This is a genomic window from Enhydrobacter sp. (assembly GCF_030246845.1).
GTDB lineage: Bacteria > Pseudomonadota > Alphaproteobacteria > Reyranellales > Reyranellaceae > Reyranella.
Map to the genome: position 1 here is coordinate 4,353,511 of NZ_CP126889.1, position 54,782 is coordinate 4,408,292.

General features: G+C 67.2%; 58 protein-coding genes, 1 tRNA gene and 1 other RNA gene (2 of these 60 only partly in view). 36 read left to right on the forward strand and 24 right to left on the reverse strand.

Annotated elements, in window-relative coordinates:
• Positions 1-1,256: the 5' portion of a hypothetical protein gene (locus tag OJF58_RS21680; protein WP_300779844.1), read on the reverse strand. The gene continues 106 nt to the left of window position 1, outside the view; 1,256 of the gene's 1,362 nt are visible here — the first part of the coding sequence; the start codon lies at positions 1,254-1,256; its stop codon lies off the left edge, out of view.
• Positions 1,257-1,516: 260 nt separating this feature from the next.
• On the opposite strand from OJF58_RS21680, the gene OJF58_RS21685 reads away from it, so the two are divergent.
• Positions 1,517-2,836, forward strand: coding sequence for an amidohydrolase (locus OJF58_RS21685; RefSeq protein ID WP_300779845.1), 1,320 nt, complete (start codon positions 1,517-1,519; stop codon positions 2,834-2,836).
• A gap of 33 nt (positions 2,837-2,869) precedes the next feature.
• Here OJF58_RS21685 and OJF58_RS21690 read toward each other — a convergent pair whose 3' ends face one another.
• The 3 genes from OJF58_RS21690 to OJF58_RS21700 form a co-directional block, all read right to left on the reverse strand.
• Positions 2,870-3,637, reverse strand: coding sequence for an inositol monophosphatase family protein (locus tag OJF58_RS21690; protein WP_300785352.1), 768 nt, complete (start codon positions 3,635-3,637; stop codon positions 2,870-2,872).
• Between the two features lie 146 nt (positions 3,638-3,783).
• Positions 3,784-4,353 (reverse strand): elongation factor P, encoded by a 570-nt coding sequence (gene efp, locus OJF58_RS21695; RefSeq protein ID WP_300779846.1) that lies wholly within the window; start codon positions 4,351-4,353, stop codon positions 3,784-3,786.
• 130 nt (positions 4,354-4,483) lie between these two features.
• Positions 4,484-4,834, reverse strand: coding sequence for an MmcQ/YjbR family DNA-binding protein (locus OJF58_RS21700; protein WP_300779847.1), 351 nt, complete (start codon positions 4,832-4,834; stop codon positions 4,484-4,486).
• A gap of 44 nt (positions 4,835-4,878) precedes the next feature.
• On the opposite strand from OJF58_RS21700, the gene epmA reads away from it, so the two are divergent.
• Positions 4,879-5,877, forward strand: coding sequence for an EF-P lysine aminoacylase EpmA (gene epmA, locus OJF58_RS21705; RefSeq protein WP_300779848.1), 999 nt, complete (start codon positions 4,879-4,881; stop codon positions 5,875-5,877).
• Between the two features lie 78 nt (positions 5,878-5,955).
• Here the strand turns inward: epmA and OJF58_RS21710 are convergent, their stop codons facing one another.
• Together OJF58_RS21710 and OJF58_RS21715 are read right to left on the reverse strand one after the other, a co-directional pair.
• Entirely contained in the window at positions 5,956-6,555 is a 600-nt protein-coding gene (locus tag OJF58_RS21710; protein ID WP_300779849.1) for a thiamine phosphate synthase, read from the reverse strand.
• A gap of 3 nt (positions 6,556-6,558) precedes the next feature.
• Positions 6,559-7,479, reverse strand: a complete 921-nt coding sequence (locus OJF58_RS21715) for a class I fructose-bisphosphate aldolase (protein ID WP_300779850.1) — start codon at positions 7,477-7,479, stop codon at positions 6,559-6,561.
• Between the two features lie 202 nt (positions 7,480-7,681).
• On the opposite strand from OJF58_RS21715, the gene OJF58_RS21720 reads away from it, so the two are divergent.
• Positions 7,682-9,016 (forward strand): MFS transporter, encoded by a 1,335-nt coding sequence (locus tag OJF58_RS21720; protein ID WP_300779851.1) that lies wholly within the window; start codon positions 7,682-7,684, stop codon positions 9,014-9,016.
• A gap of 11 nt (positions 9,017-9,027) precedes the next feature.
• Here the strand turns inward: OJF58_RS21720 and OJF58_RS21725 are convergent, their stop codons facing one another.
• The 7 genes from OJF58_RS21725 to tkt form a co-directional block, all read right to left on the reverse strand.
• The gene (locus OJF58_RS21725) at positions 9,028-9,873 is read right to left on the reverse strand and encodes an adenylate/guanylate cyclase domain-containing protein (protein WP_300785354.1); all 846 of its coding nucleotides are present in this window, start codon (positions 9,871-9,873) and stop codon (positions 9,028-9,030) included.
• 211 nt (positions 9,874-10,084) lie between these two features.
• Positions 10,085-11,383: an IS701 family transposase gene (locus OJF58_RS21730; RefSeq protein WP_300779852.1), complete on the reverse strand. Its 1,299-nt coding sequence runs from the start codon at positions 11,381-11,383 to the stop codon at positions 10,085-10,087.
• A 117-nt stretch (positions 11,384-11,500) separates the two neighbouring features.
• Positions 11,501-12,424 carry an allantoinase PuuE gene (locus OJF58_RS21735; protein ID WP_300779853.1) on the reverse strand — a complete coding sequence of 308 codons (924 nt, stop codon included), beginning with the start codon at positions 12,422-12,424 and terminating at the stop codon, positions 11,501-11,503.
• The gene (locus OJF58_RS21740) at positions 12,421-12,753 is read right to left on the reverse strand and encodes a hypothetical protein (protein WP_300779854.1); all 333 of its coding nucleotides are present in this window, start codon (positions 12,751-12,753) and stop codon (positions 12,421-12,423) included. The genes OJF58_RS21735 and OJF58_RS21740 overlap by 4 nt, the downstream gene beginning before the upstream one ends.
• A gap of 31 nt (positions 12,754-12,784) precedes the next feature.
• Positions 12,785-13,258, reverse strand: a complete 474-nt coding sequence (locus OJF58_RS21745) for an ureidoglycolate lyase (protein ID WP_300779855.1) — start codon at positions 13,256-13,258, stop codon at positions 12,785-12,787.
• Between the two features lie 20 nt (positions 13,259-13,278).
• A complete protein-coding gene (gene gap, locus OJF58_RS21750; RefSeq protein WP_300779856.1) occupies positions 13,279-14,286 on the reverse strand; it encodes a type I glyceraldehyde-3-phosphate dehydrogenase in 1,008 nt (335 codons plus the stop codon).
• A gap of 9 nt (positions 14,287-14,295) precedes the next feature.
• On the reverse strand, positions 14,296-16,284 hold the full coding sequence (gene tkt, locus OJF58_RS21755) for a transketolase (RefSeq protein WP_300779857.1): 1,989 nt from the start codon (positions 16,282-16,284) through the stop codon (positions 14,296-14,298).
• Between the two features lie 216 nt (positions 16,285-16,500).
• Between tkt and OJF58_RS21760 the strand changes: the two genes are divergently transcribed.
• From OJF58_RS21760 to thiD, 21 genes are all read left to right on the forward strand, one after another.
• Positions 16,501-16,734, forward strand: coding sequence for a hypothetical protein (locus OJF58_RS21760; RefSeq protein ID WP_300779858.1), 234 nt, complete (start codon positions 16,501-16,503; stop codon positions 16,732-16,734).
• 126 nt (positions 16,735-16,860) lie between these two features.
• Positions 16,861-17,193 carry a cell division protein ZapA gene (locus tag OJF58_RS21765; protein WP_300779859.1) on the forward strand — a complete coding sequence of 111 codons (333 nt, stop codon included), beginning with the start codon at positions 16,861-16,863 and terminating at the stop codon, positions 17,191-17,193.
• Positions 17,194-17,276: 83 nt separating this feature from the next.
• A non-coding RNA gene (gene ssrS, locus OJF58_RS21770) (6S RNA) lies at positions 17,277-17,435 on the forward strand.
• Complete coding sequence (locus OJF58_RS21775) at positions 17,425-18,033, forward strand: 5-formyltetrahydrofolate cyclo-ligase (RefSeq protein WP_300779860.1); 609 nt, start codon at positions 17,425-17,427, stop codon at positions 18,031-18,033. Before ssrS ends, OJF58_RS21775 begins: the two co-directional genes overlap by 11 nt.
• A 3-nt stretch (positions 18,034-18,036) precedes the next feature.
• Complete coding sequence (locus OJF58_RS21780) at positions 18,037-18,843, forward strand: TIGR00282 family metallophosphoesterase (RefSeq protein WP_300779861.1); 807 nt, start codon at positions 18,037-18,039, stop codon at positions 18,841-18,843.
• Between the two features lie 300 nt (positions 18,844-19,143).
• Positions 19,144-19,902: a YebC/PmpR family DNA-binding transcriptional regulator gene (locus OJF58_RS21785; RefSeq protein ID WP_300779862.1), complete on the forward strand. Its 759-nt coding sequence runs from the start codon at positions 19,144-19,146 to the stop codon at positions 19,900-19,902.
• A complete protein-coding gene (gene ruvC, locus OJF58_RS21790; protein ID WP_300785356.1) occupies positions 19,899-20,399 on the forward strand; it encodes a crossover junction endodeoxyribonuclease RuvC in 501 nt (166 codons plus the stop codon). Before OJF58_RS21785 ends, ruvC begins: the two co-directional genes overlap by 4 nt.
• Complete coding sequence (ruvA, locus tag OJF58_RS21795) at positions 20,396-21,010, forward strand: Holliday junction branch migration protein RuvA (protein WP_300779863.1); 615 nt, start codon at positions 20,396-20,398, stop codon at positions 21,008-21,010. Before ruvC ends, ruvA begins: the two co-directional genes overlap by 4 nt.
• Positions 21,007-22,068 (forward strand): Holliday junction branch migration DNA helicase RuvB, encoded by a 1,062-nt coding sequence (gene ruvB, locus OJF58_RS21800; protein WP_300779864.1) that lies wholly within the window; start codon positions 21,007-21,009, stop codon positions 22,066-22,068. Before ruvA ends, ruvB begins: the two co-directional genes overlap by 4 nt.
• Positions 22,065-22,544: a tol-pal system-associated acyl-CoA thioesterase gene (ybgC, locus tag OJF58_RS21805; protein ID WP_300779865.1), complete on the forward strand. Its 480-nt coding sequence runs from the start codon at positions 22,065-22,067 to the stop codon at positions 22,542-22,544. The genes ruvB and ybgC overlap by 4 nt, the downstream gene beginning before the upstream one ends.
• A gap of 26 nt (positions 22,545-22,570) precedes the next feature.
• Positions 22,571-23,305, forward strand: coding sequence for a protein TolQ (gene tolQ / locus OJF58_RS21810; RefSeq protein ID WP_300779866.1), 735 nt, complete (start codon positions 22,571-22,573; stop codon positions 23,303-23,305).
• Positions 23,305-23,784 (forward strand): protein TolR, encoded by a 480-nt coding sequence (gene tolR, locus OJF58_RS21815; protein WP_300779867.1) that lies wholly within the window; start codon positions 23,305-23,307, stop codon positions 23,782-23,784. The genes tolQ and tolR overlap by 1 nt, the downstream gene beginning before the upstream one ends.
• An 18-nt stretch (positions 23,785-23,802) precedes the next feature.
• Positions 23,803-24,744 carry a hypothetical protein gene (locus OJF58_RS21820; protein WP_300779868.1) on the forward strand — a complete coding sequence of 314 codons (942 nt, stop codon included), beginning with the start codon at positions 23,803-23,805 and terminating at the stop codon, positions 24,742-24,744.
• A gap of 50 nt (positions 24,745-24,794) precedes the next feature.
• Positions 24,795-26,114, forward strand: coding sequence for a Tol-Pal system beta propeller repeat protein TolB (gene tolB, locus OJF58_RS21825; protein WP_300779870.1), 1,320 nt, complete (start codon positions 24,795-24,797; stop codon positions 26,112-26,114).
• A gap of 121 nt (positions 26,115-26,235) precedes the next feature.
• Positions 26,236-26,697 carry a peptidoglycan-associated lipoprotein Pal gene (gene pal / locus OJF58_RS21830; RefSeq protein WP_300779871.1) on the forward strand — a complete coding sequence of 154 codons (462 nt, stop codon included), beginning with the start codon at positions 26,236-26,238 and terminating at the stop codon, positions 26,695-26,697.
• A gap of 113 nt (positions 26,698-26,810) precedes the next feature.
• Positions 26,811-27,536: a tol-pal system protein YbgF gene (gene ybgF, locus OJF58_RS21835; RefSeq protein ID WP_300779872.1), complete on the forward strand. Its 726-nt coding sequence runs from the start codon at positions 26,811-26,813 to the stop codon at positions 27,534-27,536.
• Positions 27,533-28,612, forward strand: a complete 1,080-nt coding sequence (gene tilS / locus OJF58_RS21840; RefSeq protein WP_300779873.1) for a tRNA lysidine(34) synthetase TilS — start codon at positions 27,533-27,535, stop codon at positions 28,610-28,612. The genes ybgF and tilS overlap by 4 nt, the downstream gene beginning before the upstream one ends.
• Before the next feature lie 25 nt (positions 28,613-28,637).
• A complete protein-coding gene (gene ftsH / locus OJF58_RS21845) occupies positions 28,638-30,587 on the forward strand; it encodes an ATP-dependent zinc metalloprotease FtsH (protein WP_300779875.1) in 1,950 nt (649 codons plus the stop codon).
• A 41-nt stretch (positions 30,588-30,628) separates the two neighbouring features.
• Positions 30,629-31,402, forward strand: a complete 774-nt coding sequence (folP, locus tag OJF58_RS21850) for a dihydropteroate synthase (protein ID WP_300779877.1) — start codon at positions 30,629-30,631, stop codon at positions 31,400-31,402.
• Positions 31,403-31,414: 12 nt separating this feature from the next.
• A complete protein-coding gene (gene glmM / locus OJF58_RS21855; RefSeq protein ID WP_300779878.1) occupies positions 31,415-32,764 on the forward strand; it encodes a phosphoglucosamine mutase in 1,350 nt (449 codons plus the stop codon).
• Between the two features lie 8 nt (positions 32,765-32,772).
• Positions 32,773-33,573 carry a bifunctional hydroxymethylpyrimidine kinase/phosphomethylpyrimidine kinase gene (thiD, locus tag OJF58_RS21860; RefSeq protein ID WP_300779879.1) on the forward strand — a complete coding sequence of 267 codons (801 nt, stop codon included), beginning with the start codon at positions 32,773-32,775 and terminating at the stop codon, positions 33,571-33,573.
• 230 nt (positions 33,574-33,803) lie between these two features.
• Here thiD and OJF58_RS21865 read toward each other — a convergent pair whose 3' ends face one another.
• A complete protein-coding gene (locus tag OJF58_RS21865; RefSeq protein ID WP_300779881.1) occupies positions 33,804-35,054 on the reverse strand; it encodes an aminotransferase in 1,251 nt (416 codons plus the stop codon).
• A 213-nt stretch (positions 35,055-35,267) separates the two neighbouring features.
• On the opposite strand from OJF58_RS21865, the gene OJF58_RS21870 reads away from it, so the two are divergent.
• The 7 genes from OJF58_RS21870 (at position 35,268) to OJF58_RS21900 (ending at position 42,711) form a co-directional block, all read left to right on the forward strand.
• Positions 35,268-36,608, forward strand: a complete 1,341-nt coding sequence (locus OJF58_RS21870) for an extracellular solute-binding protein (RefSeq protein WP_300779882.1) — start codon at positions 35,268-35,270, stop codon at positions 36,606-36,608.
• A gap of 83 nt (positions 36,609-36,691) precedes the next feature.
• Positions 36,692-37,618 carry a sugar ABC transporter permease gene (locus tag OJF58_RS21875; protein WP_300779884.1) on the forward strand — a complete coding sequence of 309 codons (927 nt, stop codon included), beginning with the start codon at positions 36,692-36,694 and terminating at the stop codon, positions 37,616-37,618.
• On the forward strand, positions 37,618-38,529 hold the full coding sequence (locus tag OJF58_RS21880) for a carbohydrate ABC transporter permease (protein ID WP_300779886.1): 912 nt from the start codon (positions 37,618-37,620) through the stop codon (positions 38,527-38,529). The genes OJF58_RS21875 and OJF58_RS21880 overlap by 1 nt, the downstream gene beginning before the upstream one ends.
• A gap of 9 nt (positions 38,530-38,538) precedes the next feature.
• The gene (ugpC, locus tag OJF58_RS21885) at positions 38,539-39,639 is read left to right on the forward strand and encodes a sn-glycerol-3-phosphate ABC transporter ATP-binding protein UgpC (RefSeq protein WP_300779887.1); all 1,101 of its coding nucleotides are present in this window, start codon (positions 38,539-38,541) and stop codon (positions 39,637-39,639) included.
• Between the two features lie 44 nt (positions 39,640-39,683).
• Positions 39,684-40,448, forward strand: a complete 765-nt coding sequence (locus OJF58_RS21890) for an SDR family oxidoreductase (protein WP_300779888.1) — start codon at positions 39,684-39,686, stop codon at positions 40,446-40,448.
• Positions 40,449-40,476: 28 nt separating this feature from the next.
• Positions 40,477-41,571: a malate/lactate/ureidoglycolate dehydrogenase gene (locus OJF58_RS21895; protein WP_300779890.1), complete on the forward strand. Its 1,095-nt coding sequence runs from the start codon at positions 40,477-40,479 to the stop codon at positions 41,569-41,571.
• Positions 41,572-41,880: 309 nt separating this feature from the next.
• Complete coding sequence (locus OJF58_RS21900) at positions 41,881-42,711, forward strand: DUF2971 domain-containing protein (RefSeq protein WP_300779891.1); 831 nt, start codon at positions 41,881-41,883, stop codon at positions 42,709-42,711.
• 19 nt (positions 42,712-42,730) lie between these two features.
• On the opposite strand, the gene OJF58_RS21905 is transcribed toward OJF58_RS21900, so the two are convergent.
• On the reverse strand, positions 42,731-43,051 hold the full coding sequence (locus tag OJF58_RS21905) for a hypothetical protein (protein WP_300779892.1): 321 nt from the start codon (positions 43,049-43,051) through the stop codon (positions 42,731-42,733).
• Between the two features lie 146 nt (positions 43,052-43,197).
• Between OJF58_RS21905 and OJF58_RS21910 the strand changes: the two genes are divergently transcribed.
• The gene (locus OJF58_RS21910) at positions 43,198-43,440 is read left to right on the forward strand and encodes a hypothetical protein (RefSeq protein ID WP_300779893.1); all 243 of its coding nucleotides are present in this window, start codon (positions 43,198-43,200) and stop codon (positions 43,438-43,440) included.
• A gap of 11 nt (positions 43,441-43,451) precedes the next feature.
• On the opposite strand, the gene OJF58_RS21915 is transcribed toward OJF58_RS21910, so the two are convergent.
• A complete protein-coding gene (locus OJF58_RS21915; RefSeq protein ID WP_300779894.1) occupies positions 43,452-43,664 on the reverse strand; it encodes a hypothetical protein in 213 nt (70 codons plus the stop codon).
• A 17-nt stretch (positions 43,665-43,681) separates the two neighbouring features.
• A complete protein-coding gene (locus OJF58_RS21920; protein WP_300779895.1) occupies positions 43,682-43,960 on the reverse strand; it encodes an MBL fold metallo-hydrolase in 279 nt (92 codons plus the stop codon).
• 6 nt (positions 43,961-43,966) lie between these two features.
• On the opposite strand from OJF58_RS21920, the gene OJF58_RS21925 reads away from it, so the two are divergent.
• Positions 43,967-44,290: a hypothetical protein gene (locus OJF58_RS21925; RefSeq protein ID WP_300779896.1), complete on the forward strand. Its 324-nt coding sequence runs from the start codon at positions 43,967-43,969 to the stop codon at positions 44,288-44,290.
• A gap of 57 nt (positions 44,291-44,347) precedes the next feature.
• On the opposite strand, the gene OJF58_RS21930 is transcribed toward OJF58_RS21925, so the two are convergent.
• Both OJF58_RS21930 and OJF58_RS21935 read right to left on the reverse strand, forming a co-directional pair.
• Positions 44,348-44,423: transfer RNA gene (locus OJF58_RS21930), tRNA-Glu, on the reverse strand.
• Positions 44,424-44,474: 51 nt separating this feature from the next.
• Positions 44,475-45,503 carry a methyltransferase gene (locus OJF58_RS21935; RefSeq protein ID WP_300779897.1) on the reverse strand — a complete coding sequence of 343 codons (1,029 nt, stop codon included), beginning with the start codon at positions 45,501-45,503 and terminating at the stop codon, positions 44,475-44,477.
• A 72-nt stretch (positions 45,504-45,575) separates the two neighbouring features.
• Between OJF58_RS21935 and OJF58_RS21940 the strand changes: the two genes are divergently transcribed.
• Positions 45,576-46,379: a class II aldolase/adducin family protein gene (locus tag OJF58_RS21940; protein ID WP_300779898.1), complete on the forward strand. Its 804-nt coding sequence runs from the start codon at positions 45,576-45,578 to the stop codon at positions 46,377-46,379.
• Positions 46,380-46,398: 19 nt separating this feature from the next.
• On the opposite strand, the gene guaD is transcribed toward OJF58_RS21940, so the two are convergent.
• The 4 genes from guaD to OJF58_RS21960 form a co-directional block, all read right to left on the reverse strand.
• Entirely contained in the window at positions 46,399-47,802 is a 1,404-nt protein-coding gene (gene guaD / locus OJF58_RS21945; RefSeq protein ID WP_300779899.1) for a guanine deaminase, read from the reverse strand.
• 128 nt (positions 47,803-47,930) lie between these two features.
• Positions 47,931-50,252, reverse strand: coding sequence for a molybdopterin-dependent oxidoreductase (locus tag OJF58_RS21950; protein ID WP_300779900.1), 2,322 nt, complete (start codon positions 50,250-50,252; stop codon positions 47,931-47,933).
• Positions 50,253-50,270: 18 nt separating this feature from the next.
• Complete coding sequence (locus OJF58_RS21955) at positions 50,271-51,311, reverse strand: low specificity L-threonine aldolase (protein WP_300779901.1); 1,041 nt, start codon at positions 51,309-51,311, stop codon at positions 50,271-50,273.
• Positions 51,312-51,336: 25 nt separating this feature from the next.
• On the reverse strand, positions 51,337-51,684 hold the full coding sequence (locus tag OJF58_RS21960) for a DUF6476 family protein (protein ID WP_300779902.1): 348 nt from the start codon (positions 51,682-51,684) through the stop codon (positions 51,337-51,339).
• A gap of 9 nt (positions 51,685-51,693) precedes the next feature.
• On the opposite strand from OJF58_RS21960, the gene OJF58_RS21965 reads away from it, so the two are divergent.
• Entirely contained in the window at positions 51,694-52,683 is a 990-nt protein-coding gene (locus tag OJF58_RS21965; protein ID WP_300779903.1) for an RluA family pseudouridine synthase, read from the forward strand.
• Between the two features lie 123 nt (positions 52,684-52,806).
• The gene (gene rpoH / locus OJF58_RS21970; protein ID WP_300779904.1) at positions 52,807-53,739 is read left to right on the forward strand and encodes an RNA polymerase sigma factor RpoH; all 933 of its coding nucleotides are present in this window, start codon (positions 52,807-52,809) and stop codon (positions 53,737-53,739) included.
• 21 nt (positions 53,740-53,760) lie between these two features.
• Here the strand turns inward: rpoH and OJF58_RS21975 are convergent, their stop codons facing one another.
• On the reverse strand, positions 53,761-54,782 hold the 3' portion of the coding sequence (locus OJF58_RS21975; RefSeq protein ID WP_300779906.1) for a helix-turn-helix domain-containing protein. 154 nt of this gene lie beyond the right edge of the window; the window shows 1,022 of its 1,176 coding nt (coding positions 155-1,176); its start codon lies off the right edge, out of view; its stop codon occupies positions 53,761-53,763.

Genomic DNA, 54,782 nt, shown 5'->3' on the forward strand with positions numbered 1-54,782 from the left:
TCGGCGAGCGTCGCCCGATCGCGCGCGCTTTCCTCGACCAGGCGGGCGAGGTTGGTCTCGATGTTGCGTCGATGCGCGGCGATGGCCTCGCGGTCGGCGTCGGGCACGCGCTCCGCGAGCCGCGCCAGCGCACCCCGCACCTCGTCGGCCTGGCGTTCCAGGCGTTCCTCCATGTTGCGCTGGTGCGCGGCCATGGCCTGCCGGTCGGGCTCGGGCAGGGGCCGCTGGACCAGCCGGTCGACGGCGACCTGCAGCTCCTCGATCACGCGCGGAAGCTCCTCCGACGCGGCGGCCCGGTCGGTAAGGCGCGTCACGGCGCCGCGCAGCTCGATCGCGAGCTCGGTGAAGCGGGCCAGCAGCGTCTGCTGGGTGCGCACCGTCTCGGCAAGGGCGGCCAGCCGCTCGACGAGCGTGGCGTAGCCGGCCACGGTGGCCTGCCGGCTGTCCTCGATGCGCTTCAGGGCGCGGACGAGACCGTCGACTCCCTCGGCATTGCGTTCGAGCAGGGCGCCGATATAGGCCGGCACGGTCCCCGGGCGATCGCCGGCGGCGAAGGCGGGATCGGACAGGCTGGTGGCGCGCGCCAGCCATTCCTCGAGCTCGATGTGGAAGCGGCCCTGGGCCTGGCTCGCCTGCAGCTCGAGGAAGCCCAGCACCAGCGAGCCCGAGAGGCCGAACAGCGAGGCGCCGAAGGCGGTCGACATGCCCTTCAACGGGCCTTCGATGCTTCCCTGCAGCATCGAGAACATCTTGAGCGGATCGCCGGCCGAAACGTGCAGGTTGGAGATCGCGTCGGCGACGGCGCCGATCGTCTCCAGCAGGCCCCAGAAGGTGCCGAGCAGGCCGAGGAAGATCAGCAGCCCGATCAGGTAGCGCGCGAGCTCGCGCCGCTCGTCGAGCCGGGTGGCGATGCCGTCGAGCACGGCGCGGGTCGCGGTGGGCGAGAGGCGGAAATCCTGCCGTTCGCCCAGCATGGCGGCCAGCGGTGCCAACAGGTTGATCGACTCGGTAGGCACAAGCGCGGCCTCGACATCGCGATGCTGGTAGCGGCGCATCCAGTTCACTTCGGGCCAGAGCAGGATCACCTGGCGGAAAACGAAGAAGATGCCGAGCAGCAGGACGCCCATGATCACGCCGTCGAGGATCGGCGTGTGCAGGAAGACCCGGATCAGATCCTCGTGCAGGACATAGGTGAGGCCCGCCACCGCGACGAGGAACAGCAACATGCGGATGAGGTAGGGGAGAGGGGTGCTCATGGCATCGGCTGCAGGATGGCAGGCAAGAGAGTGTCACACGCCGAATGCATCGATATCGACCGAGGCCGTGGGCACAACCGATTGCCTTTCAAGGCGTTTTTTCTCCTCCGAGCATACTCAATGCAGACTGACGCCTCAACCGGCGAGGCCGAGATATCCGCAACCTGCGAGAGGGCGATGGCGATAGTAGGGCGGACGATTCTGGCTGTCGGTCGAAGAGCTCTCTAAGCTTGCGCCCACAAGACGGAGGAGATGCCAGGATGGCGGCCAGATGGACCGGAGCTTTGGTCTTCGCGGCGCTTTTGGGGCTATCGACGGCGGCGCCGGCGGCCGACATCGCGGGCATGCGGGCGGCCATCGATCGCGAATTCGACGCCCAATATTCCCACATCGACGCGCTCTACAAGGACATCCACAGCCATCCCGAGCTCAGCTTCCGTGAGACTCGCACGGCGGCCAGGCTTGCCACCGAGATGCGAGGCCTGGGCTTCCAGGTGACCGAAGGCGTCGGCAGGACGGGCGTGGTCGCGATCTATGAGAACGGGCCCGGCCCCATGGTGATGGTGCGCACCGAACTCGATGCCCTGCCGTTGCAGGAGAAGACCGGGCTTTCCTATGCCAGCACGGCCAGGCAGCTCTGGCGCGGGGCCGAGACTCCGGTCGCCCACGCCTGCGGCCACGACATCCATATGTCGGTGTGGGTGGCGGTGGCCAAGACCCTTGTCGACATGAAGGACCGGTGGAGCGGCACGGTCATGTTCGTGGCCCAGCCGGCGGAGGAGGGTGGCGGCGGCGCGAAGGCGATGATCAACGACGGCCTCTTCACGCGCTTCAGGAAGCCGGACTACGGCTTCGCGCTGCATGTAGGTCCCGGACCCTACGGCCACGTCTGGTATCGAGCGGGTGCCATCAGCTCCACCTCCGATGGTCTTTTCGTGCGCTTCCTCGGCAAGGGTGGCCACGGCTCGCGCCCGCACGTCACGATCGATCCGGTGATGATGGCGGGGCATTTCATCGTCGACGTGCAGAGCGTGATCAGCCGCGAGAAGGATGCCGCGAAATTCGGCGTCGTGACGATCGGCTCGGTGGAGGCCGGCCATGCGGGCAATGTCATCCCCGATGCCGCCGTGCTGCGCGGCACCATCCGCTCCTACGACGAGGCGACGCGCGCGAGGATGATCGAGGGCGTGGAGCGGACGGCGCGGGCCGTGGCCATGATGGCCGGCGCGCCGCCGCCCGAAATCAAGATCACGCCCGGGGCGAAGGCGGTCGTCAACGACGCGGCCCTTGCCGGGCGCAGCGGTGCGGTGCTGAAGGCGGCGTTCGGCGACAAGGCTGCACTGGTGTCGCATCCGGGCGCGGCCAGCGAGGACTACTCGGAATTCGTGCTGGCCGGCGTGCCGTCCTTCTACTTCGCGCTCGGCGGCCTCGATCCCAAGGAGATCGCCGAGGCGAAGGCGAACCACACGCAAGTGCCGGGCAACCACTCGCCGGAATTCGCGCCCGTCCCCGAGCCCACGATCCGCACCGGCGTCGAAGCGATGAGCCTCGTCGTGCTGGATGTGCTGCAGAAGAAGTAGGAGCCAGACGCCAGGGAGTCTGCGCGCCGCGGCCTACTTCAAGGCCTCGACCATGGCGTCGCGCAGGCTGGCGTTGGTCGCCAGCAGCGACGGGCTGCCGAGCGCGTAGGGCTGGCCGGCGACGTCGGCCACCATGCCGCCCGCCTCGCGCACCAGCAGCAGGCCGGCCGCGACGTCCCACGGGGCGAGGCCGAACTCGAAGAAGGCGTCGAAGCGGCCCGCTGCCACGAAGGCGAGGTCGAGCGACGCCGCGCCCCAGCGGCGGATGCCGGCGGTTCGGCCCATTGCCGTCTCGAGCCGGCGCAGATAGTCCGGATGGTCGCCGCGGCCGATATGCGGGATGCCCGTGGCGACCAGGGCGCGCGCCAGCTCCTTGCGGCCCGACACGCGCAGGCGGCGCGAGCGTGCGTTGGGCGTGTCGATGAAGGCGCCGTTGCCCTTCTCGGCCCAGAACAGCTCGTCGGAGATCGGCTGGTATATGACGCCGGCGATGATCTCGCCGTCACGCTCCAAGGCGAGCGAGATGGCGAAGTGCGGCACGCCGTGCAGGAAGTTGGTCGTGCCGTCGAGCGGATCGGCGATCCAGCGGTTGCGGCCGTCGCCCCTGGTCTCGCCGCCTTCCTCGCCCAGGAAGCCGTACTCGGGCCGCGTGCGGGCAAGCTCGGCGCGCAACGTCCGCTCGGCCTGCAGGTCGGCGCGGCTCACGAAATCGCCCGGACCCTTCTCCGACACCTGCAGGTGCTCGACCTCGCCGAAGTCGCGCTTCAGAGACTTGGCGGCCGCGAAGGCGGCGCGGATCATCACGGTGATGGTGGCCGAGCGCGGCGCGAGCGACCGCCGCTCGGGCGGCCCCGAGCGCTCGCGGCCGACATTCAGCGGCGCGCGGCCGACACGGGCGACGGGCTGGTCGCGCTGGGGACGATCGGGGGGCGACGCCATCGGACTGGTCAGTCCTTGGCGCGTTCCATGTAGCTGCCGTCCTCGGTGTTGATCACCAGCTTGGTTCCGACCGCGATATGCGGCGGCACCATCACGCGGATGCCGCCTTCGACGACGGCCGGCTTGTAGGACGAGGAGGCGGTCTGGCCCTTCACCACGGCGTCGGCCTCGGTGACGGCGAGCGTCACGGTCTTGGGCAGCTCCACGCCCACCGGCGTTCCTTCGTAGGTCGACACCACGACCTCCATGCCGTCCTGCAGCCAGCGCGCCTGGTCGGGATCGAGCACGTCGTTGCCGATGGTGAGCTGCTCGAAATTCTCCTTGTCCATGAACGTGTAGCCGTTGTCGTCCTTGAACAGGAAGGTGCACTCGCGCTCGTCGATATGGACGTGCTCGATCATCTCGCCCGAGCGGAAGCGCTCCTGCAGCTTGTTGCCCTCGCGCAGCGCCTTGGCCTCGATCGACACGAACGCGCCGCCCTTGCCGGGCGTGATGTGCTGCACCTTGGCCGCCACCCAGAGCTTGCCGTTGTATTCGATGACGTTGCCGGCACGGATGGAATTGACGGGGACTTTCATGGCCTTACCCGGACTTGCCGCTCGCGGCGGATGGAATGGAATGCGGCCTCGTCCGCGGAACGCGGGGCGAGGCCGGCGGCGGGCTTTTATCAAAGCCCGGCTGGAGCCGCAACCGGGCCCGAGCCGCGGCTCAGAGGCCCAACGCGGCCTGCTTTTTCTTCGGCAGCGCCGCGGCGATCACGGCATGGGCGCGGCGGAGATAGGCCTTCATTTCTGACGTTGTCAGGATGGCCGGGTCATCCATCGCGACCCACTTGGCGCGGGCAAGATAGGGCGCAGGCCTGAAGCCGTCGCAGCGGCTCAACGCCTCGTAGTGCTCCTCCGGGCATTTGAAGCAGACCCGGCCGACCGAATGCTCGCGCGGCGCGATCAGGCAGAACATCCTGCCGCCCACCTTGAAGACGGTCACGCCCTCCCACTGCACGGTGCGCGTGGCCGCCGGCAGCGAGGCGCAGAACCGGTCGATCTCCTTCGGCGTCATCGCGCCACCCTACACGCCGGCCGTGGCGCGTGCGATGGTCGGGCATGAACGAGTGGCGTCCCGACAAGCTCGCCCGGCGTCTGCCCAACCTCCAGGCGCGCGCGCGGCTGCAGGCCGCGATCCGGCAATGGTTCATCGACCAGGGCTTCGTCGAGGTCGAGACGCCGATCCTGCAAGTGGCCCCCGGGGCGGAGGTGCACCTCTCGGGCTTCGCCACCGACTGGGAGACGCCCGACGGCGAGGAGGAGCAGGTGCGCTGGCTGCACAGCTCGCCCGAGTTCGCCATGAAGAAGCTGCTGGCCGGCGGCCTGCCGAAGCTCTTCCAGTTCGCGCGCGTGTTCCGCAACGGCGAGGGCTCGGCGCTGCACCATCCCGAGTTCACCATGCTGGAATGGTATCGCGCCGGCGCGGGCTACGAGACACTGATGGAGGATTGCGCGGCGCTGCTGGCGCTCGCCGGCGTGCGCGAGCTGCGCTGGGAGGACAATCGCTGCGATCCGACGGCCACGCCCGAGCGGCTGACCGTGGCGGAGGCCTTCGACCGCCATGCCGGCGTCGATCTCCTGGCGACAGTGGGCAATGGAGAGAAGCTCGCCGGGCAGGCGGGCATCGCCATGCACGCCGACGATACCTGGGACGACGTCTTCTTTCGCATCATGTTCGACCGCATCGAGCCCAAGCTCGGCATGGGACGGCCGACGATCCTCTGCGAATATCCGATCACCATGGCGGCGCTCGCCCGGGCCAAGCCGGGCGATCCGCGCGTCGCCGAGCGCTTCGAGCTCTATGTCTGCGGCGTCGAGCTCGCCAACGGCTTCGGCGAGCTCACCGACCCCGCGATCCAGCGCGCGCGATTGCAGGCCGACATGGACGAGAAGGAGCACCTCTACGGCCTGCGCTGGCCGATCGATACCGACTTTCTCGCCGCCCTCGACCACGGGCTGCCCGCGAGCAGCGGCATCGCGCTCGGCTTCGACCGTCTGGTGATGCTGGCGACCGGCGCTGCGCACATCGAGGACGTGCTGTGGCTCCCGGTCCGCTGATCATTGGACCGCGCGCATCCTGCGCGCCTGCCCTGAGGTCATCCGAAGGGCTCATGGGCGGGCTGGAAGCCCGCGGTCCTATGACGGTGCGGCGAGCAGCGTGTTGAAGGCGCGTACGGCGGCTTCGGGGCCGTCCTTGTGGTTCCAGATGCCGCTTCCCACCGCGAGGAAGTCGGCGCCGGCCGCGACGAGGGAGCGGGCATTGTCGGGGGTGATGCCGCCGGTCGCCACGCAGGGGATCTCGAACAGGCCGCTCCACCATTCGATCGTCTCGAGGTCGGCCGCATCGAAGGCGACATAGTCGGCGCCGGCGTCGGCGGCCTCCATCGCCAGATGGCGGGAGGCGGGGCAGGCGACGCCCACCTGCCGCTCGCGGCCGACGATGCGGCGCGCCTCGGCATAGGCCTCGACCCGGACCTGCACGCCATCGGCGTCGAGCTTCAGTGCCAAGTCGGGCCGATCGGCGAGCATGAAGGCCACGCCGCGTTGCTGGCAGATCGGCCGTAGCGTGTCCGCCGTCCGTGCGATCGCCGCATCGTCGGCCTCCGCCAGTCCCAGCAGGAAGGCCGCCACGTCGCCGCCCGCGAAGGCGGCGCGCATCTCGTCGGCGAAGAGCGTCGGACGATCGATGCGCGGAGGCGAGACGAGGTAGAGCCGGCAGCTCTCGGCGGCCGGCACGGATTACATCTTGCCCTGGTAGATGCCGATGATCTTGTCCAGCATGTCGAGCGCCTCCTCGCGCGGGCGCTGGAAGGTGTTGCGGCCGATGATCGAGCCGTTGGCGCCGCCGTCACGCAAGCCGCGGATCTCGGTGAACAGCCCCTCGAGGTCCTTCGCCTCACCGCCCGAGAAGACGACGATGCGCCGGCCGTTGAAGGTCGCCTGCATCACGTGCTTGATGCGGGCGGCGAGCGTCGAAATGTCGATCTTGGCCTTCTCGAATGCGGCCTTGGCCTCCGGCTGCCACAGGACGCTGGTCGGCGGCTTCACCTTGATGACGTGCGCGCCCAATAGCGCCGCCATATGGGCGGCATAGGCGCAGACATCCATCGCGGTCTCGCCCGCCTTGTCGAGCTTGCCGCCACGCGGATAGGACCACATGACGACGGCGAGGCCGACTGCCTTCGCCTCCTCGGCGAGCTCGCGGATCTCCTCCATCATCTCGTACTGGTCTTCCGAACCGGGATAGATCGTGAAGCCGATGGCCGCGCAGCCGAGCCGCAGTGCGTCGTGCACTGAGCCAGTGACGGCCTGGTCCTTGTTGGTCGAGAGGGAATTGGCGCTGTTGAGCTTGAGGATGGTCGGAATCGCACCCGCGAAGGTATCGGCGCCAGCCTCGAGCGCACCGAGCGGAGCCGCATAGGCGTTGAGGCCGGCATCGATGGCGAGCTGGTAGTGATAATGCGGGTCGTAGGCCGGCGGGTTGGGCGCAAAGGAGCGGTCGGGGCCGTGCTCGAAGCCTTGATCGACGGGCAGGATCACCATCTTGCCGGAGCCGCCCAGCCTGCCGTGCATCAGCATGCGGGCGAGGTTCGCCTTGGTGCCGGGGCAGTCGCTCTCGTAGTTGTCGAGGATCTTCTTCACGGTGCGGGTGATCTTCACGGGCTCGCTCCCATTGGTCCTTTGGGCCTCAATCGGCGCGGTGATAGCGGCGCGGGGCCGCGGGTTCAAGCCCCGCCCGGTCAACTACCTGCCACGTCGTTGCCCGGCCGCCGCGGGGTGGCGAGATAGGATGATAAACTCGGCGAAACGGACGGCGTGACCATTGTGTGCCCTGCCGCAACAACGGATGGGAATGTTCTCGATGCAAAATGACGGTCGTGTGTCCTGGACGGGGCGGCTTCCGTTCTTCTACGGCTGGATCGTCGTCGGCGTGGCCTTCGTCACGGTGGCGCTGGGGGTCACGGCGCGCACCGCCTTCTCCCTGATGTTCCCGCCGATCGTCGACGAGTTCGGCTGGGACCGCGGCCTCGCCGCCGGTGCCTTTTCGTTCGGCTTCCTCGTCTCGGCCCTGATGAGCCCGGTGGTGGGCCGCCTGATGGACCGGCGCGGCCCGCGCTTCGTCATCGAGATCGGCGTGCTGCTGACGGCGGCCGGGCTGGTCGCGGCGACGCGCATCGAGACACCGTGGCAGCTCTACGCAACGCTCGGCGTGCTGGTCGGGGCGGGCGCCAACTGCATGACTTTCACGGCGCAGTCGCAGTACCTGCCCAACTGGTTCGTGCGCCGGCGCGCGCTCGCCATCAGCATCGCCTTCTCCGGCGCGGGCTTCGGCGCCATCCTGATCCTGCCGTGGATCCAGGAGATCATCCTGCACCAGGGCTGGCGGAGATCCTGCCTGACGCTCGGCGTGATGACGCTTGCCGTTCTGCTGCCGCTCAATCTCCTCGTGCGCAAGCGGCCGGAGGATATCGGCGTCGAGCCCGACGGCGACGGCCGCCGCGTCGGCGCCGCGCCGCGGCCGTCGAACATCGTCGATCCGGCGTGGGCCGCGATCGAATGGACGACGGCGCGGGCGATGCGGACGGCGCGTTTCTGGTGGATCGCGCTCGCCTATTTCTGCGGCGGCTTCGTCTGGTACGCGGTGCAGGTGCACCAGACCAAGTACCTGGTCGAGATCGGCTTCAGCCCGATGGAGGCGGCATGGGCGCTGGGGCTGGTGGCGATGGCGGGCGTGCCGGGGCAGATCTTCCTCGGCGCGCTGTCGGATCGCATCGGCCGCGAGATCGTCTGGAGCATCACGGGCATGGGCTTCGCGATCTGCTACGCCGCTCTGCTTGCCCTGGCGGCCGGCCCTTCGCAGCCGCTCCTCTATGTGATGGTGCTCTCGCAGGGGCTACTGGGTTACGCCATGACCTCGGTTATGGGTCCGATCGTGGCCGAGATCTTCGAGGGCCCGCATTTCGGCTCGATCTTCGGCGTGCTGACGGTGGCGCTGATCGGCGGCGGCGCGGCGGGACCTCTGATCGCCGGCATGGTGCACGACCGCACCGGCGGCTACGGCGATGCCTTCATCCTGTCGATCGCCCTCTGCTTCCTGTCGATCATCGCCATCTGGCGGGCCGCGCCGGGCAGGGTGCGCCTGGTGGCCGGCCGTGCGCGCGCCCGCGCGCTCGCCGACGCAAAGACCGCCTCCTAAGGTCGAGCCTCTCACTTGCGACCCCTTCGGCGCCCTTCCTTTCCGTTCGATTCAGGTCTGCGCCGGAGCACTGTCCGCAGGATGGCAACGAAGAGCAATGCGGAGACCGGCCAATGGAACCAGATGCTGTGCAAGCCGGTGAAAACATTGATCAGAACCAGAAAGGCCGAAACGGCGAGAGCCACCACGATGGGGCGAGGAAGGCTCGCCAACCAGTCCGACACCGGGCGCATTGACGTGGATGGCTCGTGTTCCTGGCGACTCGATGCAGCGCCGGCTTCCGAGGGAACGGGGCTTTCGTCGATCGGCAAGCTGTGTCGCCCGGCCGCTTTGCCGCCCATGGTCACCCGATAGCTGGTCACGGGAGCGACATTCTTCATCTGTTGCTGGCCGAGAGAGTCGAAGCCAAGGGACAATTTGTTGTGCACCTGCTCGTAGACCGAACCGGAGATCACGACGCCGCCGGGCTCGGCAAGCTCCTGCAGCCGCGCCGCGATGTTGACCCCGTCGCCATAGATGTCGGAGCCGTCCACCATCACATCGCCGAGATTGATGCCGATGCGAAACCGCATGCGGTGCTCGTGGGGCAGGTCCGGATCCTGATTGGAAATTTCCTGCTGGATCTCGACCGCGCACTGCACGGCCTCGACGACGCTGGCGAACTCGGCGATCACGGCGTCGCCCCAGGTATTCACGATCCGCCCGTCATGGCGCTCCACCAATCCCCCCATGGCGGTGCGGTAGCGGCGCAGCGTTCCCAACGTTCCCGCTTCGTCTGCCTCCATGAGGCGGGAATAGCCGTGCACATCGGCGCACAGGACGGTGGTCAGCCGCCGTTTCACCTTGTCGTCGGTCATCGCCCACATGGTAGCTCCGCCAGCCGCCAATGGCATGAGGTATCGAGTCTGGCGCTACTGCGCTTTAGTCTTACTGCGTCACAAGTTCCGGGTCGTTGATGTTTGTTTGATGGTTATTGCGCAGCACGGACATCGTACGAGGCGCCGGACAATCGCTGCGGCCAGTCTTCGCCGCAAGGTCGTGATCGAGTTGGGAATGTGACGCTCGGTTCTAAGCGGCGGATCCGCGGGGTCGATAATTGTCGGGAAGGCGAGGCGCTTGGAAAGCCGTGGAGGAACGCAGTCCTGAGGGGGGAATCGTCTCCCGCTCGGAGATCAGGTATCCGTAAGCGGCGATGCAGAGCGTGGCGTGATGGTGGAAGCCGCGCCAGCCTCGCCCTTCAAAATGCCCGAGGCCGACTTCCTGCTTGAGGTCCTGGTAGTCACGCTCGATGCGCCAGCGCAGCTTGGCGAGCTCGACGAGACGGGCAAAGCCGATGTCGGAAGGCAGGCTCGAGAGCCAGTATTTGGTCGGCTCCTTCTCGCCTTTGGGCCATTCGATCAGAAGCCATTCTTCCGGCCAGGGCTCGCTGCGATTGAAGTCCCGATGGGCGATGCGAATGCGCAGCCGGGCAAAGCGCGATTTGAGCGGCACATTCGTGCCTTCGCGCCAGGTGATCGTTTTCCAGGCCTTGGTCGGAAGGCCGAAGGCCAGGTCCCTGACCTTGACCGGTCGGTGCTCGGCATCGCGGCGCAGCCGCTTGGTGGGCCGTCCGCGGCCAGGCACATAAGGCTTGGGCGGCAGAGGACTCGTGCCCGGCGCCCATACCGTGGTGCTCGACAGAATGCCGGCAACATAGGACAGCTCGAGCGCCCTGAGAGCCGTGCGCAGCGCGATGTGGGTACCGTAGCCCGCATCCATCAGCACCGCTCCGCGTGGCAAGCCCGCCGCGCAGGCCGCACGAATCTGATCGAGCGCGATCTCGATCTTGGTCTGAAAGCCGATCTCTGTCGGCACGCCCGCCTTCTTGCGACGCACGGGATCGCCGGCCCAGGCCTCCGGCAGGTAAAGCCGATAAGCCACCGGCAGGCTGGCATGGGCGTTGGCCAGCGACAATGATACGGCGACTTGGCAATTGTCCTGCTTGCCAAGTTGTCCGCAATACTGCCGCGCCACTCCCACCGAGTGCATGCCCTTCTTGGGAAAGCTCGTGTCATCGATGATCCAGGCCTCGATCGGTCCCGCACGCTCGATCACGGGCAGCACTATGGTCCGCACCTTGGCCAGGACCTTCTCGTCCGACCAGCCGCCCTCGCCGACAAAATGCAAAAGCGACTGATGCTGCGCTGCCGTCCGCTCCGGCGCAGTCACCGCCGCCAGCGGCTCCACACTCTTGCGCTCGCAGGGCATCAACAGCCCCGTGCAGTAGTCCCGCAGCGGCTTGGCACGGTCCGCGTGACCGATCACCCCAACAAGATCATCAACGTAGGCTGCAAATCGCGCCTCGCTGCCCGCTGACCGGCGATCCATTCAAGCTCTCCTTCCTGAACGAATCGCCAAAAGCTACGCCAATCTCCGCCGCGCACGCCCTGTGGCTTTCTGACTCAGTAAGATTAGGGCCGGCCCCCGCGGAAGGCAAAATAGCGTTCACTCGTTCAGGCCCTTGCCCGGATAGGGATGCGTCGCCTTCCAGTGGTTCGCGATGTCGATGCGGCGCGTGATCCAGACGCCCTGCCGGCCCTGCAGATAGTCGAGCAGCCGCCACAGGCCGGCGGTGCGCGCGGGGTGGCCGGTCAGGCGCATGTGCAGGCCGACCGACATCATCCTGGGCTGCGCCGCGCCCTCGCGATAGAGCACGTCGAAGGCGTCGCGCACCAGGGTGAACCACTGTTCCGATGTGGTCATGCCGGCGGCATACTTGCCGTCGTTGTTGGTGAGCGAGTAAGGCACGACGAGATGCGGCTTGCCCTGCACCGTCTGCCAGAACGGCAGCTCGTCGCCGTAGTAGTCGGAGTCGTACGTGAAGCCGCCTTCCTCCACGAGGAGACGGCGCGTGTTGACGCTCGGTCCATAGCGGCAGTACCAGCCGACCGGTCGTTCGCCGACGGTCTCGGCGAGCGACTTCACGGCCCTGGCGATGTGCTCGCGCTCCTCGGCCTCGCCGAGGTCGAAATGCTTGACCCAGCGCCAGCCATGGCAACAGACGTCGTAGCCCGCCTGCCGGATCGCCTCGGCGGCCTTCCGGTTGCGCTCCAGCGCCAGCGCGCAGCCGAACACGGTGAGCGGCAGGCCGCGCTCCTGGAACGCGCGCATCAGGCGCCAGAAGCCGACGCGGCTGCCATACTCGAACATGCTCTCGCCGGCGAGGTCGCGCCCTTTCAGCCCCGTCGACGAGCTGGTCGATTCGGTGAGGCCGGTCTCGGTGTAGCCTTCGCCGTCCTGGATCGAGGGTTCGGAGCCTTCCTCGTAGTTGATCACGAAGTTGACGGCGAGCCGCGCGCCGTTTGGCCATTTGGGATCGGGCGGCGCCGCGCCATAGCCCAGGAAATCGCGGGTCGGTTGCCAGCTCATGTCGGTCTCCTCACCAGCTCGGCGCCCATCTGACGGGCGATGTCGGCGATCTTTTCGTTCAGGGGGGTCATCGAGATCACCTTAACACCGGCGCGCAGGCATGCGAGCGCCCAGCCGGGCGCATCGCCGCAATCGACGACCAGCGTGAAATCGACATCCGCGAACTCGCGCCGCGCGCGTTCCTGCAGCGCCGCGAGATAGCCCGCGCCGTAGAAGGCGGCCGCATCCTCTGAAGTCACCAGGATGGGCGAGACGCCCTCGGCGCGCGCCGCTTCCAGCGCGGCCGAAGTCGTGCGCCAGTCTCTGACGAGGATGACGGGACTCCCCATGAGGAAGGCATTATCCGTCGGGTGACGGTTGTCAGGGAATCCGGATCGTGAAGGGCGCGACCGGCACGAACTCCTCGTCGCCCTTGCTGCCGTCGCGCCACATGAAGACGGCGAAGCGACCGGGGCGGTCGAGCACGGTCAGCCCGTGATGCCAGGTGTTGGGCCTGTAGGTGACGCCCTGACGACCGTCGGCGAGGAAGGCGCACACGGCGCCAAGATCGGGGCCACCATTCTTCGCATGCGGCGCCACAACGACCAGCCAACGCCCGACATCGAGCGGCAGGAAGGTCTGCGAGGAGAATTCGTGCCGCTCCAGCAGCTCGGCGCGCAGCGGCCGGTCGCGGGTCTCGGGCTTGAAGCTGACGGAGAGGCTGGGCCGCGCCGTCGGGCGGAGATTGCCCAGCGCCCGCTCGTAATAGAGGCGACCCGGCTCGCCCGGCGCGTCGATCACGTCGCCGAACGGGGCGAAGACGTCGCGAGCGAGGGGCTGCGGAACGATCTCCATGGCGAGCCCCCGACGTGAGCTCAGCCCAGCTTGCCCATGGCGACGGCGGTGTCGGCCATGCGGTTGGAGAAGCCCCACTCGTTGTCGTACCAGCTCATGACGCGCACCAGCGTGCCGTCCATGACCTTGGTCTGGTCGAGATGGAAGGTCGACGAATGGCTGTCGTGGTTGAAGTCGATCGAGACGTTCGGCTGGTCGGTCCAGCCCAGGATGCCCTTGAGCTGGTTGGCAGCGGCGAGCTTCACCGCCTTGTTGATCTCGTCCTTGTCGGTCTTGCGCTTGGCGACGAACTTGAAGTCGACGACCGAGACGTTGGGCGTCGGCACGCGGATCGCCACGCCATCGAGCTTGCCGTTCAGCTCGGGCAGCACCAGACCGACCGCCTTGGCCGCGCCCGTCGAGGTCGGGATCATCGACATCGCCGCGGCGCGGGCGCGGTAGAGGTCCTTGTGCATGGTGTCGAGCGTGGGCTGGTCGCCGGTGTAGGCGTGGATCGTCGTCATGAAACCCTTCTCGATGCCGACCGCATCGTTCAGCACCTTCACGACCGGCGCCAGGCAGTTGGTCGTGCACGAGGCGTTGGAGACGACCTTGTGGTCCTTGGCGAGCTTGTCGTGGTTCACGCCGTAGACGACGGTGAGGTCGGCATTGTCGGCCGGAGCGGAGACCAGCACCCGCTTGGCGCCGGCGCTGAGATGGGCCGAGGCCTTGTCCTTGGCGGTGAAGATGCCGGTGCATTCGAGCGCGATCTCGACGCCGAGATCCTTGTGCGGCAGCTTGGCGGGGTCGCGCTCGGCCGTGACCTTCATCTTGCCGCGGCCGACATCGATCGTGTCGCCCTCGACCTTCACCTCGTGCGGGAAGCGGCCGTGCACCGAGTCGAAGCGCAGCAGGTGGGCGTTGGTCTCGACCGGGCCGAGATCGTTGATCGCCACCACCTCGATGTCCTTGCGGCCGGACTCGATGATGGCCCGCAGGACGTTGCGGCCGATACGACCGAACCCGTTGATTGCAACCCGAACTGCCATGTCTTCCTCCTATTGCGCCAGCCGGCGCGCCGCCGCGGCGATCGCCTCGGCCGTGATGCCGAAATGCCTGAAGAGATCCGAAGCCTTGGCCGATGCGCCGAAGGTCTTCATGCCGACGAACTCGCCTCTCGAACCCAGCCAGCGCTCCCAGCCGAAGCCGCCGGCCGCCTCGCAGGCGACGCGGACGGTGCCGTCGCCGCCCATGACTTCATGCCGATAGCTATCGCTCTGATGCGCGAAAAGTTCCCACGACGGCATCGACACGACCGCCGCATCGAGCCCGTCCTTCGCCAGAAGATCGCGGGCCGCGAGGGCAAGATGCACTTCCGACCCCGAGGCGATCAGCCGGATCGGTGCGGTCGCCTGGCCGGCGAGGAGATAGGCGCCACGCGCACAGAGATTGCTGTCGGAGGCCCCGCGTAGGGTCGGCAGGTTCTGGCGCGTCAGCGCGATGACACTGGGCGTCTTCCTCGATTCGAGCGCGAGCTGCCAGCATTCGGCCGTCTCGATCGTGTCGGCCGGCCGCAGCACCTGTAGGTTCGGTATCGCCCGCAGGGCGGCCAGATGCTCGATCGGCTGATGCGTCGGGCCGTCCTCGCCGAGGCCGATCGAATCGTGCGTCATCACGTAGATGACGCGGATGCCCATCAGGGCGGCGAGCCGGATCGATGGCCGGCAATAGTCCGTGAACACGAGAAAGGTGCCGCCGTAGGGGATGATGCCGCCGTGCAGGGCCATGCCGTTCATGGCCGCCGCCATCGCATGCTCGCGAATGCCGTAGTGGATGTAGCGCCCGCCCGGATCCTGCGCCGTCGCCAGGCGAAGGCCCGCGGTCTTGGTGTTGTTGGAGCCGGTGAGGTCGGCCGAGCCGCCCACCGTGTCGGGCAGCACAGGGTTGATGACCTCGAGCGCTTCCTGGCTCGACTTGCGCGTCGCCCACGACGGCTTGTCGGCCGCGATCCGGGCCTTGAAGGCCGCGACCGCCTCGCTGACCGCCGCCGGCAGCTCACCCTTCTGGCGCCGGTCGAACTCCGCGCGATCGCCGGCATTCATCTCGGCATGACGCTTGAGCCATTTGCGCCGCACGGACTTGCCGCGCGCGCCGACCTTGCGCCAGGCGGTGAAGATCGGCTCGGGAATCTCGAAAGGCGGTGCCGTCCAGCCGAGCTTCTGGCGCGCCCCGGCGACTTCCTCCTTGCCGAGCGGCGAACCGTGCGTGGCAGCGGTGCCGGCCTTGGTCGGCGCGCCATAGCCGATCACGGTCTTGCAGGCGATCAGCGAGGGCTTGTCGGCGACGTTGCGGGCGCGGCGGATCGCCCGCGCGACCGCGTCTTGGTCGAGCCCGTCGACCGACTGCACGTGCCAGCCCGCGGCGGCGAAGCGTTTCTTGTGATCCTCCGACGTCGAGAGCGAGGTCGGGCCATCGATGGAGATGCCGTTGTCGTCGTAGAGCACGATCAGGCGGCCGAGACCGAGATGGCCGGCGAGGGTAATCGCCTCTTGGCCGACGCCCTCCATCTGACAGCCGTCGCCGGTGATCACGTAGGTATAGTGATCGACGATGTCGGCGCCGAAACGATCGCGCAGCAGCCGTTCGGCGAACGCGAAGCCGACCGAATTGCCGAGTCCCTGGCCCAGGGGGCCGGTCGTCGTCTCGATGCCGCTGGCATGGCCGTACTCGGGATGGCCCGCGGTGCGGCTGCCCAGCTGGCGGAAATGCTTCAGCTCGTCGAGCGTCATGTCGGCGTAGCCGGTGAGATAAAGCAGCGCGTAGAGCAGCATCGAGCCGTGGCCGGCCGACAGGATGAAGCGGTCGCGGTCGGGCCAGTGCGGATCGGCGGGATCGAACTTCAGGAACTTGGAGAACAGCACCGTGGCGACGTCGGCCATGCCCATCGGCATGCCGGGATGGCCGGACTCCGCCTGCTGCACGGCATCCATGGCCAGGGCCCGGATAGCGTTCGCCATGTCGCGAGGTGCAGCGGTTTGTGCGGTCATCAGATGCTGTCGCCGTAAGGATTTTTTGAACGGCGCGCAACATGACGGCGGCCCCCATCTGCGTCAATGCGCAAAACCTTATACGTGGCCAAGATGTTGCGGGACTCGATGCTCCACAGCCGCCAGATGTTGACCGCCCGGGGGCACTCCACTTATCCTTGACGGATGCAGCAGATGCCGTCGGGCGAAGATCTTCGATCCGCCGCTGGGGGAGCCATGTCCAAGGCAGGCAATGCCAAGGATCGCGTGAACGAGGCGCTCAGCCGGCTGGAGTCGATGATCGACGAGCGACTAGGGGCCGAGCGTGCGCGCTCCGAGGAGCTCGCCCATCGTCTCGGCAAGCTCGAGCAGCAGCATGAAGAGCTGAGAAAGGTCGCGGGCGAGGTCGAAGGACGGCTCGAACGCGCGATGGAGTATATCCGCTCGCTGCTCGCCGCCGATCAGGAGTGAGTACCTGGACGGGCCGCGCCGGCGGGTTCTTTTCAACAAACAGGCGTCGCATCGCGGGCCATACGAGGGTAAAGTCACGTTCCCCTCAAACGCCGAAACAACGGCGCAATGAACAGGAACAATGACATGCCCGAAGTGTCGATCAATATCGCCAACCGGACCTATGAACTTGCCTGTGGCGCGGGCGAGGAGCGCCGGGTCCAGGAACTGGCTGCCTATGTCGACGAAAAGGTGACGGAGCTGCGCAAGCAGCTGCCGGGCGCGCCCGAGATCAAGCTGATGGTGTTTGCCTCGCTGCTGCTCGCCGAGGAGAGTCGCGAGGCGCGCGGCATTGCCAGGCAGGCCGCGACGGCGCGTGCCTCGGCGACCGACGATTCCGAGACGCTGGCCACCGCGCTCGAGGAGCTGATCACCTCGCGCGTCGACAAGATGTCGAAGAAGATGAGCGGGGCGGCGTAGCCAGAAGCATGAACGAAGGGTCCCCGGCCTCGCCTCGGTGGCATTGCGGTGCCCGGCCCGAGTGCCTAGATTGGGCCCGGGGCGGAGTTCTGCGCGGCGCGAGGTTCGCTTAAAAATCCCGGGGCCAATAAAGATCTCCTGGGAGCTGTCCCTGGCCTTGGCCGTGGCCTTGGCCACACGGCGCCCACCTGCTTTTGCAGGCCTTGGAGATTTTTACGACCACGGCCTATCGTGGAGCCGCCCCACCTTCGTTCCATTCCCGACATGAGCCTGATCGACGACAAGCGCATCCTGCGCGGCACCATGCTGGCGTGGCGCGGCACTCTGGCCGAAGCCGATCGTGCGGCGGCTGCCGAGGGTCTTCTCGCGACCTTCCGGCGCGAGCGGCCATTCGAGAAGGCGGCCATCGTGTCCGGCTTCTGGCCGATCAAGGAGGAGATCGACATCCGGCCGCTCCTGATCGAGCTTTTCAATCGAGGCTGTCAGCTTGCATTGCCGGTCGTGATGGGCAAGGGACAGCGGCTCCTCTTCCGCGCCTGGCGGCCGGGCGATTCGCTCGAAGCCGGCGTGTTCGGCACGCTGCAGCCATCGGCCCGGCGCGAGACGATCGAACCCGAGGCGCTGCTGGTGCCGCTGCTGGCTTGCGATCGGGAGGGGTGGCGCCTGGGCTATGGCGGCGGCTTCTACGACCGCACGCTCGCGGCGCTGCGCGCCAGGGGCAAGGTCATTGCCCTCGGTGTGGGCTTCGATGACCAGCTCGTTCCGAACGTGCCGCACGGACCATCGGACCAGCGACTGGATTGGCTGTTGACCGATCGGCGCGCTTGCGCCTTTGTCTGACGGATGAAGGTCCTTTTTTGCGGAGACATCGTCGGACGGTCGGGACGCGAGGCCGTGATCAAGAATGTGCCGCGTCTGCGCGAGCAGCTCGGCCTCGATTTCGTGGTGGCCAACGGCGAGAACGCCGCGGCCGGCTTCGGCATCACCGCACGCATCTGCGCCGACCTGCACAAGTGCGGCGTGGACTGCATCACCACCGGCAATCACGTATGGGACCAGCGCGACATCGTCCCCTACATCGCCCAGGACAAGCGCCTCCTGCGGCCGGTCAACTTTCCGCCCGGCACGCCCGGCTGGGGCGCCAATCTGTTCGAGACGCCGCGCGGCCAGAAGGTTCTCGTCGTGAACGTGATGTGCCGGCTGTTCATGGAGCCGCTCGACGATCCGTTCCGCGCTGTCGATGCCGAGCTCGCGAAGTACGTGATGGGCCGTTCGGCGCACTTCATTCTGGTCGACGTCCACGGCGAGGCGACCAGCGAGAAGCAGTCGATGGGCCATCATTGCGACGGCCGTGCCTCGGCGGTGCTGGGCACGCACAGCCACATTCCGACCGCCGACCACTGGATCCTGCCGCAAGGTACGGCATACCAGACCGACGTCGGCATGTGCGGCGACTACGACTCGGTGATCGGCATGAAGAAGGACGTCGCCGTGCAGCGCTTCATCAAGAAGGTGCCCGGCGAGCGCCTCTCGCCGGCGGACGGGGAGGGGACGCTGTGCGCCGCGCTGGTCGAAAGCGACGACAAGACCGGTCTGGCCCGGTCGATCCGACCGGTCCGGATTGGCGGCTGCCTCTCGCCTACCGAGTGACTTTCAGCATCTTGTATGCCGCAAGGGGGCTCCATACCTATTACAGGTAGCTTGAAGAGGGCCGTTGACGGTCTGGGGAAAAAGCGGCATCCTTTTGATGTTAAACGATTTTTCGCCGCACTGGCGAACTGTCTTCAAGGTTAGAGGGGGCGTCGGAATCTAGGTTCCGACGTTTTTTAGCGGGGGCTTCGGCCCCCGCCTTTTTTTGTGCCGCACGTGCTGGCGTGTCTCTAACAGTCCCAAAGCCCACGAGAAGTGGTATAGGCGGCCCATCACCTCACTGAATCTGGTTGTCGGGCGATGGCTGGCCATTCGCAATTCAAGAACATCATGCACCGCAAGGGCAGGCAGGACGCCCAGCGGGCCAAGATCTTCACCAAGCTCATCCGCGAGATCACGACTGCCGCGCGACTCGGCACCGCCGATCCGAACGCGAATCCCCGCCTGCGGGCGGCGATGATCGCGGCGCGCGAAGCGAACATGACGCGCGATACGATCGACCGTGCCATCAAGCGTGGCTCGGGCAACGAGGCCGACGCCAACTACGACGAGGTACGCTACGAAGGCTACGGTCCAGGCGGCGTCGCGGTGATCGTCGAGGCGCTCACCAACAACCGCAATCGCACCGCCGGCGAAGTGCGCTCGATCTTCGCCAAGCACGGCGGCAATCTCGGCGAATCGAACAGCGTGTCCTTCATGTTCGATCATATGGGCGAGTTCCGCTATCCGCTGGATGCGGGTACGGCGGACGACGTGATGGAGAAGGCGATCGAGGCCGGGGCCGACGACGTGGCGAGCGGCGAGGGCGAAGGCGCCGCGCACGAGATCTACTGCACGCAGGACAGCTTCAACGCCGTGCGCGAGGCGCTCGAGAAGTCGCTCGGCCAGCCCTCGTCGGCCAAGCTCATGTGGCGGCCCAAGACGACGACGCCGATCGAGGGCGATGCGGCGCAGACGCTGCTCGACCTGATCGCGGCGCTGGAGGACAACGACGACGTCCAGAACGTCTACGCCAACTTCGAGCTGTCGGACGACGCTCTGGCGAGGTTCGCGGCCTGAGCGGCGCGATGAGACTGATCGGCCTCGACCCCGGTCTGCGATTGACCGGCTGGGGCGTGATCGAGGTCGAGGGCAACCGGCTGCGCCACGTGGCGCACGGTGTGATCAGGGTTGTGGGCGAGCGGTCGCTGGCCGAGCGGCTGTGCGAACTGTTCGACGGTGTGGCGGCGGTCGTGGCGGCGCAACAGCCGGCCGAGGCGGCGGTCGAGGAGACTTTCGTGAACGTCAATCCCGGTTCGACGCTGAAGCTTGGCCAGGCGCGCGGCGTGGTGCTGCTGGCGCCGGCACGCGCCGGACTGCCGGTGTTCGAGTACGCCGCCAACCTCGTCAAGAAGTCGGTGGTCGGCGTCGGCCATGCCGACAAGCGGCAGATCGCCATGATGGTGGGGCGCCTCCTGCCCGGCGTCGAGGCGACGGCGGACGCGGCCGATGCGCTCGCCGTCGCGATCTGCCATGCCCATCACCGCGCCGCCAAGCGGCTGGAGGCGGCGCTGTGATCGCCAAGCTCAAGGGCACGGTCGATTCGATCGGCGAGGAGAGCGCGGTGATCGACGTGAACGGCGTCGGCTATCTCGTCTCCGCTTCCGCGCGCACCTTGCGCGATCTCGTCGCGGGCGGTTCCGCGTCCCTCCTGGTGGAGACCATCGTGCGCGAAGATGCGATCGCGCTCTACGGCTTCCTCGAGACAGCCGAGCGGGACTGGTTCCGCATTCTCACGACGGTGCAGGGCGTGGGCGCCCGGGTGGCGCTCTCGATCCTGTCGACGCTGTCGCCGCAGGAGATCGCGCGCGCCATCGCCGCCCAGGATCGCGCCAGCCTGAGCCGCGCGCCCGGCGTCGGCCCGCGGCTCGCGGCGCGCCTTGCCACCGAGCTCAAGGACAAGGCGGCGGCTTTCGGCGTCGCCCCGGCCGCGCCGCAAGCCGGCGGGACGGCACCGGTGCCGGCCGCCACGGGTTCGGTCAACGAGGACGCCGTCTCGGCGCTGGTCAATCTCGGCTACCGCCGCGTCGAGGCGTTCGGCGCCGTGGCCCGCGCCACCCAGCGGCTCGGCACTGACGCGAAGCTCGACGCCGTGATCCGCGCCGGCCTGCAGGAGCTGGCGCGATGAGCGACGCGGCGGCAGAGCGCCTGGTTGCCGGCAAGCGGGCCGAGGAGGATGCCGCGGAGCTCGCGCTGCGCCCGCAGACGCTCGACGACTTCGTGGGCCAGAAGCAGGTGCGCGAGAACCTCAGGATCTTCATCGCCGCCGCCCGGGCCCGCAAGGAGGCGCTCGATCACGTGCTGTTCCATGGGCCGCCCGGTCTCGGCAAGACGACGCTGGCGCAGATCGTGGCGCGCGAGATGGGCGTGGGCTTTCGCGCCACCTCCGGCCCGGTGATCCAGAAGGCGGGCGATCTCGCCGCGCAGCTCACCAACCTGCAGCCGCATGACGTGCTGTTCATCGACGAGATCCACCGCCTCAACCCGGCGATCGAGGAGATCCTCTATCCGGCGATGGAGGACTTCCAGCTCGACCTGATGATCGGCGAGGGGCCGGCGGCGCGCTCGGTCAGGATCGAGCTGCCGCCCTTCACGCTGGTCGGCGCGACGACGCGCTCGGGCCTGATGACACGGCCCCTGCGCGAGCGCTTCGGCATTCCCCTGCGCATGGTGTTCTACGAGCCGGCGGAGCTCGAGACGATCGTGCATCGCGCGGCGCGGGTCCTGAGGATGGAGATGGCCGCGGACGGCGGCGCCGAGATTGCCCGGCGCTCGCGCGGCACGCCGCGCGTCGCCAATCGCCTGCTGCGCCGCGTACGCGACTTCGCCGCCGTGGCGGGGCACGGTGTCGTCGACGCCCGGGCGGCCGACGAGGCGCTGACGCGGCTCGAGGTCGATGCGCGCGGCCTCGACGCGATGGACCGCCGCTACCTCGCCTGCATCGCCGAGAACTATGGCGGCGGCCCGGTCGGCGTCGAGACGCTTGCGGCCGCGCTCTCCGAGCAGCGCGATGTCATCGAGGACGTGATCGAACCCTACCTGATGCAGCTCGGCCTCCTGATGCGGACGCCGCGCGGCCGGCTGCTTTCGGAGGCGGGCTACCGTCATCTCGGCCTCGCCCTGCCGAAGGAGCAGAAGCGCCAACTCGACTTGCTCGCGACGGGCGGGCAGGCGGACGAGGCGTGAGCGCCCCCGCGGCTCCGCCCACCTCGGGGCGCATCGTGGAAGGACGGCACATCCTGCCGCTGCGCGTCTACTACGAGGACACCGACGCCGCCGGCATCGTCTATTACGCGAACTGGTTGCGCTTCCTCGAGCGCGGCCGGACGGAGATGCTCCGACTCCTCGGGCAGGAGCACAGCGCGCTGCGCGCCGAGAGGGACATCAACTGGGTCGTGCGCCGCTGCGCCATCGACTATCTCAGGCCGGCGCGGCTCGACGACGCGATCGAGATCGTCACCTCGTGCGGCGAGCTGCGCGGCGCGTCGCTCGGGATGCGCCAGGAGGCGCGATATGCCGGCGAGGCGCTCGTGCGCGCCGAGCTGGTCGTCGCCTGCATGAGTTCGGCCGGTCGCCCGGTCCGGCTGCCGAGCGAGATTCGGCAGGCGCTGCAAGCGGTTGCGCAACCGGACCCGCCCCGCTCACGCCATATTCGGATATAACGCTCTGCAACGGACGGAGATCACCAATGGACCCGATATCGCAGGTCGCCAGCACCCCCCTTGGCGGCAGCAGTCCCCCCATCGACATGTCGATCTATGGCCTGTTCCTGCAGGCCGACTGGGTTGTCAAAGCGGTCATGATCGCGCTCCTGCTGGCGTCCTTCTGGTCGTGGGCCATCATCTTCGAGAAGATGATCCGCCTCAGGGCGTTGAAGCGCAGCGCCCAAGCGTTCGAGGATACCTTCTGGTCGGGCGTGTCGCTCGAGGACCTCTACGACCGCGTGGGCGGCAAGCCGGACGATCCGATGTCCAGCATCTTCTCGGCCGCCATGCGCGAATGGCGTCGTTCGGTGTCGAAGGGACTGGCGGCCAGCGCCACCGCGAGGGCCGGCCTGCGCCAGCGCATCGAGCAGGTGATGAGCGTCACCATCCAGCGTGAGATGGAGGCGATCGAGAAGCGCCTGGGCTTCCTCGCCACGGTCGGCGCCAACGCCACCTTCGTCGGGCTGTTCGGCACGGTGTGGGGCATCATGAACAGCTTCGGCCATATCGCCGTATCGAAGAACACCTCGCTTGCGATCGTGGCGCCGGGCATCTCCGAGGCGCTGTTTGCGACGGCGATCGGTCTCGTGGCGGCGATCCCCGCCGCCGGTGCCTACAACATCCTGTCCGGCCAGGTGCAGCGCTATGCCTTGCAGCTCGAGGCGTTCGCCGGCGAGTTCATCACCATCCTGTCGCGCCAGCTCGAGGAGCATTCCTGATGGCCGGCATCGTTCCTTCCGCGGGCGGTCGCTTCCGACGGCGACGGTACGCGCCGATGGCCGACATCAACGTCACGCCCATGGTCGACGTCATGCTGGTGTTGCTGGTGATCTTCATGATCACCGCGCCGCTCCTGCAGGTCGGTGTGCCGGTCGATCTGCCCAAGACCAGCGCCCAGCAGGTGGGCGGCAAGGACGAGCCGCTGGTCGTGTCGGTCAACGCCAAGGACGAGGTCTTCCTCGGTGAGACGAAGTACGACGTCGACGAACTCGCTGCCAAGCTCAAGGCCGTGCACGAGGAGAAGCCCGACCAGCGCGTCTTCATCCGTGGCGACAAGTCGATCAACTACGGCCGCATGATGCAGGTGATGGGCATCGTCATCGATTCGGGCTTCCGCCAGCTCGGCCTCCTGGGGGAGCAGGCCGAGCCTTCGGCGTCGAAGGCGGCTGCGCCGGCGCATCCGGCGAAGCGGCGCTGACCGGCGGGCCGAGGCACGATGTTCGGCCGCTCCAACACCAGCATCGAGATGCGCACCCCGGCGCTGCTGTCACTGGGCCTGCACGTCTTCGCGCTGGTGGCGGCGATCGTGAACTTCGATTTCTTCAGCCGGCCGGAGATCGAGCCCGAGCCGATCATGGTCGACTTCGAGGCGATCGCGCCGCACGCCGCCGCGCCCGTGATCGGCAATCCGCCGCCGCAGCCGAAGGACGCCAAGATCGACAAGGAGACGACCAAGGCGCCGCCGCCCAAGACCGCGGAGCCGCCGCCTGCGCCCGAGAAGCCCAAGCCGGACGAGGCCAAGGCCATTCCCGTCCCGCCCGCGCCGATGGAGAAGCCGAAGCCCAAGCCCGAGCCGGTCGAGGACAAGATCGCGCTGAAACCCAAGGAGCCGGAGCCGCCGAAGACCGAGAAGCCGCCCGAGCCGCCCAAGCCCGCACCCAAGCCGGAGGTGAAGAAGGTCGAGCCCAAGCCCGCGCCGCCCAAGCCGCATCCGCCGAAGCCCAATGTCGACAACCTGGTCGACAGCATCCTGAAGAACCAGCAGTCGCGGACCAAGATCCAGACGCCGGAGCAGCAGCCCAAGCCGGTGGAGCAGGTGACGCGCCAGGCCTCGATGGCGCCCAACCTCGCGGCCGTGGTGTCGGCCAGCGAGATCGAGGGCGTACGCAACAAGATCAGGCCGTGCTGGAATTCGTTCGGCGGCTCGAAGGAGGCCCCGATCGTGACGCTCGTCGTGCAGATGAACCAGGACGGCACGCCGGTGAATGCGGAGGTGAGGGACACCGGCCGCTACAACAGCGATCCCGTGTTCCGCGCCGCGGCCGACGCGGCATGGCGGGCGGTCATGAACCCGCGCTGCCAACCCTGGCCGCTGTCGCCCGACAAGTACAACGCCTGGCGCACCATCACCTTCCACTTCGATCCGCGCGACTACTGACCACGGTCGCGCTATAGAGACTGCCTCCCCCAACCACCATGAGGTTCGACATGATGCACTTCAGACATCTGCGGACGATGCTGTGCGCGGCGGCCCTGGCCGCGCTCGCGGTGCCGGCCCATGCCCAGCTCACGATCGACATGACGAAGCCGAGCTTCCAGCCCGTGCCGATCGCCATCGTCGACTTCGCGGGCGATCCGATGGGCGCGCAGATCGCCGAAGTGATCCGCAACGACCTGCAGAATTGCGGGCTGTTCCGCTCGATCCCGCCGGGATCGTTCATCGAGCGCAACGTCAACGTGAGCGCGGCGCCCAACTTCGCCGACTGGCGCGGCATCGGCGCGCAGGGCCTGGTCGTCGGGCAGATCTCGCAGGTCGGCGGCAACATCAAGGTCGATTTCCGCCTGTGGGACGTCGTGGTCGGCCAGCAGGCGACCGGTCTCTCCTTCACCAGCCAGCCGAGCAACTGGCGACGGCTCGGCCACATCATCGCCGACGCCGTCTACAAGCGCGTGACGGGCGAGGAAGGCTACTTCGACACCCGCGTGGCCTATGTGTCCGAGACCGGGCCGCTCAACAACCGCACCAAGCGGATCGCCATCATGGACCAGGACGGCGCGAACAACCGCTACATCACCGACGGGCGCACGCTGGCGATCACGCCGCGCTTCTCGCCGACGCTGCAGGAAATCGTCTACATGGCCTACGCCGACAACAACTCGCCGCCGAAGGTCTATCTGCAGAACGTCGATTCCGGCCGCCGCGAGCTCCTGGGCAACTTCCCGGGCATGAGCTTTGCGCCGCGCTTCTCGCCCGACGGCACCAAGGTCGCGATGAGCCTGTCGAAGGACGGCAACACCGACCTCTACGAGATGGACCTGCGCGGCCAGAACCTGCGGCGTCTCACGAACACCGCGGCGATCGACACCTCGCCCTGCTACTCGCCCGACGGCACGCAGATCGTGTTCAACTCCGACCGCGGCGGCAGCCAGCAGCTCTACGTCATGGGCGCGGGCGGCGGCGGGGAGAAGCGCATCAGCTTCGGCGACGGCCGCTACGCCACGCCGGTTTGGTCGCCGCGCGGCGACTACATCGCTTTCACCAAGATCATGGGCGGCAGCTTCGGCATCGGCGTGATGCGGCCCGACGGCAGCGGCGAGCGGATGCTGGCCAGCGGCTTCCTGGTCGAGGGCCCGACCTGGGCGCCCAACGGCCGTGTCCTGATGTACTTCCAGCAGCAGCCCAACTCGGGCGGACGCGCCGGGTCGGTGACGCTTCACCAGATCGACATCACCGGACGCTTCGGACGACAGGTGCCGACGCCGACCGATGCGTCCGATCCGGCATGGTCACCCTTGATTCCGCAATAACGGGAGATATGATCGATATGTTGACCCGGGCGTAAAACGCTCGGGTCATCACGTTTGGGAGCGGTGGAACTGAGTGGGAAACCGAGAGGAGCGTGTCGTGCAAGCGACGCGAAAGGACTAGATGCGCACGATGAAGGCACTCGCTGCCGTAGCGGCAATGGCTCTGGTTGCCGCCTGCAGCAACAATACACAACAGGCCGCCGTTCCGGCCAGCACGACGGTGACCCCCGGCTCCGTCGCCGACTTCAAGCAGAATGTGGGTGATCGCGTTTACTTCGACACCGACATGTCGGGCATCCGTCCGGATGGTCGCGCCACGCTGGAAAAGCAGGCGACCTGGCTGAAGCAGTACACGAACTATCCGATCACGATCGAAGGCAAGTGCGACGAGCGCGGAACGCGCGAGTACAACCTGGCGCTCGGCGAGCGCCGCGCCAACGCCGTGAAGCAGTTCCTCGTGGCCCAGGGAATCCCGGCATCGCGGATCCACACCATCAGCTACGGCAAGGAGCGCCCGGAAGTGCTCGGCTCCGACGAGGGTGCCTGGGCGCGCAACCGTGTCGGCATCACCGTCCTGCAGTAGGCGGATGCCCGAAGTGAACTCGACGCCGGTCGCTCAGCGACCGGCGTTTCCATTTGTGGGCCTGCCCGTCCTGCCCGAAAATGGCCGGGTTTGACCTAAAACTGGCGTCCGACATGAAGATCTTTTCTCCCCGGCTCCTGATCCTGGCGCTCGCCTTGCCGTCGGCGGCCGCGGCGCAAAGCGGCAGCAACGTCTATATCGAGGACCGGCTGAACCAGCTCCAGCAGTCGATCACCATGCTGACCGGCCAGCTCGAGCAGCTTCAGTACCAGAACCAGCAGCTTCAGCAGCAGATGGAGAAGATGCGGACGGACTACGACTTCCGCCTCGACCAGATCGAGAAAGGCGGCAAGGGCGGGTCCGGGCCCGCGGGACCGGCGCCGTCGCGGCCCGCGGCCCCTTCGCCACCGTCATCGGGCTCGACGTCGCAGCACGCGGCGGCGTCCTCCACCGCCTCGGCCGACCAGCTCTATCACGCCGCCTTCAAGCTCCTGCAGGACGGCGACTATGCCGGCGCCGAGCGCGACTTCCGCGCCTTCGTGCAGCGCTATCCCAAGCATGTGCTGGCGGGCAACGCCCAGTATTGGCTGGGCGAATCCTACTACGCCCGCCGCGACTACCAGGACGCGATGACCGCCTTCGCCGAGGGCTACAAGGTCTACAAGACCAGCCAGAAGGGGCCCGACAATCTGCTGAAGCTCGGCATCACCCTGGCGGTGCTCGGCCGCAAGACCGACGCCTGCGCCGTCTTCGCCCGCTTCACCAAGGACTACCCGCACGCGACCGACCTCCAGAAGCGGCGCGTCGATCAGGAGCGGCAACGGAACAATTGCAGTTGAGCAGGCGGCCGGCCGCAATTGGCGGCGACGAGTTCGCCGCCCTGATGATGGCTTTCGGGCCGTTCGAAGCCGATCCGGTGCTGGCCGTCGCCGTGTCCGGCGGCCGCGATTCGCTTTGTCTCGTCTTGCTGGCGCAAGACTGGGCGGCCGCCCGTGGGGGCCGAACGGTGGCCTTGATCGTCGATCACGGGCTGCGCGCCGAGTCGGCTTCGGAAGCCGCCGCGACCCGCGACCTGCTCGCCGGCCGTGGCATCGCCGCCGAGATCCTGCACTGGTCCGGCGAGAAGCCGGCGAGTCGTCTGCAGGAAGAGGCGAGGACGGCGCGCTATCGGCTCCTGTTCGAAGCCTGTCGACGTCACGGCATCCTCCATCTCCTGGTCGCCCATCATGCCGCCGACCAGGCCGAGACGGTCGCCATGCGGATGGCGCGGGCGAGCGGGCCGGACGGGCTGGCGGGCATGGCGGCGGTTGTCGAGCATCGACAGGCGCGCCTGCTGCGGCCGCTGCTTTCGGTGCCGCGGGACCGTTTGACGGCTACGCTTCGAGAGCGCGGCATCCCCTGGATCGAGGACCCGTCCAATGCCGATCCTCGTTTCGAGCGCGCGCGGCTGCGGGCGCGGCCGCAGGTTGCCCTGCCGCAGAAAAGCGCGGCGGGCCGTGCGGCGCGTGAGCGCATCCTGGCGGAGGATGCCGTAGCGATGCTGGAGGTCGAGCCGCCGGCCACCGTCGTCTTCGACCGGGCGGCTTTTGCCTGTCTCGGCCGGCCGCGGGCCGCGCGGCTCCTCGGCCGGCTCATCCAGGCCGTGGCGGGGCGGCCCCATCCGCCCCGCCGAGACCGGCTGGACCGCGCCCTTGTGCGGCTTTCGCGGGCGGCGGACCGTGGCAAGTCGGGAAAGAGCCAGGATTTCACCTTGTCTGAATGCCGTCTGAGGCTGAGGCAAACGCGGGGGGATCGCCGGCCGCGCTGGATTGTGACGCCGGAAAATGGCAGGAAAGGCCGTGAAAGCGCCGATCAGCCGCTCGTTCCGGCGGCATTTTTCGCTTGCGGCACACACGGTACGCCCCATCTAGAGTGAAAACCCCAGTCATCGGACCGAAATCGTGAACCCGTTCAACCGTAACGCCGCCTTGTGGATCGTCATCGTCCTGCTTCTGGCGCTGCTCTACAGCGTCTTTCAGGGAGGAACGACCCGGGCGGCCGGGAACGCCATCTCGTACTCCGATTTCGTCCGTGCGGTCGAGCAGCGGCAGATCCAGGACGTCCGCATCTCCGGCAACACGATCACAGGCACCTTCCGCGAGCCGCGCAACGGCATGCAGAAATTCTCGACCTACGTTCCGAGCACGCCGCCGGACGAGCAGCTCATGCCCATGCTGATCAAGAACGTCGATCGCGTGGAAGCGGGGCCGGCCGAGGAGGGGGTCAATATCGGCAGCATCTTCGTCAGCTGGCTGCCGGTCCTGGTCCTGGTCGGAGTCTATATATTCTTCCTGCGCCAGATGCAGAGCGGCACCGGCCGCGCCATGGGCTTCGGCAAGTCGCGGGCACGATTGCTGACGGAGAAGCACGGGCGCGTCACCTTCGAGGACGTGGCCGGCATCGACGAGGCCAAGGGCGAACTGGAGGAGATCGTCGACTTCCTCAAGGATCCGCAGAAATTCCAGCGCCTCGGCGGCAAGATCCCCAAGGGCTGTCTGCTGGTCGGGCCGCCGGGCACCGGCAAGACGCTTCTCGCGCGCGCCATCGCGGGTGAGGCGAACGTGCCGTTCTTCACCATCTCGGGCTCCGACTTCGTCGAGATGTTCGTCGGCGTGGGCGCAAGCCGCGTGCGCGACATGTTCGAGCAGGCGAAGAAGAACGCGCCGTGCATCGTCTTCATCGACGAGATCGACGCGGTGGGCCGCCATCGCGGCGCCGGCCTCGGCGGCGGCAACGACGAGCGCGAGCAGACGCTCAACCAGTTGCTGGTCGAGATGGACGGCTTCGAATCCAACGAGGGCGTGATCCTGATCGCGGCCACCAACCGCCCGGACGTTCTCGATCCGGCGCTGTTGCGTCCGGGCCGCTTCGACCGCCAGGTCGTGGTGCCCAACCCCGACATCGGCGGCCGCGAGAAGATCCTGAAGGTCCATATGCGCAAGATTCCGCTCGCGCCGGACGTCGATCCGCGGGTGCTGGCGCGCGGCACGCCGGGCTTCTCCGGTGCCGATCTCGCCAACCTCGTGAACGAGGCGGCCTTGCGCGCCGCCCGCGTCGGCAAGCGGCTCGTCACCATGTCCGATTTCGAGTACGCCAAGGACAAGGTGCTGATGGGCACCGAGCGGCGCTCGATGGCGATGACCGACGAGGAGAAGAAGCTCACCGCCTATCACGAGGCGGGTCACGCGCTGGTGGCGCTCCACGTGCCCAAGACCGATCCGCTGCACAAGGTGACGATCATCCCGCGCGGCCGTGCGCTCGGCGTCACCATGCAGCTGCCGGAGCGCGACCACCTCAGCCACACCAAGCTCTACCTCGAGTCGCGGCTGGCGATCCTGTTCGGCGGCCGCATCGCCGAGGAGATCATCTTCGGACCGGAGAACGTCACCACCGGCGCCGCCAGCGACATCCAGGTCGCCACCCAGATGGCGCGCGGCATGATCACGGCCTACGGCATGTCCGACAAGCTCGGGCGCGTGCGGTACCAGGCCAACGAGCAGGAGGTGTTCCTGGGGCATGCCGTGACGCAGACCCAGAACGTGTCCGAGGCCACCGCCCAGCTCATCGACCAGGAAGTGCGCCGGCTCATCGAGGAGGCGGAGACGCAAGCCCGCAAGATTCTGACCGACAATCTCGAGGATCTGCACACGATCGCCAATGCGCTGCTCGAGTACGAGACGCTGAGCAACGACGAGATCGGCCAGATCCTGCGCGGCGAGACCATCGTGCGCGACGACACCGGCGGCGCCGGCCCGGCCGAGCGTCGGCGCCGCGCCTCGGTGCCGAGCAGCAGCGGTTCCGCGCCCGGCACCTCCCCCGGCGCCAGCCCCGAGCCGCAGCCGGGCGTTTGATCCGAACCTTTGCGGACCTCACGCTCGATCGTCCGAGGATCATGGCGATCGTGAACGTGACGCCCGACTCCTTTTCCGACGGCGGCGATCGTCTCGATCCGGCGCGGGCCATCGATGACGGCCTGCGCTTCGTCGCCGAGGGCGCCGACATCGTGGACGTGGGCGGCGAATCGACCCGGCCGCGTGCGTCGCCGACTCCGCCGGACGAGGAATTGCGGCGCATCCGGCCCGTGGTCGAGGGACTTGGACGGCAGGGCGTTCTGGTGTCGGTCGACACCCGGCGGGCCTCGGTCGCCCGTGCCGCACTCGATGCCGGAGCGCGGATCGTGAACGATGTATCGGCCCTGCGCGACGATCCGGACATGCTGCGGCTGGTGGCGCAGCGTGAGGCCGACGTGGTCCTGATGCATCGGCGCGGCCTGCCGGAGAATGTCTTTGCCGGTCCGCCCTATGAAAACGTCGTCGAGGATGTCCGCAGGTTCCTGCTCGAACGCGCAGCCGCCTGCGAGGCTGCCGGCATGAAGCGCGGGTGCATCGCGCTCGATCCAGGCGTGGGATTCGGCAAGAGCGTCGGCCAGGAGCTGGAGCTGATCGCCGGCGCGGGGCGGCTGGCCGAAGCGGGCTACCCGGTATTGATCGGCTGCTCGCGAAAGAGCTTCATCGGCAAGCTCACCGGCATCGCCGAGCCGAAGCGGCGCGACCCTGCCTCCATCTGGCTCGCCGTCGAGGCGGCGCGCCGCGGTGCCTCGATTCTCCGTGTCCATGATGTGGCCGGCACCCGGCAGGCTCTCGCTGTCTCGGCAGCGATGCGATAAAATTCACCCGTCATGTCTCGCTCTCTCTTCGGCACCGACGGCGTGCGCGGCCGCGCCAACAGTGCGCCGATGACCGCCGACACCGTCATGCAAATCGGCATGGCGGCAGGCCGGGTCTTCAACCGCGGCAGCCACCGCCATCGCGTCGTGATCGGCAAGGACACACGCCTCTCGGGCTACATGCTCGAGCAGGCAATGACGGCGGGCTTCCTGTCGGTGGGAATGGACGTGCTGCTGCTGGGGCCGATCCCGACGCCGGCCATCGGCTTCCTGACACGGTCGATGCGGGCGGATCTCGGCGTCATGATCTCGGCTTCGCACAATCCCTACGAGGACAACGGCATCAAGCTGTTCGGGCCCGACGGCTTCAAGCTGTCCGACACGGTCGAGGACCAGATCGAAGCGCTGGTCGGCGAGCCCTCGGCCATTCCCGTCGCCGGCCCGGCGGCAATCGGACGGGCCAAGCGCCTCGACGACGCCGAGGGCCGCTATATCGAGGCCGTGAAGGGGTCGGCGGCGCGCGGTCTCGACCTGACCGGCCTCAAGATCGTTGTCGATTGCGCCAACGGCGCTGCCTACAAGGTGGCGCCGACGGTACTGTGGGAGCTGGGCGCCGAGGTCATCCCGCTCGGCGTCTCGCCCGACGGCTTCAACATCAACGACAACTGCGGCTCCACCCATCCGGCGACGCTGCAGGAGTACGTGGTGGCGCACGGTGCCGACATCGGCATCGCGCTCGACGGCGACGCCGACCGCGTCGTGCTGATCTGCGAGAAGGGCAATCTGATCGACGGCGACCAGTTGATGGCGACCATCGCCGATCAGTGGAAGAGGGATGGGCGCCTCGCGGGCAACGGCCTGGTGGCCACGGTCATGTCCAATCTCGGTCTCGAACGGTTCGTGGCGGCGCTCGGCCTTGCGCTGGTGCGGACCCAGGTCGGCGATCGCTACGTGCTGGAGCGCATGCGGGCCGGCGGCTTCAATCTCGGCGGCGAGCAGTCCGGCCACATCATCATGACCGACCATGCGACGACGGGCGACGGCCTGATGGCCGCGCTGCAGGCGCTGGCGGCGATGACCAAGTGCGGCAAGCGCGCGAGCGAGACCTTCCAGGCCTTCAAGCCGGTGCCGCAGCTTCTGAAGAACGTGCGCGTCGGCGACGCCAGTGCCGCCTTGAACGCGGCCAGCGTGCTGTCGGCGATCGCCTCGGCCGAGGAGAAGCTCGGCAAGGCCGGGCGCGTGCTGGTGCGCAAGTCGGGCACCGAGCCGATGATCCGCATCATGGCCGAGGGCGACGATTCGGAGCTCGTGCGCAGCGTCGTCGATCAGATCGTCGACGCCATTCCGCGCCAGGCCGCCTGAGAAGGAAGATGAAAGGCCGCGTCCTGATCGTAGCCGGCTCCGATTCGGGCGGCGGCGCCGGCATCCAGGCCGACATCAAGGCCGTGACGGCGATGGATGCGTTTGCCGCGACCGCGATCACCGCACTCACGGCGCAGAACACGCTGGGCGTTCAGGCGGTCGAGGCGGTGACGCCCGCCTTCGTTGCGCGGCAGATCGAGGTCGTGCTGACGGACATCGGCGCCGACGCCCTCAAGACCGGCATGCTGCACAGCGCCGAGGTGATCCGCACGGTGGCCACCGCCTTCAGGGCGCATGCGGCCGGCGTGCCTTTGGTGATCGATCCCGTGATGGTCGCCAAGGGCGGACACCGCCTGCTGCTCGCCGAGGCCGAGGCCGCGTTGCGCGACACGTTGCTGCCGATGGCGGCCGTGTTGACGCCGAACCTCCCCGAGGCCGAGGTGCTGGCAGGCTTCGCGGTGCGCGACGAGGTCGACATGATGCGCGCCGGCGAACGGCTGGTCGCGCTGGGCGCCAGGGCCGTCCTGGTGAAGGGCGGACACCTCGAAGGCGATCGCGTGATCGATCTGCTGTTCCACGACGGCAAGGTCGACCGCTTCGAGGATGCGCGGATCGCGAGCCGCTCGACGCACGGCACCGGCTGCACGCTGGCCTCGGCGATCGCCGCCGGACTGGCGCAGAAGCTCGGCCTCCACGATGCCGTGGCCCGTGCCCGGAGCTATGTCCGCAAAGCCATCGAGACCGCGCCCGGCTACGGCCAAGGGCACGGCCCGCTCAACCACGCGGTGACGGTCAGACCAGACTGGTGAAGCAGTGCGTCACGGCGATGGTGCCGTCCTCAGTCTCGACACTTTATGAGCGCCACTGGAGTGGCGCGCTCCTTTGAACGCTCATCGGAGCGCGCAACGGACAAGAACCAAGCAGTGTCGTGTCATCCCAAGCGCAGCGAGGGATCTTTCGCAGCGCCTACAAAGGATCCCTCGCTCCGCTCGGGATGACACAGCCTTACGAAATGGCACTTGTTCATTCCTGAGGTCGATCAGAACGGGGCGCCGAAGCGTTCCAGCCGTTCGAGCACCACGGGGATGCTGTCGTCGGTGACGTTTGCAAAAGCGAGCCGCACGAAGCGATCCTGCCCCGCGCCGAACATGTCGCCCGGGATGGTGAGCAGGTTCTCTTCGTCGGCCAGGCCTTTCGCCACATCAGTAGAGCGCCGGCCGGGGAAAGGGTGTTCGACGTAGGCGAAATAGGCACCGATGCTGACCAGTCGCCAGCGGTTCGAGCGGCCGAGGCCGGCGCCGAGAAGATCGGCGCGCGCCTTGAGAGCTTCGGTGTTGTTGCGCGCCCATGGCAGCAGATGCCGCAGGCCGTAGAGGGCCGCTTCCTGCGCCAGCCGCGGTGGGCAGATCGAGACGCAGTCCATCGCCTTCTCGATCTCGGCCATCAGCCCTGCGCCGGCGGTGACGCCGCCGACGCGGTACCCCGTCAGGGCGAACACCTTGGAGAAGCTGTAGAGATGCACCAGCGTCTCGCGCCAGCCCGGGTCGCCGAACAGCGCGTGCGGCCGCGTGCCCTCGGGCAGGAAATCCTTGTAGGTCTCGTCCAGCACGAGGACGATGCCGTGCCGGCGCGCGAGCTCGTAGAAGGCATGGACGGTCTCGGCCGGATAGACGGCGCCGGTCGGATTGTTGGGGGTGATCAGTACGATGGCGCGGGTACGTGGTCCGATCAATTTCGCGGCATCCTCCGGATGCGGAACGGCGCCCGAGCCGGGCCGGAAGTCGAGCGGCACCGGCTCGACACCCTGCATGCGCATCCACATGTCATGATTGAAATAGTGCGGCCGCGGCAGGATCACCTGATCGCCGGCCTTGGCGATACTCATCAGGGCGAGGCAGAAGGCCTGGTTGCAGCCCGACGTGATGCCGACCTCGTCGGCGCCGATGCGGGCATCGTAGAAGGAGGAAAGATGCGCGGCATACTGTTCGCGCAACGCGGGCACGCCCAGAATGGGTGTGTAGCCGTGCACCGCCGTGTCGAGCAGCAATGCGCCGAGATGCCGGCGCAACTCCAGTGCCGGCGGATAGCCGGGCACGGCCTGGCTGAGATCGATCAAGGGCCGGTCGGCCGGGAAGGTCCGCCCCAGCACCCAGCGCTTGGTCTCGCCGATCGGCGAGGGATCGACCGCCACAAGCCATGGATTGGCGGCCGGCCGGCGGCGGGGCGGCTCGGGTCTCGGGCGGGCGGCGTCGGTCGGCTCGTCGGGCGATTTCACGGATTCTTGAGGCAAGATCGCTTCCTCTCCTTGTGTCCGGGGCGCGGAGCATTCCGGTGCCCCTGGCCGGTGTCAAATGACGCAGCGGCCATTGTCCGCTCCTAAAATGCATTGCTTGCCTTCTGTCTTCTGCATAGCATCCGTAGCAAGGCTTCGTCTGAAAGCCGTCGCGCGTGGCCAACGCGCGTAGAGTGGTCGCCGCTTGGCCGGCGTAGAGGAGGAAATCGTATGGGCTTCAAGAAAGTCAGTCGTCGTCGTTTTGTGGGAGGCACCGCCGCCCTCTCGACCGCCATGGTGGCGGCGCCGTTCGTGCGCGGCGCTTACGCGGCGGGCAAGCTCTCGTTGGGATTGTGGGATCACTGGGTGCCCAACGCCAATGGCGCCACCGAGAAGCTCATCAAGGAGTGGGGGGAGAAGGAGAAGGTCGAGGTCCAGATCGACTTCATCACCTCGCAGGGCAACAAGCTTCTGCTCACGACCGCCGCCGAGTCGCAGGCCAAGTCCGGCCACGACATCATTGCCATGAACACCTTCCTGCCGGCGCGCTATGCCGAGCAGCTCGTCCCGGTCAACGCCGAGATGGACAAGCTCATCGCCGACAACGGCAAGGTCAACGACACGGTCGAGTATCTCGGCAAGATCGGCGGCAAGTGGCTGGCCATTCCGGCGACCATCGGCAGCCAGATCAAGGGGCCATGCTCGCGCATCGACTACATGAAGGAATACGCCAAGATCGACGTGCAGGCGATGTATCCGGCCGGCGCCGAGCCCAAGGACAAAGACTGGACGCTGGACGCCTTCATGAAGGCGGCGGAAGCGTGCCACAAGGGCGGCCATCCGTTCGGCATCGGTCTCGGCACGACGTCGGACTGCGTCGATACGATCGGGGCGATCTTCCATTCGTTCGGTGCCGTGCTGGTCGATGCCAAGGGCGAGATCGTCGTCAAGAACGACCAGGTGCGCCAGGCGCTCGACTGGTACAAGAAGCTGATGGCGTTCCTGCCGGAGGACGTGCCGGCCTGGGACGATTCGTCGAACAACAAGTTCCTGGTGTCGGGCCAGGCGTCGATGATCATGAACCCGCCGAGCGCCTGGGCGGTGGCCAAGCGCGACGCGCCCAAGGTCGCCGAGAATTGCTGGACACACGGCTTCCCGTCCGGTCCCAAGGGCCGGTTCGGTCCCTTCTTGCCGTTCTTCTGGGGCATCTGGAACTTCAGCAAGAACGTGCCGGCGGCCAAGAGCCTGCTGATGTACATGTCGCAGGCTTCGTCGGCCGAGAAGATGGTCGAGGCGAGCGGCGGCTACGATCTGCCCGCGTTCGAGAAGCTCACCAAGTTCAAGGTCTGGGCCGAGGCCGAGCCGCCGAAGGGCACGCTCTTCCACTATCCCGACCCGTACCACCACCAGACTCTGTCGATCGCCGCGGCGCCCGCCCCGCACAAGATCGCCGAGCAGATCTATAACCTGGGTCTGCAGACCCAGATGGCCGTTCGCTACTTCAAGGGTGAGCCGCTGGAGAAGACCCTGGACTGGGCATCCAACGAGCTCGAAGGCTTCATGCGCAACTAGCGTGAAGCAGAAGAGGGCGCCGTCCGGCAAGACGGCGTCCTCGCCATATTGAAGCCCCGACACACACGCGTACGGAGCCTTCCATGGCCGACATCGCCGCCCCCAACGCAACCGCCGTCGCGGGAAGCCGCTCGGGGTTGCACAAGCTCATGCAGCGCAAGTCCACGATCGCCTTTCTCATGGCGCTGCCGCTGATCCTGCTGATCGCCATTCTCGTCGTCTATCCGGCCGGCTACGCCGTCTATCTGGCGATGCTCAACAAGTCGATGAGCAAGTTCGTCGGCCTGGGCACCTTCGAGTTCATCCTGAAGCGCCAGATCTTCTGGGACGTGGTCTACCAGTCCTGCCTGTTCGCCATCACCGCCGTGATCTTCAAGGCGATCATCGGCTTCATCGTGGCGCACCTGGTGCACAACATTCCGCTCAAGGGCCAGCGCAAATGGCGCGGCATGCTGCTGGTGCCGTGGGTCATTCCGCCGGCGATGAGCACGCTCGCCTGGCTGTGGCTGTTCGATCCGTCCTACAGCGCCTTCAACTGGATCCTGGCGCATTTCGGTGTCGGGCCCATCCCCTGGACCGGCGAGGCCGGCTGGGCGCGGTTCTGCGTGATCCTGGTCAACATCTGGGCCGGCGCCCCGTTCTTCATGATCATGTATCTCGCGGCGCTGAAGTCGGTGCCCGAGCAGCTTCACGAGGCGGCGGCGATCGACGGCGCCTCCTGGCTGCAGCGCATCTGGTACGTGAACCTGCCGATGATGCGCAACATCATCGCCATCACGGCGCTGTTCTCGCTGATCGTGACCTTCGCCAACTTCGACATCGTGCGCGTGCTGACCGCTGGCGGTCCGCTCAATGCAACGCACATCTTCGCCACCTGGGCCTTCAAGGTCGGCATCGAAAGCGGCGACATCCCGCAGGGCGCTGCCGTGTCGCTGTTCATGGCGCCGATCCTGGCGATCGCCGCCGCGTTCATCCTGCGCGACATCAGCCGACGGGGGAGTGAAGTCTGATGGCCAACGCCACAATCGCAGCCGGGACCGCCAGGCACCCCGTCAAGTACCGCAGCATGAGCCGCGACCGGCGCTGGGCCATGCGCTGGTCGTACTTCTTCCTGGTGCTGTTCGTCATCTTCTTCCTGACGCCGCCGCTCTACATGCTGATCACGTCGCTGAAGAGCAGCGGCGAGATCTCGGCGGCGATCAATCCGTGGTGGGTGTACGAGCCGACGCTCAGCAACTACCAGGAGCTGCTGGGTCAGAACCAGTACCTGGTGTTCTTCCGCAACTCCGCCATGGTCTCGGTCTGCGTGGTCGTCATCACCATGCTGATCAGCGTCACCGCGGCCTTTGCGCTGGCGCGCATGAAGTTCTGGGGATCGGCCACGCTCGCCACCGGCGTGTTCCTGACCTACCTGATCCCGGACACCCTGCTGTTCATCCCGCTGTTCAAGATGTTCGCGTTCGTGCGCGACACCACCGGCATCGAGCTGATGAACCACTGGTGGACCCTGATCATCATCTATCCGACGCTCACGGTGCCGTTCTGCACCTGGATCATGATCGGCTACTTCGCCTCCATCCCGAAGGAACTGGACGAGGCGGCGCTGATCGACGGCGCGAGCTGGATGCAGGCGCTGACCAAGATCTTCATCCCGGTGGCCATCCCCGGCATCATCGCCGCCACGATCTTCGCCTTCACCGTATCGTGGGCGCAATTCCTCTATCCGCTGGCCTTCACGACCTCGACCGACCAGCTGGTGCTGCCGGTCGGCATCGTGACGACGCTGATCAAGGGTGACGTCTTCAACTGGGGCCAGATCATGACGGGCGCGCTGCTCGGCGCGGCGCCGCCGCTCATCATCTACGCCTTCCTCATGGACTACTACATCGCGGGTCTCACCGCGGGCGCCACAAAAGGGTAGGTTTCACTCATGGCTCAAGTCACGCTGCGCAAGGTCATCAAGAAGTACGACGAGGTGATGGCCGTCCGCGGGGTCGATCTCGACATCGCGGACAAGGAGTTCATCGTCCTGGTCGGCCCGTCGGGCTGCGGCAAGAGCACGACGCTGCGCATGATCGCCGGGCTGGAGGAGATCTCCGGCGGCGATATCGCGATCGGCGGCGACATCGTGAACGACGTTCCGCCCAAGGACCGGGACATCGCCATGGTGTTCCAGAACTACGCGCTCTACCCGCACATGAACGTGTACGAGAACATGTCGTTCGGGCTGAAGCTGAAGCGCCGGCCGCGCGACGAGATCGACCGGCGGGTGAAGCAGGCGGCGCAGATCCTCGACATCACCGAGCTGCTCGACCGCAAGCCCAAGCAGCTTTCCGGCGGCCAGCGCCAGCGCGTCGCCATGGGACGGGCGATCGTTCGCGATCCCAAGGTGTTCCTGTTCGACGAGCCGCTGTCGAACCTCGATGCCAAGCTGCGCGTGCAGATGCGCACCGAGATCAAGAAGGTGCACCAGAAGGTGCGCACCACAACGGTCTACGTCACGCACGACCAGGTCGAGGCGATGACGCTCGCCGACCGCGTCGTGGTGATGAATGCCGGCCTGATCGAGCAGGTCGGCTCGCCCAACGATCTCTACCACACGCCGACGACCAAGTTCGTGGCCGGCTTCATCGGCTCGCCGGCGATGAATTTCATTCCGTGCCAGCTCGAGCAGGCGGCCGGCGCCCTGCGCATGCGGCTGAACGACAAGCTCTCGATGCCCGTTCCGGCGTCGCGCACCGCTCGCTATGGCAGCTTCGTCGGAAAGCCCAATCTCGTGCTCGGCCTGCGGCCCGAGCACATCATCGAGACGCGCCCGCATATCGAGCCGAATCAGCACGACTTCGACATGACGATCGAGGTGGTCGAGCCGATGGGTATGGAGACGTTGGTCTACTTCACGATCCAGGGCGTGGAAGTCTGCGGCCGCGTCAATCCGACCGCCGGTGCCGTGGCCGGCCAGCCGATGAAGCTGCGCGCCGACCTCAGCAACATGCACCTGATCGACGACACCACCGGAAAGGTGCTGTGATCGGCCGATCGAAGCCGGCGGTCGAAGCGTAAAGGGGGAGTTCCATGAGTGCGTTGACGGGCAAGGTCGCCTGGGTGACCGGCGCAGGGTCGGGCATTGGCCAGGCGGCGGCCGTCGCGCTGGCGAAGGAAGGCGCGACCGTCGTGCTGACCGGTCGGCGCCGGGAACCGCTGCAGGACACGGCCGGCGCCATCAAGCAGGCGGGCGGCAAGGCCGTCGTCAAGCCGGGCGACCTGATGAAGGCGGCGGCCGTGACGCGCATCGCCGCGGACATCGACAGGAAGTTCGGCCGTTGCGACATCCTGGTGAACAACGCCGGGCTCAACATCCTGGAAAGGAGCTGGAAGCAGCTTTCGCCGGCAGGCGCCGAGCAGGTGATCGACGGCAACCTGTCGAGCGCCTTCTACTGCACCACCGCCGTCCTGCCGCTGATGCGGCGGCACAAGGATGGCGTCCTGATCCATACCTCCTCGGTTGCCGGCCGGCAGCCGAGCCTGCTGAGCGGTCCGGCCTATTCCGCCGCCAAGCACGGCGTGGTGGCGATGAGCCACACCATCAACATGGAGGAGTGCGTGAACGGCATCCGCTCCTGCGTGGTCTGCCCGGGTGAAGTGGCGACGCCGATCCTCGACAAGCGGCCGGTGCCCGTGACCAGGGAGGAGCGCGCCCGCATGGCGCAGTCGGAGGACGTGGGCGATCTCATCCGCTACATCGCCTGCCTGCCGCCGCGCATCGTCATCAACGAGGTGATGATCAATCCGACCTGGAACCGCGGCTACGTGGCCAATCTCCAGCGCGGCAAGGCGTGATCGCACGCTCGTCATTTCAGGAGTGCGCATGGGTACGGTGACGATCAAGGCGAAGGCGCTCGAGGCCTTCGTCGCGGATATCTTCGTGGCGGCAGGCTGCTCGAGGGAGGAGGGGGAGCGCATCGGCCGCTATCTGGTGAGCGCCAACCTCTGCGGCCACGACAGCCACGGCGTCGTGCGCGTGCCGCGCTACGCGAGCCAGAAGAGGAACGGGACCGTGGTAGCCGACGTGACGGTGGACGTCCTGGTTGACACGCCGGTGATCGCCGTGGTCGACGGCAAGTACGGCTTCGGCCAGACGGTGACGCCGCAGGCGGTGCGCATCGGCATCGACAAATGCAAAAGGGCCGGACTCTCGGCCGTGACGCTGCGCAATGCGGGCCATGTCGGGCGGGTCGGCGACTGGGCCGAGATGGCGGCGGCCGAGGGCCTGGTTTCGATCCATTTCGTCAATGCCTCGGGCAGCGTGCTGGTGGCACCCCATGGCGGCGTCGACCGCCGGTTCTCGACGGCGCCCTACTGCGTCGGCGTCCCGCGCGCGGGCCAGGAGCCGCTGATCCTCGACTTCGCCACGTCTGTCGTCGCCGAGGGCAAGGTCCTGGTGGCGAGCCAGGGCGGCAAGAAAGTGCCGGACGGCGCCCTGATCGGGCCGGACGGCCAGCCGAGCGCCGATCCACATCTTCTCTACGGTGACTACACGCCGACCGGTCCACGCGACCACAGCAAGGGCAAGGGCGCGATCCGTGCCTTCGGCGAGCACAAGGGATCGGGCCTCGCCTTCATGTGCGAGCTCCTGGGCGGCTCGCTTTCGGGCACCGGCGCGACCGATCCCGGACGCGGCCGCTTCGCCAACGGCATGCTGTCGTTCTACGTCGATCCCAAGGTGCTCGACCCACAGGGCTTCTTCCCGAAGGACATCGCGCGTTATGTCGATTTCGTGAGGAGTTCCCGGCCGGCGACGGCCGGCGGCGAGATCCTCCTGCCCGGCGAGGCGGAGGCAAGGAGCCGCGCCAGGCGCCTCGTCGAGGGCGTGCCGCTGCCGGACGACACCTGGGCCGCCATCGTCGAGACGGCCCGCTCGGTCGGCCTCGACGAACGGCGCATCCAACAGGCCACGATGTAGCCGGGACGACGCCGGAAGGACCGGCAACGGCGTGGCGGGAGATGCGCCGGCAGCACTCGGGGGTTGCCGCCGGCGCGTGCTGGGGCCCACGTGGTGGAGGGAGGGCCACAGCGGCGGGCAAGATGACCTCACCGACAGAGCCAGGGCCAGTGACCATTGACCGCCGGCACCCCGAAAACGGGCGGAAAGCCTGCGTCAAAATTGTGGCCACGCACGTTCTCACATCTGTGTTTCGAGACAGCGTCTATGAGGGGGACGTCCGGCCGGCGCGTCAGCGACGGCGGTCCTGGATGAGATGATGCGAGCTTGATGCACCGGCGATACATAACGGCCCGCGAGGCAGGGATCGACCATCTCTACCACTTCGCGGCATTCGACATGGCGCGCCTGTATCCCATCGTCGCGTTCAACCGGCTCTACTTCTCGCGGCCCGGCGGTTTCGGCGATGCCTGGGATTGCCGGCCGTCCTTCGATCTCGGCCGCATCGACGATCCTCACTGGCGGGAAGAGACCGCGCAGTGGCTCGAGCAGCTCTACGATCACGGCCTCGCCGAGCTGTCGTCGGTGGCGCGCGAGCGCTTCAGGATATTGCTGCGCGAGAATGGCGAGATCCTACGGCGGATGGTGACCGAGGCGAACGCCATGGCCGACTGGATGAACGACGTCTTCCGCATCTTCTGCTTCTCCGCTCACGCAGATCATCCGCTGAGCTGGGCGCACTATGCCGACCGGCACAAAGGCATCTGCCTCGAGTTCGAGACCAGCACCGTGTTCTTCGCCGAAGCGGCACAGGTCAGCTACCGGGACGAATATCCGGCGATGCCGCTCAAGATCAGGCAGGAGGAGGATGCGCTGCTGCCGATCCTGGCCAAGCCCAGCCACTGGAGCCACGAATCGGAGTACCGGCTGATCGCGCAGGAACGGGCGAGAAAGCTCAGCCACCAGACCCTGATCGCGGACGATCACTGGGTTCGATTCCCGGGCCAGAGCCTGAAGTCGATCATCGTCGGCTGCATGATGGGGAAGAACGAGCGCGAAACCCTCAAGGCGCTGGTCAAGCAGTCGTCCACGCCGATCGCGCTCAAGAAGGCCGTCAAGATTCCGGGCAAGTACGCGTTGCAGATCGTTCCGTTCTGCTGACGTTACGTCTCGGCCACGTTTACGGGCATCGCAGCATGGCCTTCCGGCACACCGTGCCGTTCTCGTCGGTGCCGCAGGACTGCCCGTCCTTCACGCCCCTGTCGTAGGCGGCCTGCGCCTCGCGCTGGGAGATGATCGCCTGCTCGATGCCGGCCTGCATCAGGTCGTTTGCGTCCTGCACACGCGCTCTCAGCGCCTCGGGGCGATCCGGCGTCTGCAGCAGCCGGGCCCATTTGACGCCGGCGCAGTAGGCGGCCGTCGCGGCGGTCTGCTTCGAGACGCCGTCGGCCTGCGCCGGGCTGCTCATCGCCAGCAAGCCGACGCACAAGAGTCGCTTCATCGCGGGCAACGTCACACCCCCGGCGCCGTCCGGCAACCACGCAAGCGGTCGGTCACAGCTTTGTCCGCGTCGTGACAGGAACGTCACTGGAGGCTCCGGCGTCATCCGGTTACTCGTGACGCAAGGATAGCTTTGGTGGATCGGGAATGGAACCTGTCGGTCTGTCGGTGGAGGATGCGAAGGCAGTGCGCCTGCTTGCACAGCAGGCCCGTCTCATTGCGCAGCAGATGCTTCTGGAGTCGGCCAGAGCCCGTCTTGCCGACTATGCGGCCGCTCTGGAGCGAAGGGCAGCCGAACTGGAACAGCGGGCGCGTCCGATCAGTCGTCCCCGGTCGGACCGCCAGCCGAGCCCGACGGAGCTCGGTGCGAGCACGACCGCGCAGGCCTGAGCCGTCTCCGGCTATTTCGGCACTGCCTTGGCGTCGAAGGAGGCCAGGACGGCTTTCCCGCATTCGCCAAGGATGGTCATGGTGCGCTCAACCGCCTCGGTGCCGATGACGAATGGATGAACGCCGTCGACGGCTCCGGATTTCAATTTCGCGATCTTGTGCTCTGTGCCGTCCAAACCGGAATGGTTGGACAGGAAGATGTCGATATTCGACGATTTGGCCATATCCCTGAACCGCCCGGTCAGTCGATATCGCTCATGACGACCTGGGCGTGGTACTTCTCCTGCAGATACTTGGCCCCGCCGTAATGGTCCCCGTGGGCGTGGGTCACGTTGATCTTCTTGATGGAGGCGGGATCGAGGCCAAGCTCCTTCAGGCCGCCCTCGATGTCCTCGCGCGCCTCCTGTTCGTTGTTCAGGGAATCGAGCAGGATGATGCCGCCGTCGGTCGTGATGGCCCAGGCCGACACCCACTTCGCGCCGACGAAGTAGAGATTGTCGAAGACCTTCGTCGGAGGCAATCTACCTTGGTCGATCGACTTCGCCAAACCCGCGTGAAGTCCACTTTCCGGGATGACGAGGGGCTTGCCAATGCTGTTGCAGCCAGACGTCACCGCCTTGAGATCACCCCCTGCGAGATTCCTGGCGATCTGATCATGCTTCGCCGCCAGTGCCGAATCTCCACCGTCCGCGCCATGGGCGGAGGCAATCATGCTCGCGGAAAGGAACAACGCTGCAGCGGCACCTATCCTGGTTCGGATATGCATCTTGCCCTCGAGTGTCGTGTTCCCAATGATTTAGGGCCGATGGTCGACGAGCAGACGCGCGGTCGCAATCGAATTGACGACTGAGGAGCGGCCCTCCCGAGGCATTGGGGTTGGAGCGCCGCTGCGCAGCTCATGTCTGGTTGGCGCTCCCAACGGGAGTCGAACCCGTGTTTCAGCCTTGAGAGGGCCGCGTCCTAGGCCTCTAGACGATGGGAGCGAGGCAGGCGGAGACTGATAGTCGAATGCTTCGGGCGGCGCAAGCCTGCGGTCAGGCGGGCTTGCGGCCGGCGATGCGGGAAAGGACTCCCGGAACGAACGGGTGGACGGCGACCTCGGCGAAGCCTGCGTCCTGCAGGTAGCCCTTCACCTCCGATTCGGTGTGGGCGATCCCGGTGCTGCCGAACACCCCCTCGTTGAGCCCCCACAGCGCCGCTGAAAGCGGTCCCCGCCGGTCGTCGTGCAAGGTCTCGCCCACCAGATGCATCTCGCCGCCGGTCACGAGGGCGGCGAAGGCCTTGCCGACCACGAGCCGGATCAGCGCCGGCTCGTATTGCGGCAGGTTGCTCGCCATCACCACGACATCGACCCGTTGCGGGAAAGGCGTCGTGGTGAAGTCGCCCGCCAGCGTGCTCACACGGTCCTGAGCCTTGTTGGCCGCGATGTATTCGTTGGCGACCACGGTCACCGGCGGCAGGTCGAGCACGATCGCCTTGAGTCCCGGATAGGTCTCGGTCGCCACGATGCTGTAGGCGCCCGAGCCGCCGCCGAGATCGAGCAGGAGCTTGCGGCCGGCAAGGTCGACGCTGCGGCTGAAGAGGCGCGCCGCGCCCATGCCGATCGAGTAGGTCGCGGCGTGGTAGCGCCGCGCATCCTCGACCGTGAACTCGGTATAGGCCCCCAGACGGTTCTCGGTACGGCTGCGCAGCCGCTGGCTCAGTTCGCCATACGCCGTCCAGCGCGGCTTGGTGAACAGGATCCACGGACCGGCATAGCGGTCGCTGTCCTTCACCAGAAAGCGCTGCACGTCCGGCGCATTCGAGAAGCGCGCGTTCCTGTCTGGCCCGCTGCGTTCGAGCAGCGTCATGGCGACCAATGCCGTCGACAGCCGCTCGGCGTTGCGCTCGCTGATGCCGACCGCTTTTGCAAGCGCGGGGATCGTGTCGTGACCGCGCGCGATCGCCGTGAAGATCTCGAGCTCGACCGCGGCCATCAGCGCCGCGCTCTCCCAATAGGCCTGGGCGATCTTCTGCAGTCGCGTCGTGTCGAGCCGGGTCTTTGGCGGGGGCGTGTCGGGCATGCCATTTCCTCTCAGGTTGCATCATCCTAGCGTACGCGCCTAGGATTCGCCGATTCCGCCGGGAGGAACGCCATGGACATGCATGTCGCGCAGGATCTGCCGCTCACCGGCATCGACGTCTATGCGCTGCCTCCGGAGCAGGGCGAATGGGTCCTGCGCCGCCAGCTCGCGGCGGCCTATCGGCTGGTCGACCATTTCGGCTGGACGGAGCTGATCTACGGCCATCTCACGGCGCGCGTGCCCGGCGAGGCGCCGCATTTCCTGATCAACCCTTACGGCCTCAACTATGACGAGGTGGCGGCCTCCAACCTCGTGAAGATCGACCTCGACGGCAGGATCGTCGAGCCGAGCCCGCATCCGGTGAACTATGCGGGCTTCGTCATCCACTCGGCGGTGCACATGGCGCACGCGGTGCGGCACCGCGTCGTGATGCACACGCATACGCGGGCCGGCATGGCGGTGTGTGCCCTGAAAGAGGGGCTGCTGCCGATCTCGATGGTGTCGACGGCGTTTCATGGCAAGCTTGCCTATCACGACTACGAGGGGCCGAGCCTCGATCTGGACGAGCGCGGACGGCTGCTGGCGAACCTCGGTGAACACCAGGCAATGGTGCTGCGCAACCACGGCCTGCTCGTCACCGGCCGCTCGGTGCCGGAAGCCTTCCTGCGGCTCTACCGCCTCGAGCGCGCCTGCCAGATCCAGGTCGATGCAGCGGCGGCCGGCACACTGAACGTCATGGGCGACAATCTCGCCGGCAGGTCCGGCGCCGATATGGATCGCTTCTCGGAGATGGAGTCGGCCGCCGGTGTCGGCGACCTCGAGTTCGCCGCCCTGATCCGCAAGCTCGACAAGACCGATACGAGCTGGCGGAGGTAGGAATCACCGTGCATCGGTGTCATCCCTCGCTGCGCTCGGGATGACACGGATGTCGTTTGTAGAGCCGCCGGCCCGTCACCCAGGTCTCGTCGACGGCGCGATCATCGCCGACCATCATGATGCCGAACAGGAGATCGGCAGCCTGCTCGACGGTCTGCGGACCCGTCTCCCCGAGAGTCAGGGACTGACGCCAGGCTTGCGCTTGCGGTCCGCCGTTCCAGTCGAGCACGACGAAGTCGGCTTCCTTGCCTGGTGCGAAGTTGCCCACGAGATCGTCGACGTAGAGTCCCTCGGCACCGCCCAGGGTGATCGACCAGAAGCCGCGATAGGGCGACACCTTGTTGCGCTCCGCTTCCTGCGGCCGGTCCTCGAGGCCGGCGGCATTGCCCATGCCGACCTTGTAGGCCTCGTCGAGGACGCCCAGCAGCGAGAAGCGGTTGCCTCCGCCGACGTCCGTGCCCCAGGAGAGTCGCACGCGCGATCGGGGATCGGTGGCGCGCCCGAGCCTGAAGAAGCCGCTGCCGAGGAAGAGATTGGAGCAGGGGCAGAAGGCGATCGCCGAGCCGCTTCGGGACAGGCGCTCGAACTCGTCGTCCGACAGCCAGACGCCGTGGCCGCCGGTGAACTTCGGGCCGGTGAGGCCGTACTTCTCGTAGATCGCCAGATAGTCCGTGCAGCCCGGATGCGCGCTGCCGACCTCGCGCACCTCGGTGCGGTCCTCCGAGATATGGGTATTCACCCAGCAGTCGGGGTGCTCCTGCTTCAGCCGCTGGCAGGCGGCGAGCAGCGCCGGCGTGGCGCCCAGGGCGTAGCGCGGTGTGATCGCGTAGAGATTGCGGCCCTGACGGTGATAGCGGGCGATCAGCCGCTTGCTGTCCGCGTAGAACGAGTCGGCCGAGCGCATGTACTCCGCCGGCGCCTGGCGATCGATGCCGGTGAGGCCGGCGATGAGGCGCATGTTGCGCCGCGTCGCCTCGTCGAACAGCGCCTCGGTCGCGATCGGCGCGGTCGTCGTGAAGGCCTGGCAGGTCGTGGTGCCCGAGGCCAGCAGATTGTCGAAGAAGTGCCGCGCCGCCTCGCGGGAGTAGGCGAGATCCTCGTACTTCAGCTCCTCGGGAAAGACCCAGCGCTGCAGCCATGGCAGGAGCTGCTCACCGAACGCACCCAGGATGCGCGTCTGCGGAAAGTGGATATGACCGTCGATGAAGCCCGGCAGGATCAGCCGGTCCGCGATATGGGTGACGTCGAGGCCGCGATGGCGCTTCGCCGTGCTTCCGTACGTGCCGAAGTCCACGATCCGGCCGTCCTCGACCACCAGCAGACCGTCGGGCAGAAAGCGCGCCGCTTCCTGCTCGCGACCGACATGCTTCCAGGGATCGTCGACGAAGTCGAAGAAGGCGCCGCGGATGCCGATGGTGGTCATCGGGCAACAAAAGCTGTGTCATCCCGAGCAAAGTGACGGATCTTCGATCGGGTATCGCGAAGGCCCCCTCGCTGCGCTCGGGATGGCACCGGAGATATTGTCGAGATACGGTGCAAGATGCGAAAGCGTCAGTGCCGTCGCTCGAGCGCCGGCGGCTGGTGCGCGGTCACGGCAGGGGCGGGGCCGTCGAAGCGCTCGATCTCGATCAGGCAGGTCTGGGCGATGCAGCCCTGGCTGAGCTTCGAGGCGCCGATGTCGAGGGTGAGGGCGTTCGGATTGCCGTGCTTCTCCAGCGGCCGGTTCGAGCCCGCATCGGCCGGGTCGAACCACGCACCGGTCGAGAGCCGCACGACGCCGCGCCGGATCCGGTCGCTGAGGCGCGCGGCGGCGAGACAGGCGCCGCGGTCGTTGAACAGGCGCACCAGATCGCCGTCGGCGATGCCGCGCGCGGCAGCGTCCTCGGGATGAATTGTGATCGGCTGCCGTCCCTTGATCTTGGTCGAGCGGGAATGCGGGCTGTGGTCGAGCTGGCTGTGCAGCTTGTCGGCCGGCTGGTCCGACAGCATGTGCAGCGGATAGCGCCGGGCGGTCTCGGCGCCCAGCCACTCGATCGGTTCCAGCCAGGCCGCGTGCGGTGGACAGTCGTCGAGGCCGAACGAGGCGATTCTTTCCGAATAGATCTCGATCTTGCCCGACGGCGTCTTGAGCGGATGCTTCTCGGGATCGGCGCGGAACGCCGCCAGCATTACCGGCTCGCGCGGCTCGCCCTTGGCCTCGGCGAGGCCGTCGCGCCAGAACTGCGCGAACGGCGGCAGGGTGACGCCCGTCCGGGCCGACTTCGCCCGCGACTCCTCGTAGAGATGTTCCAGCCATTCGCGGCTCGAGGTGCGCCCCTCGGAGTGGGCTTCGGCCACACCCAGGCGGCGGGCGAGCGCCTGGAAGATCTCGTAGTCGTCGCGCGCCTCGCCCAGCGGCTCGCGCGCCTTCTTCATGGCGATGACGTAGGGCTCGCGGCTGCCGTAGCCGATATCGTCGCGCTCGAGGCTGGTCGTGGCCGGCAGCACGATGTCAGCCATCTTGGCGGCCGGCGTCCAGAACTGCTCGTGGAAGATGATGGTGTCGGGCTTGCGCCAGGCCTGGCGCAGCCGGTTGAGGTCCTGGTGGTGATGGTAGGGATTGCCGCCCGCCCAGTAGACCAGATGGATGTCGGGATAGGCATGACGGCCGCCGTTGTAGTCGAACGTCTCGCCGGGATGCAGCAGCATGTCGGTGAAGCGCGCGACAGGAATGAACTCCTTCACCGGGTTGACGCCCTGCGGCAGTGTCGGCCCGGAATATTTGGGATGCGGGCTGCCCATCAGGTTGACCGGCCCGTAGCCCACGCCGAAGCCGCCACCGGGCAGGCCGATCTGGCCCAGCATGCAGGCCAGCGTCACCAGCGCCCAGAAGGGTTGCTCGCCGTGATGGCTGCGCTGCAGAGACCAGCCGATGCTGACCGTCGTGCGGGTCGCCGCCATGTCGCGCGCGAGGCTGCGGATGCGCGCGGCCGGGATGTCGCAGATCTTCTCTGCCCATTCGGGTGTCTTCGGCAGGCCGTCGGTCGCGCCCTCGAGATAGGGGACGAACTTGTCGAAGCCCACGGTGCAGCGGTCGAGGAAGGTGCGATCGTAGAGCCTTTCCGTGTAGAGCACGTGACAGAGCGCCAGCATCAGCGCGGCGTCGGTATTGGGCCGGATGGCGAGCCATTCTACGGCGCCGCCGGTGTCGAGGTCGTCGCCGGTCGGTGTCACGTTGACGAAGCGCACGCCCTTGTCGCGCATCGCATGGAGGCCGCGCTTCACATGGTGGCGGGTGGCTCCGCCGGCATTGATCTGCGCGTTCTTGCGCGGCACGCCGCCGAACGTGACGAACAGCCTGCAGTGCTCGGCCAGCACATCCCAGCCGGTGTGCATGGCCTGCAGCTCCTCCATCGTCGCCACAATGTGCGGCATCAGCACGCGGGCCGCGCCGAGGCTGTAGGAATCCTGATGGCGCACGAAGCCGCCGTAGCTGTTCAGGAAGCGCTTCACCTGGCTCTGCGCATGATGGAAGCGGCCGGCGCTCGACCAGCCGTAGGAACCGCCGAAGATTGCCCGGTTGCCGTAGGTTTCCTTGATCCGCCTGAGCTCGCCGGCGACGAGGTCCAGCGCCTCGTCCCACGGCACCTCGACGAACGGCTCCTGGCCGCGCCTTTCCGAGGTGGCGCCAGGGCCTTTCTCGAGCCATCCCTTGCGGATCGCCGGCCGGCGCACGCGCAGGCGCGCGACCTCGTCGGAGAGCATGTGCAGGCCGATCGGCGAGGGATCGGGATCCGGCGAGAAAGGATGCAGCCGGACGGCGGCGCCGCGGTCGTCGTATTCGACCTCGTAGACGCCCCAGTGAGCGGCGGTAAGCGTACGCTGATGGGTCATGGCGGTACCTTGAAAGGACTAGGCGGCCTTGGCGATGGCCAGGAATTTATCGACCTGGGCGACCTCCGTGTCGAAGGCCGTCACCAGCCGGAACGCCCGTTCTCCCGGCCGGTCTGACGGCCAGGGATGGTACTGCGCACCGGCGTCCTGCAAGGCATCGTGCATATGCGCCGGCAGGACGATGAAGATCTCGTTGGCGTCGACCGGGTAGAGGAGCGACGTGCCCTTGAGCGGCGTGAGGCCGGCGACCAGCCGGCGCGCCATCGCGTTGGCATGGCGGGCGTTGGAAAGCCACAGGCCGTCGGCGAAGTAGGCATCGAGCTGGGCCGACAGGAGCCGCATCTTGGAGAAGAGGTGGCCGCCGCGCTTGCGCCGGAACTCGAACTCGCGCGCCAGCTCGCTGTTGAAGAACACCACCACCTCGGCGCCCATGGCGCCGTTCTTGGTGGCGCCGAGGCTCAGCACGTCGACGCCGGCTTTCCAGGTGAGCTCGGCCGGCACGCAGCCGACGAAGGAGAGGGCGTTGGCAAAGCGGGCGCCGTCCATATGCAGCCTGAGCCCGTGACGTCGCACCGAGGTCGAGATCGCGGCGATCTCCTCGGGCGCATAGGCGGTGCCGCATTCCGTGACCTGGGTGATGCTGACCGCCGCCGGCTGCGGATGATGCACGACGCCGTAGACCGGCTCGGCGAGAACGGAAGCAAGCTTGCGCGCATCGATCTTGCCGGCCGGTCCGTCGATGCGGATGAGCGCCGCCCCCGCGGTGTAGAATTGCGGTGCGTTCGCCTCGTCGACCGCGATGTGCGACGCCGGATGGCAGAAGATCGCACCCCAGGGCGGAGCGCAGCAGGCCAGCGCCAGCACGTTGGCGGCGGTGCCGGTGGCGACCGGATAGGCGCTGAGGTCCGGCTTCTCGAAGATGTCGCGCAGCCGGCTTTCGACTTTCTGCGTCCATTCGTCGGCGCCGTACGAGAAGGCATTCCCGGCGGCGAAGGCGCGCGCCACCGCCTCGATGATCGCCGGGTGGGCGCCAGCCTCGTTGTCGCTGCGAAAGTTCATCGGGCGTCCTGGATCGAGATGGCGGTCAGTGGGCCGTGCCGGGCGGGAAGGCGATGGTGCCCAGCAGCGCGCCGGTGCCCGGGTCGACGACATAGGCGGTCGAAAGGCCGTTCTGGTCCTCGACATGGACGACCAGCCGGTCGCCGACCGCATTCATCGACACGACCTGCGCGCCCGACGGCAGCGCGATGCGCTGAGCGAAGGTGGCGCCCGCTGGCGAATGCGAGGTATTGGCGCTAGACATGCGGCGGGCGATTTCGGCCGCCACGACGGTGAAGCCCACGATGATCAGCAGGCCCATCACGATCACCAGCACCTTCAGCCAGAGCGGGGCATAGGCCTGGGAAGAACGGGCCGGAGCAGGGGACGCCAAGAGAACTCCATGAGCGAAGCCGGTCGCCACATCGTGACCGTCGACGAACGCACCGCCGGCGAGCGGTTGGACCGCGCGCTGACGAGCGCCCTGCCGGCCCTCACGCGCAGTCGCGTGAAGGCGCTGATCGAAGGCCGCCGCGTGGCGCTGGCGGGCGGCGCGACGATAGAAGAGCCGTCCCGCAAGGTCAAAACGGGCGAGCGGTTCGTGGTCGATATTCCGGAGCCCGAACCGGCCCAGCCACAGCCCCAGGCGCGCGAGCTCGACATCCTCCACGAGGATGCCGATCTGCTGGTGCTGAACAAGCCGGCTGGGCTGGTGGTCCATCCGGCGCCTGGCAATCCCGACAACACTCTGGTCAACGCCTTGCTCGCCCATTGCGGCGACAGTCTGTCGGGCATCGGCGGCGTGCGCCGGCCGGGCATCGTCCATCGGCTCGACAAGGACACGTCGGGGGTGATGGTCGTGGCCAAGAACGACACTACCCATCGTGCGCTGTCGAGGCTCTTTGCCGTGCATGATTTGACCCGGATCTACCAGGCCATCGTCTGGGGCGCGCCGAGTGCCAAGAGGGCCACGATCGAGGCCGCGATCGGCCGGCATCCGATCGATCGCAAGCGCATGGCCGTGCGCCGGAGCGGTGGCAAGCAGGCCGCGACCGACTACTGGGTCGAACGGCGCTTCGGCCCCCCGCTCGAGCCGTGGGCCAGCCAGGTGAGCGCGCGCCTGCATACAGGACGCACCCACCAGGTGCGGGTGCATCTGGCCCATATCGGCTGTCCCATCGTCGGCGATCCGACTTACGGCCGCACCCGCGGCCGTTCGCGGAACAGCGACATCCCGCTGTCGTTGAAGAGCTTTGGGCGGCAAGCGTTGCATGCCGCGGTTCTGGAGTTCCGACATCCCGGCACCGGGCGGGAAATGCGCTTCGCCACGGAAATGCCACAGGACATGAAGATGCTCGTGGCCGAACTGAACGACGTTAAGTTATCCTCATAATTCTTGAGGGAATTAGTAGGATTTTTGGATTGACCGAACGACTACCCGACTAATAGACTCGGATTTAGCAGTCGACGGGCAAGAGTGCTAAACGCCCGTTCACACAGAAAGGGGGAGTCCCCAATGAGTGCTGTGTCCGCAAACCTTCCCGCCCTGCCGTCGGCCCTGTCGCCGGAGGGCAACCTCAGCCGCTACCTCCAGGAGATTCGCAAGTTTCCCCTGTTGGAGCCGCAGGAAGAATTCATGCTTGCCAAGCGCTGGCGGGAACATGGTGATTCCCAGGCCGCGCACAAGCTGGTGACGAGCCATCTTCGCCTCGTGGCCAAGATCGCGATGGGCTATCGCGGCTACGGCCTGCCGGTAGCCGAGCTCATCTCCGAAGGCAATGTCGGCATGATGCAGGCGGTGAAGCGGTTCGATCCGGACCGCGGCTTCCGTCTCGCCACCTATGCCATGTGGTGGATTCGCGCCTCGATCCAGGAATACATCCTGCACAGCTGGTCGCTGGTGAAGATGGGCACCACGGCGGCGCAGAAGAAGCTGTTCTTCAACTTGCGCAAGCTCAAGGGCCAGATGCAGGCGATCGAGGAGGGCGACCTGTCGCCCGAGCAGGTGAAGAAGATCGCCACCCGTCTCGGCGTGCCCGAGGAGGAGGTGGTGAACATGAACCGCCGCCTCGCCGCGCCCGACAGCTCGCTCAACGCCTCGGTCAAGGCCGAGGGCGACATGGAGTGGCAGGACTGGCTGGTCGACGAGTCGCCCAACCAGGAGGCGCGCCTGGCCGACAGTCAGGAACTCGGCCAGCGCCAGCGCATGCTGGCGGCGGCGCTGAAGCAGCTCACCGACCGCGAGCGGCACATCATCGTCGAGCGCCGACTGATCGACGAGCCTCAGACCCTCGAGGATCTGTCGGCCAAGTACGGCATCAGCCGCGAGCGCGTGCGCCAGATCGAGGTGCGCGCCTTCGACAAGCTGCAAAAGGCGATGAAGAACATGGTGGTCGAGGCGGCCGCCGAGTCCTCGCGCAAGGCCGAGGCCCATTCGGCGGCGCGATAGTCCCGGCCGACGGCGGCGTCCTCAGCGCTTGGGCACGCCGGCGCGGAGCAGCCCGTCGCCCAGGCGATTCATGAACGACGGCGGGAACGGCCAGGCCCGTCGCGCCATCTCCACCGTCAGATCCTTGTCCTTGCGCAGCAGCGCGACTGCCGCGCGCCGCGCCTCTGCGCCTGCGCCCATGAGCGCGGCGCCCGCGACGGCCACGCGATCGGCCCAATAGGATTGCGGCACGGCGGCGGTGCCGTCCTCGATCCATCTTACGGCGCGCTCGTAGCGGCCGGCATTGAAGTGGACGCAGCCGATGCCGATGAAGATCAGGTGGCGCACCGGCTCGAAGGGCATCAGGCGCAGCGTCATCCTGAGCTCGCGCAAGGCGCCATCGTCGTCGCCGGCATAGGCCGAAAGCCAACCGCGGCGCACCCAGCCCCAGGGCGACCAGGGCTCGATGGCGAGCGAGCGCTCGATCAGGCGGTCCGCATCGGCGAGGCGCCGTGTCAGCGTCATGGCGCCGGCACAGAGGCTCAGGGCAAGGCCGTCGTGAGGTGCGAGGCGTCTGGCTTCGGCGGCGAGCCGCAAGGATCGTTCCCGATCGAGCTCGGGCGTGCGATCGAAATTGTGCGCCGCGCGCTGGCTCCAGCACCAGGCGGCGATGGCCTTCGGCAGGGCGAGTTGCGGGGCCAGTTCCTGGGCCCGTTCGACGTCCGCGATCGCAGCGCTGCAGGCGGCCGGCCCAACGTTGAAGGCCGAGGCCATGGCGCGCCAGCTCAGGCGCAATGCCTCGTCGTCGATATCGTCCTGGCCGCGGGCGCTCCGGCCGGACCGTGCCGCCTTCAGGGTCTGCGACGGCAGCTCACCGAACTGCTGCCGGTAGTAGGCCGCGAACCGGCCGAGCTGCGTGAAGCCGCTCGCCATGGCGACGTCGGTCACGTTCGCATCGCGAGCGGCCGAAAGCAACTGCTGCCGCGCGCGAGCAAGACGCAGGCGCCGCATCCAGCCGAGCGGCGTGGTGCCGAGATGGCGCCTGAACTGCGCCTCGAGCGTTC

Excerpts from the sequence above, each read along its gene's own strand:
- ugpC (WP_300779887.1), top strand. The coding sequence starts at position 38,539 with ATGGCTCAAGTCACGCTGCGCAAGGTCATCAAGAAGTACGACGAGGTG.
- OJF58_RS21955 (WP_300779901.1), bottom strand. The coding sequence starts at position 51,311 with ATGAACTTTCGCAGCGACAACGAGGCTGGCGCCCACCCGGCGATCATC.
- rpoH (WP_300779904.1), top strand. The coding sequence starts at position 52,807 with ATGAGTGCTGTGTCCGCAAACCTTCCCGCCCTGCCGTCGGCCCTGTCG.
- ruvB (WP_300779864.1), top strand. The coding sequence starts at position 21,007 with ATGAGCGACGCGGCGGCAGAGCGCCTGGTTGCCGGCAAGCGGGCCGAG.
- epmA (WP_300779848.1), top strand. The coding sequence starts at position 4,879 with ATGAACGAGTGGCGTCCCGACAAGCTCGCCCGGCGTCTGCCCAACCTC.
- pal (WP_300779871.1), top strand. The coding sequence starts at position 26,236 with ATGCGCACGATGAAGGCACTCGCTGCCGTAGCGGCAATGGCTCTGGTT.
- OJF58_RS21785 (WP_300779862.1), top strand. The coding sequence starts at position 19,144 with ATGGCTGGCCATTCGCAATTCAAGAACATCATGCACCGCAAGGGCAGG.
- OJF58_RS21740 (WP_300779854.1), bottom strand. The coding sequence starts at position 12,753 with ATGGGGAGTCCCGTCATCCTCGTCAGAGACTGGCGCACGACTTCGGCC.
- OJF58_RS21880 (WP_300779886.1), top strand. The coding sequence starts at position 37,618 with ATGGCCAACGCCACAATCGCAGCCGGGACCGCCAGGCACCCCGTCAAG.
- OJF58_RS21870 (WP_300779882.1), top strand. The coding sequence starts at position 35,268 with ATGGGCTTCAAGAAAGTCAGTCGTCGTCGTTTTGTGGGAGGCACCGCC.
- tolR (WP_300779867.1), top strand. The coding sequence starts at position 23,305 with ATGGCCGGCATCGTTCCTTCCGCGGGCGGTCGCTTCCGACGGCGACGG.
- OJF58_RS21965 (WP_300779903.1), top strand. The coding sequence starts at position 51,694 with ATGAGCGAAGCCGGTCGCCACATCGTGACCGTCGACGAACGCACCGCC.
- folP (WP_300779877.1), top strand. The coding sequence starts at position 30,629 with ATGGCGATCGTGAACGTGACGCCCGACTCCTTTTCCGACGGCGGCGAT.
- tolQ (WP_300779866.1), top strand. The coding sequence starts at position 22,571 with ATGGACCCGATATCGCAGGTCGCCAGCACCCCCCTTGGCGGCAGCAGT.
- OJF58_RS21685 (WP_300779845.1), top strand. The coding sequence starts at position 1,517 with ATGGCGGCCAGATGGACCGGAGCTTTGGTCTTCGCGGCGCTTTTGGGG.
- ybgF (WP_300779872.1), top strand. The coding sequence starts at position 26,811 with ATGAAGATCTTTTCTCCCCGGCTCCTGATCCTGGCGCTCGCCTTGCCG.
- tkt (WP_300779857.1), bottom strand. The coding sequence starts at position 16,284 with ATGACCGCACAAACCGCTGCACCTCGCGACATGGCGAACGCTATCCGG.
- OJF58_RS21730 (WP_300779852.1), bottom strand. The coding sequence starts at position 11,383 with ATGGATCGCCGGTCAGCGGGCAGCGAGGCGCGATTTGCAGCCTACGTT.
- OJF58_RS21725 (WP_300785354.1), bottom strand. The coding sequence starts at position 9,873 with ATGACCGACGACAAGGTGAAACGGCGGCTGACCACCGTCCTGTGCGCC.
- guaD (WP_300779899.1), bottom strand. The coding sequence starts at position 47,802 with ATGACCACCATCGGCATCCGCGGCGCCTTCTTCGACTTCGTCGACGAT.
- OJF58_RS21915 (WP_300779894.1), bottom strand. The coding sequence starts at position 43,664 with ATGGCCAAATCGTCGAATATCGACATCTTCCTGTCCAACCATTCCGGT.
- gap (WP_300779856.1), bottom strand. The coding sequence starts at position 14,286 with ATGGCAGTTCGGGTTGCAATCAACGGGTTCGGTCGTATCGGCCGCAAC.
- thiD (WP_300779879.1), top strand. The coding sequence starts at position 32,773 with ATGAAAGGCCGCGTCCTGATCGTAGCCGGCTCCGATTCGGGCGGCGGC.
- OJF58_RS21910 (WP_300779893.1), top strand. The coding sequence starts at position 43,198 with ATGGAACCTGTCGGTCTGTCGGTGGAGGATGCGAAGGCAGTGCGCCTG.
- OJF58_RS21745 (WP_300779855.1), bottom strand. The coding sequence starts at position 13,258 with ATGGAGATCGTTCCGCAGCCCCTCGCTCGCGACGTCTTCGCCCCGTTC.
- glmM (WP_300779878.1), top strand. The coding sequence starts at position 31,415 with ATGTCTCGCTCTCTCTTCGGCACCGACGGCGTGCGCGGCCGCGCCAAC.
- OJF58_RS21950 (WP_300779900.1), bottom strand. The coding sequence starts at position 50,252 with ATGACCCATCAGCGTACGCTTACCGCCGCTCACTGGGGCGTCTACGAG.
- OJF58_RS21820 (WP_300779868.1), top strand. The coding sequence starts at position 23,803 with ATGTTCGGCCGCTCCAACACCAGCATCGAGATGCGCACCCCGGCGCTG.
- OJF58_RS21765 (WP_300779859.1), top strand. The coding sequence starts at position 16,861 with ATGCCCGAAGTGTCGATCAATATCGCCAACCGGACCTATGAACTTGCC.
- OJF58_RS21760 (WP_300779858.1), top strand. The coding sequence starts at position 16,501 with ATGTCCAAGGCAGGCAATGCCAAGGATCGCGTGAACGAGGCGCTCAGC.
- OJF58_RS21900 (WP_300779891.1), top strand. The coding sequence starts at position 41,881 with ATGCACCGGCGATACATAACGGCCCGCGAGGCAGGGATCGACCATCTC.
- efp (WP_300779846.1), bottom strand. The coding sequence starts at position 4,353 with ATGAAAGTCCCCGTCAATTCCATCCGTGCCGGCAACGTCATCGAATAC.
- OJF58_RS21690 (WP_300785352.1), bottom strand. The coding sequence starts at position 3,637 with ATGATCCGCGCCGCCTTCGCGGCCGCCAAGTCTCTGAAGCGCGACTTC.
- OJF58_RS21895 (WP_300779890.1), top strand. The coding sequence starts at position 40,477 with ATGGGTACGGTGACGATCAAGGCGAAGGCGCTCGAGGCCTTCGTCGCG.
- OJF58_RS21890 (WP_300779888.1), top strand. The coding sequence starts at position 39,684 with ATGAGTGCGTTGACGGGCAAGGTCGCCTGGGTGACCGGCGCAGGGTCG.
- tolB (WP_300779870.1), top strand. The coding sequence starts at position 24,795 with ATGATGCACTTCAGACATCTGCGGACGATGCTGTGCGCGGCGGCCCTG.
- OJF58_RS21875 (WP_300779884.1), top strand. The coding sequence starts at position 36,692 with ATGGCCGACATCGCCGCCCCCAACGCAACCGCCGTCGCGGGAAGCCGC.
- OJF58_RS21720 (WP_300779851.1), top strand. The coding sequence starts at position 7,682 with ATGCAAAATGACGGTCGTGTGTCCTGGACGGGGCGGCTTCCGTTCTTC.
- OJF58_RS21735 (WP_300779853.1), bottom strand. The coding sequence starts at position 12,424 with ATGAGCTGGCAACCGACCCGCGATTTCCTGGGCTATGGCGCGGCGCCG.
- OJF58_RS21940 (WP_300779898.1), top strand. The coding sequence starts at position 45,576 with ATGGACATGCATGTCGCGCAGGATCTGCCGCTCACCGGCATCGACGTC.
- OJF58_RS21700 (WP_300779847.1), bottom strand. The coding sequence starts at position 4,834 with ATGACGCCGAAGGAGATCGACCGGTTCTGCGCCTCGCTGCCGGCGGCC.
- OJF58_RS21905 (WP_300779892.1), bottom strand. The coding sequence starts at position 43,051 with ATGAAGCGACTCTTGTGCGTCGGCTTGCTGGCGATGAGCAGCCCGGCG.
- OJF58_RS21780 (WP_300779861.1), top strand. The coding sequence starts at position 18,037 with ATGAAGGTCCTTTTTTGCGGAGACATCGTCGGACGGTCGGGACGCGAG.
- OJF58_RS21935 (WP_300779897.1), bottom strand. The coding sequence starts at position 45,503 with ATGCCCGACACGCCCCCGCCAAAGACCCGGCTCGACACGACGCGACTG.